The sequence below is a fragment of the Shewanella sp. UCD-FRSSP16_17 genome, assembly GCF_001675935.1.
In the GTDB taxonomy this organism is placed as follows: Bacteria; Pseudomonadota; Gammaproteobacteria; order Enterobacterales; family Shewanellaceae; genus Shewanella; species Shewanella japonica.
Window position 1 is genome coordinate 57,672 of sequence record NZ_LZFV01000050.1, and the last position, 56,277, is coordinate 113,948.

Here is a 56,277-nt window from a genome sequence, read left to right on the forward strand (position 1 = left end):
GGTTATCAAAAAAGACACCGAGATATGGAACCATTAAACCGAGAATTGAAAAAAAGAAAAAGTAACAAGCGCTGAGCCAACGGGCGTTGGGCTCAGCAGATACAGCGTTGGGCATTTATTTCATACCAATAACAGGAGTTTGTGAAACAACATCTTGGTTTTGAGCGCGATGACGAAGTAAATGATCCATTAACACAATTGCTAACATGGCTTCAGCGATAGGCACAGCGCGAATGCCTACGCATGGGTCATGACGGCCTTTGGTAACAACATCAGCAGTTGTGCCTTGTGCAGTCATGCTTTGTCCCGGTACTGAAATACTTGAAGTCGGTTTAAGAGCAATGTGCGCCACTATCGGCTGACCTGAAGAAATACCGCCTAATACTCCACCAGCATGATTTGATTCAAACCCTGCAGGTGACATTAAATCACGTCCTTCAGACCCTTTTTGGGTTACCACACCAAAACCATCACCAATCTCAACGCCTTTAACTGCATTAATCCCCATTAGAGCATGAGCTATATCGGCATCCAGTCTATCGAATACTGGCTCACCTAAACCTACTGGTACACCTGTCGCTGCAACAGTGATTTTAGCGCCAACAGAGTCACCTGACTTTTTCAAATCACGCATATATTCATCAAGTTGCTCTAATTTTGATGCATCAGGGAAAAAGAATGCGTTTTGTTCTACTTCGTTAAGATCAACCGATTCTGCACTGATTGGGCCCAGTTGCGACATATAACCATTAATCTCAATGCCATGGACCTGCTTGAGGTATTTTTTCGCAACCGCACCAGCAGCAACCCGCATGGCTGTTTCACGGGCTGAAGAGCGCCCACCACCACGGTAATCACGTAAACCATACTTTTGTTGGTAGGTATAATCTGCGTGACCTGGGCGGAACAGATCTTTAATGTTTGAATAATCTTGACTACGTTGATCGGTATTTTCAATCAATAAACCAATGGATGTCCCCGTGGTTTTGTCTTCAAATACCCCAGACAAAATACGCACTTCATCAGGTTCACGTCTTGCGGTTGTATAACGAGAGGTACCAGGGCGACGACGGTCTAGATCGCGTTGCATGTCTTCAACAGTTAATTCAAGACCTGGTGGGCAACCATCAATAATACAACCTAATGCAACACCATGACTTTCACCGAAAGTCGTTACGACAAAATTCTGACCTATGCTATTTCCTGACATGCTATCTGCTTACCTCAACGTAATTCATTTAATCGTTATTATTCACTATCTTTATAGATGGCGAAAAGTGATTCATTTTCAACTAGCTGGTCGTAGGTGAGAACAAATACGCCATCGCCGCCAAATTCAAATTCAACCCAAGTGAAAGGAACATCAGGGAATTGCTCAATTAAATGGACCATTGAGTTACCCACTTCGACTACTAATAACCCATCTGGAGTCAAATAGTCAGCCGCGTTCGCTAAAATACGCTTAGTTAAATCTAAACCATCACGGCCAGATGCTAAACCAATAGCAGGCTCATGATGGTACTCATCAGGCATATCACCAATGTCTTTTTCATCTACGTATGGTGGATTAGATACGATCAAATCGTATTGTGGCCCTTTAGGAATCGCTGAGAAAATATCTGATTGAATCGGGAATACGCGGTCAAGTACATTTAACGATTCAATATTAATTTGCGCAACTTCTAAGGCATCTTCACTAATATCAAGTGCATCGACCTCAGCATCTTCAAATGCATAAGCACAAGCTATCGCAATACAGCCGCTTCCGGTACATAAATCCATCACACGATTAACAGGTTTATTGTATAACCAAGGACTAAAGCCATTGTTGATCATTTCAGCAATGGGTGAACGAGGCACTAATACTCGTTCATCAACATAGAACTCTAAATCAGCAAAACGCGCTTTATTCGTTAGGTATGGCACAGGTAAGCGCTCACGAACACGACGAATAATTAATTCAACGATTTTGTGTTTTTCGCTACTGGTTAAATTTGAATTTACCACCTGTTGGCCAATCTCTTCAGGAAGGTGTAATGCATGAAAAACCAAAGAAATCGCTTCATCCCACGCGTTATCAGTTCCGTGCCCATAATAAATGTTCGCATCATTAAAACGGCTAACAGCCCAACGCAACATATCGCCAACGGTTCTTAATTCGGTGACAGCTTCATCTACAAAGATTTTATCCAAAACATAACTCCTGAAAAATTGTTCCTGACCATTGTAACTGAAGTCTATTAAGATGACCTAGAATTCAATACAATAGCGCCATGAATAAAGAAAATAATCCCGACTTTGCACTGTTTTCAGAGCAATTTGGCGGTATTAAGCCGTTAAATCAAGACAAACATCATTTTAAACAGTCGGTCAAATCCAAACAACAAGTCGAAGTAAAAGAACAGCAGGTTTATGCTGACAGTTACTTTTCGGATAATTATCAACCTATTTTGCCTGTTGAAGGTCCAATGCGTTGGCTAAACGACAACGTGGATAAAATTGAGCTCAAGCGTTTAAGACGTGGAGATTATCAACCGGACCTGCTACTAGACTTACATGGTATGCGCCAAGCAGAAGCCAAACTTGAACTAGCTGCATTATTGCAAGCTTGTGTCAAACAGCGCGTACTTTGCTGTTGTGTTATGCATGGTTATGGCTCGGGTATTTTAAAACAACAACTGCCGATGTGGTTGGCTCAACATCCTAAAGTCAGCGCCTTTCATCAAGCACCTAAAGAATGGGGAGCAGACGCAGCATTATTGGTCTTAGTGGATATTGATGACAATACTAAAGGGTAATCAAACGAATCTGAAAGATTGGCTGTGCAAACATTAGTGACGGCATGTAACAAAAATGGCAGCGGTCGCTGCCATTATTTATGATAACTCAGTTTAAGCACTCATTTGCGCAGGTGTTTGCATTAAATCAAAGTGACCACCATGCTCATTACGCTCAATAGATGCTATCGCTGAAGTCGCAAAAATGGGCGGTTCCATACCAGCAACTAGCTCGCTAACCATATAACCTAAAATAGGCATGTGAGCGATAACTAACACTTTTTTTGCTTGGTAATGTTCGGCATAAGCCAAAATCGCATCAACGGCAATTTGTGGGCTACCCGAAGGGGTAATGTCGTCCAGTACTAACCATTTGTTTGGCTCAGGCAAATGTTTTGCCACCTCTTGCCACGTTTGTTGTGCTCGTAGATAAGGGCTAACAATAACTAAGTCCACACTGCTGACTTTTTCCGTTAACCAATTCGCCATTGCGTTAGATTGAGTTCGACCAAGTTGTGATAGCATTCTTTCTCTATCGGACGGTGCATCGAAACCCGCTTCACCATGTCGCATTAAAAATAGCTGCATACTTCTCTCGCTACTCATTATTATTGTGTTTATAGGTTAATTGTAGCCTTAAATAACTCATCCACAAAGAAACAATGAAGGATATTTAATTAGTCTTTAGTCGATATTTTCATTAGTTATTTGCTAAAAAGCCGCAACGAGATCAATATATAGCTAGCCTTCTTATCTGGAGCATCATCTTGACCATAAAACCAGACATCGAATTAAAAACTGTAGACAACATAATAACAAGTCCAAATGACCACCGACATTATCGTCATGTCGTATTATCAAATGGATTAAAAGTCTTACTTGTAGAAGATAAAACAGCAACCCAAGCTGCTGCTTCGATGACCGTGTCTGTCGGCCACTTTGACGATCCTGTTTCACGCCCTGGTATGGCACATTTTCTTGAGCACATGTTATTTTTAGGCACTGAAAAGTTTCCTGATTCAGGTGAATACCATCAATTCATCAATCAGCATGGTGGTTCAAACAACGCATGGACTGGCACAGAACAAACAAACTTTTTTTACAGTATCGACGCAGAGTATTTCGAAGAATCTCTTGATAGATTCAGCCAGTTTTTTATCGCACCCAAGTTTGATTTAGAACTAGTCGACAGAGAAAGGCATGCCATAGATTCAGAATACAGTCTTAAATTAAAAGATGACATTAGACGGGTTTATCAAGTTCAAAAAGAGTCTATTAATCCTCAGCATCCATTCAGTAAATTCTCCGTGGGGAATTTACAAACCTTAGCAGGCGATGAAGCAGAAGTGCGTCAAGAGTTACTCGACTTTTACCGTTCTAAATACAGCGCCAACATCATGACCTTATGCTTGGTATCTCCACACTCTCTTGATCAACAAGCACAATATGCGCAACATTTTTTTGCCAGCATTGTAAACCGTAACCTTACATCCAGTTATCCAGATACCGCATATTTGACTGACAATCAGCGACTTACCCATATCAACATTTCCCCGGTAAAAGACCAGAAAAGGCTGAACATCAGTTTTGCGCTACCCTCAATTGAGCAATTTTATAAGCGTAAACCACTCACTTTTATAAGTCATTTACTGGGTAATGAAAGCCCAGGAAGTTTGTTGTCATATTTAAAAGAGCAAGGTTTTGCTAATAACTTGTCTGCTGGAGGTGGCGTCAATGGCTATAACTTCAAAGATTACAGCATTAGTATCCAACTCACTGATAAAGGTTTAGAACAACTTGATACCATTATCGAGTGCACGTTTGAATATATAAAACTAATCACTACTGATGGAATTGAATCATGGCGTTATCAAGAGCGAGCCAGCTTGTTAGCCACAGCATTTAAATATCAAGAACAAATCAAGGCGCTCGATCTGGCCAGTCATTTAAGCATCAATATGCAGCACTATGATATCGAAGACGTCGTATACGGCGATTATCGTATGGATGCAATGCATGCAGACGAGACTCTCGCGCTATTGGCATTGTTATCTCCTGACAACATGAGAACACAATTAGTTTCCAAAGAAGTGAGCACTAACCAGCAAGCACAATGGTACTTTACCCCCTACTCTGTTGAAAAAATTCCAGCAGAAAAAATTGCACAATGGGGAAAAGTAACCCCAAGGAAAGCGCTAACGCTTCCCACTAAAAACCCATTCATAGTCGATAACCCAACATCAAGAGTAGAGCACAGTGAAAGTGATGTACCACTAGTGGTTGCAGAAGATGCAGGATACAGAATTTGGCACCGAAAGGACGATGAATTTAATGTCCCCAAAGGCCATATCTTTTTGTCATTAGATTCTGAAAATGCAAGCCCAACACCTAAACACGCAGCATTAACCAGACTTTATGTTGAAATGGTATTGGACTACATGACTGAGGCCACTTATCAAGCTGAGGTCGCAGGACTAAATTACAATATTTACCCTCACCAAGGAGGGATCACTCTGCACTTAACAGGTTTCACCGGTAACCAAGAAACACTACTAGCATTGGTTATTGAAAAGGCTAGAGAAAGAAACTTCACACAAGATCGGTTTAAGCTAATTAAAAAACAACTACTCAGAAGCTGGACTAACGCCTCACAAGCTAAGCCGATAGCGCAATTATTTACCAGCTTAACGGTCACCTTACAAAAACGTTCCTATGAGCCTGCTCGCATGGCAGAGATGCTTGAGGACGTCACTCTCGATGAGCTTCACAACCACGTCAGCGCGTTTTACGAGAAAATATACGTAGAAGGTCTTGTTTACGGTGACTGGTTAGTTAACGAAGCCCAACAACTCGCTAAACGGTTAAAACAAGTATTGTCACTTGTCACTAAACCCAGTTCAGAATCGAGTAGAGAACTAATAAATATTGCAGGGCAAGGGACGTTATTACGTGAACTATCGGTTGAACATCAAGACAGTGCCATTATTGTTTATTACCAATCTAGTGACACTTCTGCTCATAAAGTAGGCTTATTTAGTTTGCTTAACCACACAATGTCGTCTACTTTTTTCCATGAGCTTCGTACAGAAAAGCAACTCGGTTATATGGTCGGAACGGGATATCTGCCACTCAATCGCCATCCAGGGATGATATTCTACATACAATCACCAACCACAGGTCCAAGAAACCTGCTTGAAGCCATTGATGAGTTTATTGCAGACTTTAATTATGCAGTGATGCAGATAACGAAAGAACAATGGGAAGCGACAAAGCTTGGCTTAATCAATCAAATACTTGAAAAAGATGCCAACCTAAAAAGCCGGAGCCAACGTTATTGGGTCTGCTTGGGCAATCGAGATTACGACTTTAAGCAAAGGGAAAGAGTCGTTGAAGAGATTAAAAAGTTCACCCGAGCAGATCTCATCAAGTTTATTGTTACCAATATGCGCAGCAAGCATAGCGATAGATTAGTGATGTTCAATGCTGGAGAACAACATGATCATCTTGACCCCTTGCCTACAGCGACGAAAATTACTGACTTAAAAGGTTTTAAAGCGCAAGCAAATAAATTTGAGTTTTAGAGGGGCGACTGTCGAGCATAAATTTTATTACAACTTTTACAAAGTCTTTAAATCGACAGATAAAACAGCGAAATAAACCGATTTTTAGCAGTAAAACAGTGATAATTGCGTAAAAGTTAAACGAGCAAGCACTTGCGTAGTATAAAAAAAGTACAACCGTAAAAAATATTTATTTTATTTACACTTACGATTTTTTGACAAAGTATTAACTTTCTGAAAAAGTGGAGTATTACCTTGAATAATTCTCGAATACAAAAGACAAAAGTATACTTTATATGCAATTACTAAGACAGTTGTTAATTTGTACAACTCTTTTAATCCAAAGCTTTTTGGGTTTAGCTTTGGCTGATTCAGGGACAAATTATGACCTTACACTCAGTACTGAAGTATACAATACTGATGATGGCCTCTCTCAAGTAACAGTTACAAGTATTGCAGAAGATGCAGAAGGTTTTGTCTGGCTAGGGACTGTTAATGGTTTAAACAGGTTTGACGGCACAAATTTCAAACACTTTTTCGCTGAAGATTTGAATTCCAAATTGCCTAGCTCATTCATAAAAAGTCTCTTTATTGATAAAAATAACCGCTTAATAGTAGGTACTGACTCAGGCTTGGCATTGTACCGTGGAGATAAAGAAACATTCGAACCTGTTATTATTGATAACCAACCCATTACCCAATCAATATGGTCAATATCTGCCTTATCAAAAGGATTAGTCGTTGGTCTCGATAATAAGATAGTTATACTTAATGAAGATTTAACTCGAGCCATGTGGGACTTCCAAAGTGAAGTTTTACAAGAAGTCAAAAAAGTAATAGAAGTTAATGGATCACTATATATTAGAAACTACAATGGTATCGTTTTTAAACTTGAAGAAGACCAACTTACAACAGTTGCCTTCGAATCTAATGATATTGGTATAATTTCTGATAAATTAATTATTTCCACTCAGGAAGGCCTATTTAGTATCATTAATAACAAGAAGGAAAAAATTTCTGATGAAATTATGACCTACCTTGAGCCTTCAATATCAGGAAATGAACTAACATCAATTATTGACTCGGATATTGTTAGAATAAACTCTGAAAACGTGATCAAAAAAATTGGATTTATAGAGCAAGATGCAGCTAGAAAACGTCCATATATTAAAGAGACTAAATCTTCAATTTTCATTACTGATGTGAATTTAGGTGTTATTAAAATTGATCGTAATAGAAACTTAATTAAAAGCTCTAAATTCATAACAGACAATATTTGGGCAATAACACAAACTGAAGAAAATATATATTTAGCAACTGATTCTTTTGAAATCAGAGTTTTGGATAAATCACTTCAATATTCCCACTCTATTTCAATTAAAAATGCTTCAGGCCCAAAATCAATCAAGGTTCTCAACAAACATTTATATACTGGTAATATAACTGGTTTAACAATTACTGACCTCGAAACCTTAGAAACTAGCAAGATACTTGAGCGTCATATAAGTAATGTACAACTAAGTGAAGATAAAACTAAACTCTATGCTTCTACAATCAATGGGAAAATATTCGTCATTGAAGGTGATGAGGTTATTGAAACACTTACTACGGGTGAACGTTATCCAATTTTTGATCTTGTTGAGAGAAATAGTGCCCTGTGGGTCGCAACTCAAGGTGGCCTATTTAAAATAACTAATGGGAATTCTGAAAAAATTTACTCAGAAAGCATGGTGACAACATTAAAATTTGACGAGAATTACCTTTATTTTGGTACAAGAAACTCATTATTACAGTTAGAAATAATATCAAACCAACTCAAAGAAATTTTCAAACATAATAAATTAATTTACTCAATAGAGTTATTTAATAACTTTTTAGTTTCATCATCAGCAATGGAACTCAACATTACAAATAAAACAAACTTTAAAAATTTGAAATTGTCATCTAGGAATGGAGCTCAAGGTGACTACAACTCCCTAGCTTCAATTCGTTTGAATGATTACTCTTTATTTGGTGGTGCGAAGGGACTAAGTATTGTTAACCCAAATGAAATCTATAATGAAATACTTATTTCTGGAAGTACAGATGTTGCTTTAATAGATTTTTCATTATTTAACGTTTCTGAAAAAGTTGGCGGGGATATCCTGCAGCAACCGATTAACAAACAAGAAAATATTACTTTAAAATATTCTGACTACCCTTTCACATTTACTTTTGTAACTCCTGGTCAAGACTTAGATGAGTTTGAGTTTTTCTATCAAATGCAAGGCCTAAACGATAGTTGGCTTCCATCTCAATATATTAACTCAGCAACTTATACCAACTTATCAGCTGGTGTTTATCAATTTAATGTTTATGCAATTAATAAACTTTCAGGTAAGCAAGGTAAAACGAAGTCTATAACAGTGACTGTTACACCACCGTGGTATTACTCTTTTGAAGCTAAACTAACCTATACACTTCTGTTTTTACTATTTTTGTTAGTCGTATCTAAAATTCTTTTACGTCGCCGAGAAATTCAAAAGCAGATAGCGCTCAGTGAAGAACGCCTAAAACTGTCTCTGTGGGGAAGCGGCGATGAAATGTGGGATTGGGATATTGAAACGGGCGAAATCTACCGTTCTAACATTTGGGGAACGCTTGAGTTTCCGCAAGATGGCCGACGTTCAGGCAAACCCGGTGAAGAAAGTAATATCCACCCTCTTGATCAACATCGCGTCAAAACTGCGTTAAATGATCACTTCAAAGGGCTTACTGATCACTTCGAAGTCACTTACCGAGTTAAAAGTCGTGAAGATTTATGGATGTGGATCCTTGATAGAGCCAAGATTGTTGAAAGAGACCACAAAGAAAACCCTGTTCGAATGACAGGTACGATTAAAAACATCAATAATTTAAAACAAACCGAAGAACAATTACGTTTATTTGAGCGAGCCATTGAAAACATCTCCGAAGGCATGTTTATTCTTGATGAAAAGTACCGTTTTGTCGAAGTTAACGATGCCTGTTGTGTATTAACAGCACAGCCTCGAGAAGAGTTTATAGGCCAGCTATTTACCTTCGGTCGTTACCCAGAGTCATACTCCAATCAAGTGCATGCTTCATTGTCCCAGCAAGGTTGCTGGAGCAATGAATTAGAAGCAGATAGAGGAGATGGTAGTCACTTCTTAATGGAACTTACCGTAGACGCGATTTATAACGAGCAAGGTGAAACAACTCATTATGTTGGAGTGTTCTCTGATATTACTCGTCGTAAACAACAAGAAGAAGAGCTACGTAAATTAACCAATAGTGATTTGCTAACTGGATTACCAAATCGTTCGAGCCTGCAAGTTACACTGAATAATTTGGTTAAGAAAGATATCCATCACACGTTAATGGTTTTAGATTTGGATAACTTTAAGCGAATAAACGACTCGTTAGGGCATCAGATCGGTGATGAGTTGTTAATTGATGTCGCCAAGCGTATTCAAAACAATGTTCCTAAGCACGTTAGTCTTTATCGACTTGGTGGTGATGAATTTGCAATATTAGTTGATCAAAACCCTGATATCGGCTCTTGTGCTGCTATAGCATCTAGAATAATAGATTCATTAAAAGAAGAATTTAAAATTGATAGAGAGTCCTTAGTGGTTGGCCTCAGTATTGGTATTGTGCTGTATCCAGAAGATGAGCAAAATGAGCAAGCACTATTAAGAAAAGCCGATATTGCGATGTACCACGCGAAATCTGGCGGCGGCAATCGTTATCAGTTTTACTCAGAGTCTTTAAACCAAAATGCACTTCGTCAGTTAGAAGTTGAAAATCTCATTCGCGAAGGCTTAAAAGAAGACCTATTTGAGGTTTACTATCAACCCAAGGTCGATTTGAAAAAAGACAACCTTGTTGGAATGGAAGCACTGGTTCGCTTAGTTCACCCAGACTTTGGCGTTATCTCTCCCAACGAATTTATTCCGTTAGCAGAAGAAAATGGGTTGATTGTTGAGATTGGAGACTTAGTGCTCAGAAAAGCCTGCTTTGCAGCTCAAAAATGGCGTGAACAAGGCATCTTCACAGGCCGTGTCGCAATTAATCTATCTTCTAGGCAGTTTGCCCTACCAGATCTGCAACAACGCATTTCAACGGTATTACAGCTAACTAAATTACCCGCTTGTCATTTAGAGCTAGAGATCACTGAAAGCACCATTATCAAAAACCCTGAAAATGCTATCAAAGTCATGAATCAACTTTCTAAAATGGGCGTGACCTTGGCACTTGATGATTTTGGTACAGGTTATTCCTCTTTGTCTTATTTAAAACGATTCCCGATCCACTGTCTAAAAATTGACAAGTCATTTGTCGATGATATTAGTAAATCAGATCGCGATCTTAAAATGGTCGACAGTATTATTACCATTGCTCATAACATGGGGCTATCAGTCGTTGGTGAAGGTGTCGAGGACGATGCCCAACTCAATATACTCAAAGCACTCAAGTGTGAAGAGATACAAGGCTACATATTCAGTAAACCTGTTCCAGAAAAAGATTTTACTGAATTACTCAATATCAATTTCGATAAACAGGAATTAAAAGCACAACAAAGTTAACATTGGCACAACAAGTGCAACTAGCAGTTCAGACGTCAAATAAAAGACTTTTTTATTAACCCTGAACTGAGAGATTAATACAATGATTAACGGAATTATCATAGCTGCACTTTTAACTTCTACTTCTACTGCCGCTAATATGACAATGGAAGTTTCACAGTCAATTGAGTCAAATAACAATTACATTGTTGGTCTACCAAATATCAAGTTTATTGACACGCAAGTCGCTGGCCTACCGAATATTAAGTTTGTAGACACACAAGTTGCTGGTTTACCAAACATCAAGTTTGTTGATACCCAAGTCGCTGGTCTGCCAAACATCAAGTTTGTAGACACACAAGTCGCTGGCCTACCAAACATCAAGTTTGTTGATACCCAAGTTGCTGGTCTACCAAACATCAAGTTTGTAGATACCCAAGTTGCTGGTTTACCAAACATYAAGTTTGTTGATACMCAAGTTGCTGGTTTACCAAACATCAAGTTTRYWGAKACYCAAGTCGCTGGTCTGCCAAACATYAAGTTTGTWGATACACAAGTTGCWGGTCTRCCAAACATCAAGTTTAYACAGACTCAAGTTGCTGGTCTGCCAAACATCAAGTTTGTAGACACACAAGTCGCTGGCCTACCAAACATCAAGTTTACTGAAACACAAGTCGCTGGTCTGCCAAACATCAAGTTTACAGAGACTCAAGTCGCTGGTCTGCCAAACATCAAGTTTGTAGACACACAAGTCGCAGGCCTGCCAAACATCAAGTTTGTAGACACACAAGTCGCAGGCCTACCAAACATCAAGTTTGTAGACACACAAGTCGCTGGCCTACCGAACATCAAGTTTGTAGACACACAAGTCGCTGGTCTGCCAAACATCAAGTTTACCGAAACACAAGTTGCTGGTCTGCCAAACATCAAGTTTGTTGATACCCAAGTTGCTGGTCTGCCAAACATCAAGTTTGTAGACACACAAGTTGCTGGCCTACCGAACATCAAGTTTACTGAAACACTAGTCGCTGGCCTGCCAAATATTAAGTTCAGCAACTCAAGCATCGCTTAGGAGATTCATTATGTTTAATTCTTTAAAGAAAGTACTTGGCATTGCGAAACCACAACGTAAAAGAGTTAAGTTGCCAGAAGGGCTAGAGCACTTAGAAGTGATTCCAGCAAAAGCTTGGTGGAGCTAATACTGCATTTAGCCACTTCATACAGACAATAAAAAAGGGAGCTTACGCTCCCTTTTTTTAGATCTACATCTATTTAAAATGAACGTTTATGTTCATTTGGGTTAGATATCTTCTTGGTTAATAAATACTTATGACTATTGAATAATGGATAAGCAAGCGGCCCCATAAGCATTCCAGCTACAGACCATCTTTTAACAGCCATCCCATTGACAAAAGCTTGATTACCCAGAAAATATCCTGATAAACACGAAATCAACAAGAGTAGAAATATCACTGAAACCTCAATAATTTATTCAGTTAACAACATTCCATTTTTTTAATTCTTTATCAGCTATCTCACCCTGCCAATAACGGCGATATTATAACCAAGAACTAAACTGTTAGCTATAAGAGTAGCAAATAAGACTATTATACTGGAAAGCAAAAATAGACATATAGACTATTTATTAGGCTAAAATATGCCACTTTAGAATGAAAAAGCGGCAATATGTTGCCGCTTTGTTAATTTTAATCAACCATAAAGTATGACTTACGGCTAATAGAAAGTGCTGCCTGACTCAGCCATGTTGACCAACCTTTCACAAGGTTCAAATCTATCGCCATGTTGTTGTTGATACTGACGTAATTTTGACACTAAGTTAGCGATTCCCATACTGTCCATGTATTTAAATGGACCGCCTAAGAAAGGTGGGAATCCAATCCCGAAGATTGCGCCAATATCACCATCACGAGCACTGGCAATAATACCCTCATCTAAACAGCGAACGGCCTCATTGAGCATTTGGATCACGCAGCGCATGGCAATATCACTACCCGAACCTGTAGATTGATTATTGACACCAAGTACCTGATAAACGGACTCATCAACCAATTTAGCTTTAGACTTCTTATTACCATATTGATAAAAGCCCTTGCCATTTTTACGACCTTTTCGATCGTCTGCTAACAACTTGTCAAACGCATCTGGGGCTTTGAACCTTTCACCTAACTCTTGGGTTAAGATCGGCGCAATTTTAGCTCCAACATCTATTCCGACTTCATCTAATAATGTAATGGGTCCCACAGGGAAACCAAATTTTACGAGGGCTTTATCTAAACTTTCTACTTTTTCGCCAGACAATAAAACTTGAGCGGCTTCATTCATGTATAAAGCAAGAATACGGTTCACATAAAAACCCGCACCGTCTTGAACAACAATCGGGGTTTTGCCTTGCTTACGCGCAAATGCAACCGTAGTTGCAATCGTCTCTGGTGATGTCGTTTTATGGGCAATCACCTCGACCAGCGGCATTTTTTCAACAGGTGAAAAATAATGAAGACCAATCACGTTTTCAGGACGGGAAGCTGCCTCTGCAATCTGCCCAATCGGTAACGAAGACGTATTTGAAGCGAAAATAGTATTTTCATGACATTCACGCTCAACATCTTTTACCATTTGATGCTTGAGAGCTAAATCTTCAAAGACGGCTTCAACGACAATATCGGCATCCTTAACACCTTTATATTCAGTCGTTGTCGTCATCAATGCCATTAAATTATCTCTAACAGCTGGAGTCATATGACGACGCTTAACGCCTTTAGCCAATAATTTATAAGCATAAGCTAACGCGTTACTTAACCCTTTTTCATTAATATCTTTCACACGTGCGGGGATTTTAGCTTTAGTCGTTGTCACAGAAGCAATACCGCCTCCCATCAAACCACCACCGATAACTAAGGCTTTATTAACCTTACGCGGCTCAGCGCCATCGGCACCTGTTTCTTTTTTCATTTCTGTCGTAGCAAAGAAAATGCTGCGAAGTGCTTCAGACTCTGATGACATGACTAATTCGGCAAAATGACTGGCTTCAACTTCAAGCCCTTTAATCATGCCTTTGTTCATGCCTTGTTTAACACAGTCAATAATTTTGGCTGGCGCTGGGTAATTACCTTGGGTCTTTTTAAGGACTTGTTTTGCAGCTTGATCAAAAATGATATCGCGAGTTGCACTTGTTGATTCAAGCACCTTATTTAATGCACTTTTCTTAGCGACTTTTGCTGCTGACTTACCTTTTTTAGCCATTGCAATGGCAGTTTCTAATAAAATAGACTCAGGTACTACGTCATCAACCAGTGCCATTTTAAGCGCTTGCTTAGGGCGAATTTGTTTGCCTGTTAGCATCATATCAAGTGCAGTGGTAATACCGACTTTTCTCGGTAAACGTTGTGTTCCCCCACCACCAGGCAGTAAACCAAGTTGCACTTCCGGCACACCCATGATGGTTTTTTTGTCATCAGTACAAACACGTAAATGACACGCTAACGCCAACTCTAAGCCGCCACCTAGACATGCACCATTGATAGCTGCTACGACAGGAATCGATAAATTTTCAAGCTCATTGAATACAACATGCCCTTGCTGAGACAGCTCTTTAGCAGCTGCAACGCTGGTGCATGCATCTAACATGCTGATATCTGCGCCAGCAACAAATGAGTCAGCTTTACCCGAGATAACCACAAGCCCTTTCACACTGGCATCATGTTTGATTTCAGCTAGTGTTTCGCTGATTTCTGGACCAAACTCTGCTTTTAAGGTGTTCATGGTTTCACCAGGAACATCCATTGTTAACACAGCAATTCCGTCTTCGCGGCGAGATAAATTAAATGTCTTTTCCATCAGAATTACTCCACTTCTACAATCATTGCTGCGCCAAGACCACCAGCAGCACATGCTGTAGCCAAACCAGTACCACCGCCACGACGTTTAAGTTCACGACATACTTGGGTAATTAAACGTGTTCCTGTTGCTGCAAATGGATGTCCATAAGCAAGAGAACCACCTAATACATTAAACTTGCTCATATCAATCTCACCAATGGCGCGATTTCTACCTAGCTTTTCTTCTGCAAATTTCTTAGAACCAAACATTTGCATATTGGCTAATGTTTGTGCTGCAAATGCTTCATGCATTTCAATTAATGTTAAATCTTCTAACTCCATGCCAGCACGCTTTAGCGCTAATGGTGTGGCGTATGAAGGCCCCATCAACATGTCTTGCCACACATCAATTGCAGTAAATGCATAACTTTTAATATAACCGATAGGCTCGTAACCCAATGCTTTAGCACGGCCTTCGCTCATTAGAATAACGGCAGAAGCGCCGTCGGTTAATGGTGTACTGTTTGCTGCTGTTACAGAGCCGTGTTTACGGTCAAAGGCTGGACGTAATTTGGCATAAGACTCTAATACTGAGTTTTCACGAATATTATTATCACGATCAATAAACTGCTTGTAAGGAGGAACATGGGCTGTCATTACCTCATCAGCAAGATTACCTGAATTCCATGTTTCAGTTGCAAGCGTATGAGAACGGTGTGCTAGCGCATCTTGATCAGCTCGGCTAATACCATATGTTTTTGCCATTTGTTCAGCTGTTTGGCCCATTGATAACCCAGTTGAATACTCAGCAACCGCCGGAGGCACTGGCATTAAGTCTTTTAAACCGAGTCGACGTGCAATGGCAAACTTTTGTTTAAAGGTACGTGCTTTATTTAAATCAACTAACGCATGTGCCAGTTTTTTTGAAACGCCAATAGGTAAAACAGACGAAGAGTCTGCACCGCCAGCAATACCGATTTCGACATTACCAGTCATAATCGATTCAGCAACATTGACCGCTGATTGAAAACTTGTGGCACAAGCTCTAGTCACACTGTATGCATCTGTTGAGACATCCATACCCGTTCCCAGTACAATCTCACGTGCTATATTTGGCGCTGCAGGCATTTGAACAACCTGACCATATACCAGTTGCTCAATTGTTTTAGGGTCAAGTTCTGAGCGAGACAGCAATTCATTAACCACCATTTTGCCCATATCCAGTGCTGATACACCGTGAAAAGCAGTTGCTTGCTTTGCAAACGGGGTTCGAAGACCCGCCACAATAGCGATACGCTCCCCACGAGCGTTGGTTACTTGTTGTCTATCACTCATTGTTCACCCTCTTTTAATTGTTTAGCCTTATCTGGCTTGTCAGTGAATACTTAAATTATGTCAGACAGATCTGGTCTGACCATAAAAGTGTGATCTGATTCTAACTTTTAATTGCGAAGTTTTAAACATCCGTATGAAAAATAGCAGTAATTATCATCAAAAGCACTGACTCAACCAATAAATAATCATTAATAATCATACAATTAAAATATAGAGCATTAACTTTAAAATATTCCTAATTTCGCTATATTTGCTCTTTCCCAATGAATAAATTCACAAAATATCACTCAGAATTAATTAAAAATGAAAATCTGTTAATGCTACTAGCCAAAGGCTAATGAAATTCATTAACATAGGTTTAATTAGATAAATTTCTGAAATTAATTGAGTATCATCATGCCTTTGAGTCGATTTCATTCTTTACGTGCCTATTTAGACAACGTCATTTTGGGACAACCTGTATTAACTGAAAACCTACTGATTGCATTGATTGCAGATGGACACTTATTAGTTGAGGGCCCGCCAGGTCTTGCAAAAACACGAGCTGTGAAAGCGTTATGTGATGGCGTTGAAGGTGATTTCCACCGTATTCAGTTTACTCCGGACTTATTACCTGCAGATTTAACCGGTACCGATATTTACCGTGCGCAAACGGCCACATTTGAATTTGAAGCAGGGCCTATATTCCATAACCTCATTTTGGCTGACGAAATTAACCGTGCGCCAGCAAAAGTGCAATCGGCGTTACTTGAGGCAATGGCAGAAGGCCAAGTTACAGTGGGTAAAAACAGTTACCCCTTACCAAATTTGTTTTTAGTCATGGCAACGCAAAACCCACTTGAAAACGAAGGGACTTACCCACTTCCTGAAGCACAGCTTGATCGCTTCTTGATGCATTTAAATCTGGATTATCCAAGTGCCGATACTGAGCGTGAAATTTTAAGACAATCGCGCAAAGAAGCGATTACTCAAACATTACCGACTATTGAGCCTGTTGCCCAGTCAGATGTATTTGCCGCACGCGATCAAGCCATGGAGCTTTATCTAGCAGAGCCGCTAGAAAGTTACATTGTTGAGATAATTATGGCGACACGCCAACCTGAGCGCTACAGTCCAGAGCTAGCTAAATGGTTAGAATATGGCGTCAGCCCTCGTGCTTCAATATCATTAGAGCGATGTGCTCGAGCTAGAGCGTGGCTACAAGAACGTGATTATGTCTCACCAGAGGATATCCAAGCAGTTGCTCCGAATGTGCTAAGACACCGTTTATTATTAAGTTATCAAGCACAAGCTGAAGGAATTAATGCAGATCATGTCATTAGCCATATTTTAAGCCAAGTGGCTGTACCTTAAATCCGGACTGCAAAGATGCCATTTGAACAAGCACAAGTTTCCCCGTTACCGTTATTCAGTAATGGGGTCAATTTGACCGAGCAAGAGCTATTCAGCTGTCAAAGCACAGCTCGTGCAATGCCCGATAAACGCAGCCGTGCTAAAGCAAGTCAAGCAGGACACAGAAGTAGCTTGATAAAAGGTCGCGGAATGGAGTTTGCTGAAGTTCGTCATTATCAAAATGGCGATGACGTCAGAACCATTGACTGGCGAGTAACGGCAAGGACAGGAAAAGCGCACACAAAACTTTTTGTAGAAGAACGTGAACGCCCTATTATTCTCTTCATTGACCTTAGTCATAGCTTGTTTTTTGGTTCGCGCCTATTAATGCAATCAGTACAAGCTGCACATGTCGCAGCAACACTAGGTTGGAATGCGATTAATCATGGCGATCGACTCGGTGCATTCATAGCCAGTGAAACTGAACATCTCGAGCTCAAGCCTCGAAGCCGTCGACAAGGTATATTGCAGTTAACATCAGCCTTAATGAAGGTACATGGTAATCAGTTAAATCATTTTGATGAGCTACCCCATGATCCTCAACACATACTCCGTGCTTGCCAACGCTTGCAACGTATCGCTAAACCAGGCTCATTAGTATGGATTATTACCGATGGCCAACATTTTACTCAAGAATGTTTAGCCGCATTAACTGAACTCAAACGCCATTGCGATGTCGGAGCATTTGTCATTAGTGATCCATTAAGGCAAGGCACGTTAGCACTTCCAAAGCGCTTTTCATTGCCAGTACGTGATGGAAAGCAGCAACTAACATTAACTCGTCATAGTTATGAGACTTGGCTTGAAAACCAACTTAAAAATCAACAACAATTTATTGATTTAATGAAGATGATTAAAGTACCCACACGATTTATTGACGCAGGGAAACGATTAAGTGACCAATTGGAAGTACTACGCTAAATGAATTCAGCTCAAGCAAATCCAGCTTTAATGCAATTAGAAGATATCGTGCTGCCTCAGCAAATTTCTCAATGGCCAATGGCGCCAGGTTATTGGATACTTGCCGCACTCGTCATCGGTATCACCATAGCAATGGTGGTTAAGCTTAAACGAGATAAACAGTACCATGCTCCAAGAAAAGCGGCTTTAGATGTATTAAACCAATTAGATATTGCCAGCCCACAGTATGCAACTGAAGTGAATAGCCTACTTAAACGAACAGCGATGAGTTATTTCCCGCGACAAGATTTTGCCAAACTTGACGGCAACCACTGGTTTGCTTGGCTAGAGCTACGCTTACCAAAACAGCATCACGGTCAAATTGGTTTATTGCTCAATAAACGATACCAATCGCAAGGTTTATCCCAAGCAGAAACGAAGCAATTGCAACAGCTTGCTCATGTGTTTCTTGCCAAATCAGCCCGCTTAACAGCCTTTAACCCTAACGAATTAACGTCATCTATGATAGCAAAGCAAAATGACAAGGAGGACTCATGTTCTCAATAACATGGCCTTGGTTGTTATTGCTTTTACCATTACCATTTTTTATTAAATCTAAACAAGTTAGTAAGAATACTGGTGGTCATTTACAACTTCCAGGCATCAGTGAAGCTCAAATATCGGTATCTAGCACGCCTAAAAAACCTAATAGAAAAGCCTATTGGTTCATGTGGTTATGTTTAATTTGCGCATTAATTAGACCACAATGGCTCGGTGAACCAATCGAGCTGCCCTCTGAAGGGCGGGATGTCATGCTGGCAGTGGATTTATCTGGCAGTATGCAAATTGAAGATATGGTGATTAATGGTAAAACAGTCGATCGACTCACCTTAATAAAACATGTTATTGGTGACTTTATTGAACGCCGTAATGGCGATCGACTCGGCCTCATTTTGTTTGCCGATCATGCATACTTACAAGCGCCGCTGACTCAAGATAGACGCTCTGTTGCACAATTCCTCGCTGACAGCGAAATTGGCCTCGTGGGCAAACAAACTGCCATTGGCGAATCAATTGCTTTAGCTGTAAGACGTTTTGATATGGTCAACGATAGTAACCGTGTGTTAATTCTCCTCACCGATGGTTCAAATAATGCTGGCAACATCGAACCTGAAGTCGCAGCAAGAATAGCGGCAAAACGAAACGTTACCATCTATACCGTCGGTGTCGGTGCTGAAGTATTAGAGCGTCGCAGCATTTTTGGCACCGAACGAGTTAATCCTTCACTTGATTTAGATGAAGAACAACTACAAAACTTAGCTGACATGACCAACGGCCACTACTTCCGCGCAAGAAATAGTGAAGAGCTTGCTCAGATTTATCAAAAAATTGATGAACTAGAACCCGTAAGCCGCGATCAACTCACCTATCGCCCTAAAAGTGAATTATTTTATTGGCCACTACTATTCGCTATTTTAATGAGTGTCGTAATAAGTATTCGCAGCCAATTCTCATTTAGCAAAATATCATCACGAGGGGGCAAATAATGGAATTACACTTCATTCGTCCTGAGTGGTTACTATTACTTATCCCATTATTAGTGCTTGGGCTGCTCCTATGGCGTAGCCAAAAACAAAATCTAGCTTGGCAGCAATATATTGCGCCGCATTTGGCCAAAACACTGATTACAGAGGGTACTCAGGTTAAAAAGCAGCCTAAGTGGGGATTAATTATCTGCTGGATAATTGCAGTCGTGGCACTTTCGGGGCCAGCTGTGAACAAACAGAGTTTACCTGTTTATAGTAATGAACAAGGCCGAGTATTAATCATGGATATGTCTTTATCCATGTATGCCACAGATCAAAAACCTAACCGCTTATCTCAAGCCAAATACCGTGCAACGGACTTTATTGGTAGTTTAACTGAAGGTGAAACAGGCTTAATCGCATTTGCTGGCGACGCATTTAMCATTAGCCCGTTGACCCGTGATAATGCAACTTTACTCAACCTGCTTCCAACACTTTCTCCAGATATCATGCCAGTAAGAGGCTCAGATTTATCTTCTGCACTCGCGCTAGCACAGCAATTGCTAGCCCAGGGTGGGCATATCAGTGGCGATATTATTGTAATGACAGATGGGGTGAATCCTAGGCAATATGCCGATGCAGCTAATGCACTAGAAGGCAGTCGATATCGAGTTTCTGTGATGGCATTTGGTACTACACAAGGTGCGGCTATTCAATTACCTGATGGTCAACTTTTACGAAATAATAGCGGTGACGTGGTTATCGACAAAACTGACTTTTCATTACTGGAAAAACTCGCAAAACCCACTGGTGGGATTATGGTCCCTGCAACTGCAGATGGACGTTCGTTAACTCAGTTGCAAGATTGGTTAGCTAATGACGGCGATGCCAAAGCCACTGAGTTAGAAGGTGAAGCTTGGCAAGATTTAGGGCCTTATATTGCATTATTGTTGCTTATCCCTGTGTTATTAAGCTTTAGGTTTACCCTATTACCCATTATGTCGTTTTTCACATTAGGTATGATGCTGCAACCGGCGCCAGCACAAGCTAATACTTGGGATGATTTATGGAAAACCTCTGATCAGCAAGCTAGCGAGCAATTTATGCAAGCGCAATCTGCAGAAGATTTTGCCCAAGCCGCTGAAAAGTTTAATCAGCCTCAATGGCAAGCCAGTGCCCAATATAAAGCTGGGGATTATGAAAACGCCCTTGCAGGGTTTGAGCGAGATAGCACAGCACAGGGGCTATATAATCAAGGCAATAGCCTGATGCAACTCAATCAACTAGATGAAGCTATTGCGCGCTATCAAAAAGCATTGACTCAACAACCGGACTTCCCACAAGCGCAGAAAAACCTGCAAATTGCTGAGCAAATGAAACAGCAGCAAGAGCAGCAAGAGCAGCAAGAGCAGCAAAATAGTAATAATGAAAATAATGATGACAGCCAGTCTGACAATAAATCAGATGGTTCTGATGCTAATAATCAACAGAATCAATCCAACGATTCTGAACAAAATCAGAGCGATAATAGTCAATCAAATGACCAATCACAGCAGAACTCAGACGACAGCGCATCAAAAGACCAGTCTTCACAAGAGCAGTCCCAAAATGAGCAAGATGGCCAAGATGCCGATTCATCTGAATCAGATCAGGCTCAATCAGACAACGCCCAAGAACAAGAAGATGCACAAAGCAATGCTACTGAGGATCCCAAGCAGTCTGCGAATAATGATGCAAAAATGGAGGCTAAATCGCCATCAGAGCCAGAACCGACTTCAGAAGATGCGTCAAATGAATCGACAAATAACGCTTCACAGCAAACGTCAACCACAACAGAACCTGAGCCTACTGATGATTCACCTAGTCAAGCTCAATCTGTTGCAGCCAGTGAGCTTACAGAAGAACCGTTACCAGCAGATTTAGAGAGAGCATTGCGTGCCGTTAGTGAAGATCCGCAAGTGCTTATCAGAAATAAAATGCTATTAGAATATCAAAAGCGTCGCCAAAGCGGCCAATTGCCTAAGGATACACAACAGTGGTAAACAGAATCGTTTTCGCCCTTCTTACTATTCTTTTTACGGGGCAAGTTTTTGCAGTCAGTCAAATTCAAGCAACAGTTGATAGAAACCCTGTCATGCAGGGCGAATATTTTGTTTTAAATGTCACTGCTGATGCTGATTTAAACGCAGGCTCATTAGATACGTCTGTGTTACTAAAAGACTTTGTTGTCGGCCGAACAAGCGTTGGCCGTAGTACAAAAATGGTTAATTTTGACACAACAAAAGAAACCCGCTGGCAAGTGTTATTGTCGGCTAAAAATGCAGGCACTGTGACCATTCCGCCATTTACAATGGAAGGTGTAACATCTAACCCCATTACGTTAACCGTCGCCAAAGCGGGCAGCCAACCGCAACAAATGCGTAATTTGTTTATTGAAGGCGAATTAAGTACACAAGAAGCCTATGTTGGTCAACTTGTGACATACCAAGTAAAACTATTTTTAGCCGCTGAACTTCAACGAGGCGTCATCAGTTCACCTGAAATATCTGGCGCTGAAATAAAACAAATCGGTGAAGATAAAGATTCAGTTGAAATTGTTGATGGACGTCGATTTCGAGTTATCGAACGTACTTACTCAATCATTGCTGACACACCTGGTACTTTGGCTATAAAAGGAGCTGGGTTTTCAGGAGATATTTTAGTTGAAGCTCCAAGGCGTGGCGGGATGTTTGGTTTTAATGAAAGCCGCCCAATGCAAGCGAGTGCAGAAAACACTCAAATTGTCATTAACCCTATTCCTCAGCAATATCAAGGTGACTGGTTAGTCAGTGATTTATTAATTGCTAAAGAAGTATGGCCAGAAGAAAATGATAATAATGCGTTTGAAATTGGAACTCCAATCACCAGAACCATTAATATTGTCGCCTCTAATGCTGACAGTAACAGCTTACCAGATATAAAAATTACGATGCCTGAAGGCTTGAAAGCCTACCCAGAAAAACCAGTCAGACAAACCGTTGTACGTGAGAATCAAGTCATAGCTCAATACAGTTTAACCACTGCAATAGTGCCAACCCAACCTGGTACTTTTACCTTGCCTGAAATTTCAGTGCCGTGGTGGAATCCACACTTACGTCAGCAGCAGTATGCCACTATCCCCGCAAGAACTGTCACCATAACAGGTTCAGCCCCTATCACCCCTGTTCAACCTACGGTGGCAGAACAGCCACAAGCGACCTCCTCAACGGCAGGATTATGGCCTTGGTTAACCTTGTTATTTGCGACACTATGGCTAATAACCTTGGCACTTTGGTTAACAGCCAGACGTCAAAAGCCGTCCCAAATAGCCGATACCACCTCAGTACAAAGCGCTGTAAAAGCGGCAATTAGTTTACAAGATATAGAAGATGCTTGTGATAATAATGATGTATCGAAAGTGATTGCTTTACTACAGAAATGGTATGGAGCTCAGTTCAATAAACCGATAAATTTATCTGCTATAGCAAAATTATCGCCTGAGCTATCAGCGGCAATTGAACAATTGCAACAAGCAAAATATAGCCAAAACAGTGTCGTGATAGATAAACAGAAACTGATTAATGCGATAAAGCAAACTCAGTTAAATCAAACACAAAGCGATGTTTCACCTTTAAGTAGCTTGAACCCATAGCAGTAAATAAGCTTGCTATTCACAGCCAACCTTTTAAGCTATCGAACATAATATTTAACAATAAGTCATAAAATGTTCGATAGCTTGCGAAATAAAAAGTCCGAACCCACGGTCTTATCTGACATGCTAACTAAACAGCGACGATACGACAGCCTCGTCAGGGCACTTCATACTGATATCTACCGATATGCCTATTGGTTAATCGGCGATAAACATGTAGCTGAAGACGTCACTCAAGAAACGTTTCTACGCGCTTGGCGTGCTTTAGACTCTTTAAAGGATGATAAGGCGGCTAAAGCTTGGCTCATTACGATTTTACGCCGTGAAAATGCTCGCCGCTTTGAACGCAAGCAGTTTGATTACAGTGACGTAGAACAAGAGTTGCTAGAAGATGAAAAGTCTTCCACAACCGAAGAGCAGACCGAACAATATTGGTTACGCAAGCAAATAGGTCAATTAGAGGTTGAGTATCGAGAGCCACTATTACTGCAACTTATCGGTGGATTTAGTGGTGAAGAGATTGCTGATTTATTAGAGCTCAATAGAAACACAGTTATGACGCGATTATTTCGCGCCCGGAATCAATTAAAAGACGCCTTAGAGTCTCCTGAAGTTAGAGGTCAATCAAATGGATGATCTAAAATTTCGTCGCCATGCCTATGGTGACCCAAATAGCCAAGATGAAGAATTTTTGGCCCAGATTGAAGCGTCTGAGTCTGATGCCAAACTCGTCAACGACTTGAAAGCATTAGACAGTAAGCTTACCAGCGCACTGAATATCGATGTGCCTGATGATCTGGCAGAGAAACTGATTTTACGCCAACAATTAGGTAAACATCAGCAACAGAAAAAGCAAACACGTTATTTAATGGCGATGGCAGCATCCGTTGCGCTCGTCATAGGCTTAAGTGTTAGCATGCTTAGATTTACGCCTGTTGCCTTAGCGGAACATGCGTTAGAGCATGTATATCATGAGCCTAAAGCATTATCAGTAGATCAAAATGTCGGCTTTGAAGACGTTAATTTTAAACTGGCAGGTATTAGCGGTTTAGAGAATGCGAAATTTATCCAACAACCAGGTAAAGTGTATTACACCTCTTACTGTGACTTCCAAGGCGTTAAAAGCTTACATTTAGTCATGGAAGGCGAACAAGGTAAGGTGACGCTCTTCATCGTCCCCGCTGAAAATCGTATGGTTACGGAAGAATCGTTCGCTGACAAAAACTATCAAGGTTTAGGTTTTCAAACTGCCGGCACCTTCATGTTACTCGTTGGTGAACAGGATGCTGATTTGCAATTTGTGAAAAATGAAATCGAGCAAACTTTCATTTAATATTCACCCTTTTAAGTAACAAAACGGCTAGTGAATTTTCACTAGCCGGTCAATAACTCTTCACACTTCCTTTCAAAATTGTGCACTAGGTCAAACATCTGTTAGCATGTCGCACAATAATCAGAACAATACGGAAGTAGCATGGCAATTGAAGCTCCAATCCTCATTACCTTTATTGGTTATCTCGCCCTTATGATGGGCATAGGCTATTGGGCCTACCGCAAAACAGACACCGTTGACGATTATATTCTGGGCGGCCGAAAAATGGGGCCAGCAGTGACAGCATTAAGTGTCGGTGCATCAGATATGTCAGGCTGGTTGTTATTAGGTTTACCTGGGGCTGTTTATTTAGGTGGCTTAGGTGAAGCCTGGATTGGCATTGGTTTAGTTTTCGGTGCTTGGTTAAATTGGCTATTTGTCGCTCGACGTCTTCGTATCTATACTCAAGCAGCTGATAATGCACTTACCCTACCCGACTTTTTTGAAAAACGCTTTGAAGATAAAAAAGGCATTTTAAAATTAGTCTCTGCGTTTACTATCTTAATATTTTTCACCTTCTATACTTCTTCAGGCATGGTCGGTGGTGCCATTTTATTTGAACAAATATTTGGCCTTGATTACACCATCGCCTTAATGATTGGTTCGATTATTATCGTGGCCTACACGTTTGTTGGTGGTTTTTTTGCTGTAAGTTGGACTGATTTTTTCCAGGGTTGTTTAATGTTACTTGCATTATTAATTGTCCCTGTCGCCATTTTCAGCAAACCAGATACCCAAGTCGCATTAGAAACCTTAGACCCTAAAATGCTGTCGCTGCTTCATAGCAACATGACCACTATAGGTTTAGTGTCATTGCTTGCGTGGGGCTTAGGTTACTTTGGTCAGCCACATATTCTGTCACGCTTTATGGCCATTGGTAGCCCTGATGACATTCCTTTGTCACGTCGAATCGCCATGAGTTGGATGCTAGTAGCATTAGTTGGTGCGTTAGCGACTGGTATTGCTGGCACTATCTATTTTGCCGACGCTGCTTTAGCTAATTCAGAAACCGTATTTATCCATTTAGCACAAGTGGCATTCAACCCTTGGATTGGTGGTATTTTAATTGCGGCAATTCTGTCAGCCATTATGAGTACTATCGATTCTCAATTACTTGTATGCTCAAGTGTTATTACAGAAGACTTCTATCGCAAATGGTTACGCCCCGAAGCATCGGATAAGGAGCTCATGTTAGTTGGTCGTTTTGGTGTTCTTGCCATTGCAATAATTGCTATCGTCATCGCCTTAAATCCTGACAGTAAAGTTCTCGATTTAGTCAGTTATGCTTGGGCTGGTTTCGGTGCGGCATTTGGACCGGTCGTATTGCTAGCATTATTCTGGAAAGGCTATAGCCGAAATGGCGCAATTGCGACAATCGTAGTCGGTGCGTTAACTGTTGTGATATGGAAGCAACTGTCAGGCGGATTGTTCGATTTATATGAAATTCTACCTGGATTCTTATTTGCTAGCATCGCTGGCTTTGTATTCAGTAAGTTGTCGCCTCCAACCGACAACATTAAGACTCAATTCGATAATTTCAAAGCTTCTCTTTAATCTTCAATAGACCCAATTATTGTGAGTTTTCAATAATTGGGTCTTTCAGCGTACATCTGTACCATTTTTTTAAAAATAATCTTGCTGCCCATTTGTTGCAAAACTTACCAGTTAGCAACATTTTAATTTATCAATAAAATCATAAAACCCATACAGTTCAGGCGTTATAGAGTATTTACTCAAATTCTATAAAATACTCGACCATGCACAATTAACCTAAAGTTAACAATAACTAGCAACTGGTCGGAGTTGCAGGGATGACAACTGTTACCTAATATGCCCGCATTATTAAAGTTGGTGTTAATTGGGGACTTAAACGACAGCGTTTAGGAAATTAATAAACTGACGTACAACGATGAGAAAAAATGATGACTAAATTCAACAAGACCTTGCTTGCGATGGCAGTGACATTAGCTAGCACACAAACCATGGCAGCTGGATTCCAACTTAATAGCCAATCAGCTACAGGTATTGGCCGTGCAATGGCTGGTGATGCAATCATTGCAGATAATGCATCAGTTTTAGCACGTAACCCGGCAGCAATGGCATTGTTTGATGAGAAGACACTTTCAATTGGAGCTTCGTACGCAGACGTTCAAGTTGAAGTGAGTGATGTTCAATATGGCGATAACCATATTGGAAGTATGGACAATGCTGCTGAGGCTAAGTTCATTCCTAACTTCTACTACATTAGCCCTATCAACGATAAATGGGCATACGGTGTTGCAGCCTTCTCAAACTACGGCACAGGTACTGATCTTTCATCACTAAATAGTGGTCACGACTTCAATACACCAATTGATTTATTGGGTAATACTGAAGTGACCACAATTAACTTTAACGCTAGCGTGTCATACCGTATTAATGATTCTTTAAGCTTAGGTTTAGGTCTTGATGCTGTATATGGTTCTGGAACATTAACGCGTAACGGTAATATTGATATCGGTCTTGGTGACATGCCGTTAAACCTTGTTGACGTTGAAGCTGACGGCTGGGCTGTTGGTGGTATTGTTGGATTAGCATATGAGTTTAACGAAAATAACAGAATTGGTTTGAGTTACCGCTATAGCCCACAAATGGATGCTAGTGGTGACATCATGTATAACCCTTCTGTTTTGTTCCCTCAAAACTTTGACAGTATTGAAATTCCAATTGCTGATATCGCACAGCTTGCTGGTTTTCATCAGCTAACTGAAAAGTTTGCTATTCACTACACTGCCCAGTGGACCCAGTGGAGTGCATTTGACAACATCAGTGTTGTAGACGGTGATCTTGGCACTGCGAATGATGTTATCAAGCATTATAACTGGAAAGACTCTTGGTTTTTAAGCCTTGGTGCCACTTACGATATCAATGAAACTTGGACTGTTCGTGCAGGTATTGCAAGTGACCAAGGTGTGGTAGGTGAAGTTTCTTCTTTATCAATACCTGACTCAGACCGCATGTGGTATTCAGCAGGTTTCACTTATAATTTGAGTAATAAATCTAGTATTGATTTCGGCTACACTTTAGTTGCAGGTGAAAAGGTTCATGTTTTAGAGGAGAGTGCACTAGTCGGACAAGTGAGTGCTTATACCGAATCAGGCGCAAACTACTTCTCACTGCAATATAACCACACTTTCTAAATTTAACGATTCAATCGTTAACATGAATGCGATGAAAACGCCTAAGTTTACTTAGGCGTTTTTTTTACGTTTAATTTGTACCATTGACACCTTCCATTAGATTTTTCTCATAAAGTGATTGCCACAGCATAAAAAGTCCATTAGAATTTTCTTATGGATAATTATTAATGGTGTCATCATGCTTTTAAAATGGGTTTTCTTTATTGGGCTATTTATAGGTAACGCTTCACTGTCCCCTGCACAAGCGAGCGACGATATCAGTTCAGAACGCCATCCTAATCAATCTAGCATGCAGACATTAACAATAAGAACTGTTGAACAGGCTCAGCAGCTCTATTTTGATGGTCAAATTGAAGCGGTAAAAGCCGCAACAGTATCAGCTCAAACGGCAGGACGAATACTTGCGCTTCATTACGATATTAACGATTTAGTGCCTGCGGGTTCACCATTATTAGAAATCACCAGTAAAGAGCAAGGCGCGAGTTTTGCAGCTGCTGAAGCTGAATTAGCAAGAGCGGAAGCTAAAAACATTGAAGCACAAGCCCAATTCACTCGTTATCAGGCCCTTTTCCCCAAAGGAGCTATATCTAAAGGCGCAATGGATGAAGCAACCGCCWATGCTACTGCCAGCTTTCAAGCTGTTTCCGCAGCAAAAGCTCAATTAATTACCGCCAAAGAAACCTTAAATTACACCACTGTGAGCGCGCCATTTAGTGGACGAGTAACACAACGCTTTGTCGAGCAAGGGGAAACCGTTACTGTTGGTCAGCCACTTTATGCAGGCTACGCTATCGACGATATGCGAGCAGTATTTCAGCTTCCGCAGCAATATAAATCATATGTCACAACTGATACTAAGGTTACTATCGAGCTAGCTTCAGGCGTTATCATTCAAGCAAGTGATATTATTCCATTCTCATTTTTGCAGTCGCCAAGTCAAACCTACCAGATCAGAGTAAATTTACCTGTTAGAGAAACAGAATACACAGCGGGTGAATGGGTAAAAATCGCGATTTCAGGCAAAAAGCAACCACACATTATCGTTCCAGAATCGGCCATCTTTAGACGCGGTGACTACACTGCAGTCTTTATGAAACAAGCTGACAACTTTGTGCAGACTCAAGTCAGGGTCAGAACGATGGCTAATAGTAGCGATAACCCAAGCGTAATTATTGATGCTGGATTGATGGATGGCGATATTATTCTTGCTCAAGCAAGCCAGTTCATACTCCAGTCTACCAACAACGATAAATAAGCCAGGATTTAGTTATGACCAAATCACAGACTCTTGGTATTTCTGGAAAAATCGCTCAGGCTTTTCAGTCAAGCGCGATGACCCCATTAATTGCATTACTGGCAATATTACTGGGCTTATTCGCTATTGTTGTCACACCAAAAGAAGAAGAACCGCAGATTGATGTGACCTTTGCTGATGTCTACATTCCTTACCAAGGTGCCACTCCAGATGAAGTAGCAAGGCAAGTCACCTTACCGGCTGAAAAAATCATCTCTGAATTAAAAGGCATCGATACCCTTTACTCTTTTTCAATGAATGATGGCGCATTAATTATCGCTGTATTTGATGTCGGAGTACCTAGAGATCACGCTATTGTCAATTTATACAACCAGCTCCAATCAAACCAAGATAAGTTCAATCAAGCGGCTGGAATTGGTTCACCATTGATTAAACCGCGTGGAATCGATGATGTGCCGATTGTCGGATTAACGTTATGGTCGAAAGATGAAAATGTAACACCAGAATCACTTACCATTGTGGCAACTGAGCTTGAAAATGAATTTAAGCGCATTAAAGGTACACGCGAAATTTACTCAATGGGTCGCCAAGAGCTAGCAGTCAATGTCAGGCTTGATCCCATTAAAATGAATCATTATGGCATTAGCTTTTCTCAGTTAAGGCAAGTTATTACCAGCAATAATTATATTTCATCGCCAAGCGACTTAACCCAAAATAATCAACTTATTAAAGTACAAACGGGGCAGTTTTTACAAAGTGCTGACGATGTAAGAAATTTGGTCATTAAGGTGGCTAATCAAGAAGAGCATCAAAGCCCAGTGTATTTATCTGACATTGCCGAGGTTAACTTAGCAACTGATATTGCAACTCAACATGTCCTGCATCTAGATAAGTCAGGTGTTTACCCAGCAGTAACTATCGCTATCGGTAAACAAGGTGGCGAGAATGCCGTCGATATAACCGCTCAAGTTCTTGAACGTTTGAATAAAGTCGACAACCTGCTGATACCAAATAATGTCGAAGTCACGGTTTCAAGAAATTACGGAGAAACTGCAGGTAATAAAGCCAATACTCTGATATTGAAGTTAGTCTTTGCTACCTTGGCGGTTGTCATATTGGTGCTGATAACAATGGGAAGGCGTGAAGCAATGGTCGTCGGCATTGCTATTATTATCACCTTAGCCATGACCTTATTTGCTTCTTGGGCATGGGGGTTCACCCTCAATCGAATCTCGCTTTTTGCTTTAATTTTTTCTATCGGAATATTGGTCGATGACGCCATTGTCGTTGTTGAAAATATTCACCGTCATATGGCGTTAGGCAATAAAGACTTCAAAAACCTTATCCCTTTAGCTGTCGATGAGGTTGGCGGTCCGACGATTCTAGCAACGTTTACCGTAATAGCGGCACTTATGCCAATGGCGTTTGTTTCTGGCCTTATGGGGCCTTATATGAGCCCTATTCCGATAAATTCCAGTATGGGGATGCTTATTTCGCTAGTCGTTGCATTTGTTGTAACCCCTTGGCTGAGTTTAAAGCTATTAAGGCATGGAGCAAATCATCGCCAAAATCTGAGTGAAAACCTTAGCCCAAATAACAGTCATTCAGAGCCGAATAACCTTACTTCAGAACAGCCTGTGGCGAACAAGTTTGCAGACCAACAGCCGTTATCCACTAAAGGTAGTCAATTACAGCGTCTATTTACCTGGCTGATGACACCGTTTTTAATCGGCGAAAAAGCAAGGTTAGCCCGCTTAGGACTCACTGGTGCCATCATCTTTTTAATTGCCATAGCGGTTGCATTACCTGTTGGACAAGCAGTTATTTTGAAAATGCTGCCATTTGATAATAAATCAGAGTTTCAAGTCTTAGTCGATATGCCTGAAGGGACGCCTGTGGAACAAACACAGCGAGTACTAAAAGCATTAGGTGATCACTTGCTCACCGTTGATGAAGTTGACCACCTTCAGCTTTACGCTGGTACGCATGCACCAATTAACTTTAACGGTCTTGTAAGGCATTACTTTATGCGCCAAAGCCAAGAGTTAGGTGATATTCAAGTCAACTTGGTCGATAAAGCTCATCGAACCCGCGATAGCCACCAAATTGCCACAGCTGTTCGCAGCCAATTACAACACATCGGAGCCCCTTACCAAGCCAATATCAAAATTGTTGAAGTCCCTCCAGGTCCACCAGTTTGGTCACCAATACTGGCTGAGGTTTACGCCCCCACAACCGCACTGCGTGAACAAACAGCCAACAAGCTTAAACAGCGATTTGAACAAACTGAGCATGTGGTCGATGTGGATATTTACCTTCCTGCTCAAGCATCTCAATGGCGAGTGTATATTGACAGAAGTAAGGCGCAATTAATGGGATTACAGTATCAAGATATTGTAACCACACTTGCGAGTGCAATAGAAGGTGAGCATGTTAGTTACATTCGAAACCAAGACTTTCAGGTGCCCGTTCCCATTAAGCTGCAAGCTTCTGAGCAAGCTAAAATTAATTTACAACAGCTTCTTCAATTAACACTTAACAATAGTCACGGAGAACCTGTTCGCCTTAATGACGTAGTTAAGGTCGAGCACGGTAATATCAATACCCCTATTATCCATAAAAACATGCTGCCAATGATCATGGTCGTGGCTGATATGGCAGGCCCAACAGACAGCCCGCTATATGGCATGTTTTCTATGTATGCCGATATTGAAAAAGACAATCTAAGCGGCGTGAACCCTATCCCTGTACAGCAACATTTGATCAATCAACCAGATGGATTAGACACCGTAGCCATTTTGTGGGATGGCGAGTGGAAGATTACCTATGAAACCTTCAGAGACATGGGAATTGCCTATGCCATTGGCATGATTGCAATCTATTTGCTTGTTGTAGGACATTTTAAATCTTACTTAGTGCCTTTGGTCATCATGGCACCTATTCCACTAACCATCATAGGTGTTATGCCAGGGCATGCGCTGCTTGGCGCTCACTTCACAGCCCCATCGATGATAGGCATGATTGCACTTGCAGGCATTATTGTCCGTAACTCAATCCTATTGGTGGACTTTATCAAACTAGAAACGGCTAAAGGTGTACCACTTGAGCAAGCGGTTATTCAATCTGGTGCGGTCAGAGCAAAACCGATTATGCTCACCGCTTTTGCTGCGATGATTGGGGCTTTATTCATTATTGATGACCCCATTTTTAATGGATTAGCTATTAGCTTAATTTTTGGCATTTTTATATCCAGTTTGCTCACGCTGATTGTTATTCCGATTTTGTATTACAGCGTAATGAAAAATCGACCATCAAACTAAGGAGATAAGCATGTCTTTGGAACGCATAATTATGGCTTTTGCAGGCTTTATGGTATTGCTATCAATGGCGTTAACGACTTGGATAAATCATAATTTTATCTGGCTAACGGTATTTGTTGGCGCTAATCTATTACAAAGTGCTTTTACTGGTTTTTGCCCTGCAGCAATATTATTTAAAAAACTCGGCGCTAAGCCTGCTGCAGAGTTGGCAATGACCGACAAACCATAGAGGATTCATTGTGCAACAACACCCTACACGCTTTTTAAATCAAGTCGCTTTACTCCTATTCGCTGGCTTAGCACTGGTGCTGTCGACAGTATCTACTGCTGATGAAATGCCTCCAGCGGTCGCTTGGGATAAAATTAATAATGGCGCCATGATCATTGACGTGCGTACAGAGCAAGAGTTTGCAGCTGGTCATTTAGATGGAGCGATTAACATTCCTTTTGAATTGGTACTAAAGCAATTAACCAAACAAAAGCTTGATAAAGATACGGCGATTGTATTGTATTGCAGAAGTGGAAGAAGAAGCGGTATTGCCAATAACGACCTTGTGGAAGCGGGTTTTACCCAAACCTATAATGGCGGGGGCTTTGAACAGCTTATCGCACATCAGTAAAATAATAATATGGCCAAAACAAAAAAGCCTCACTAAGAGGCTTTTTTGTTTTGGGTTAATGATGAGTATACAGGCTGCTTCATAAGACTGTTTCATCACAGCGCTTCATCACAAGAGCGCTTTCGTCATAGGTAAGCAAGTTAATTCAATGCCTCTAGGCGAGTAAAAAATAGCCTCTCGCTGTCCTTCAAAACCGCAAGCACGATAAAAGTCGACAGCGTTGAGTGACGCATCCAAGGTTAATTTTTCGCATTGTGCTTTACGTGCTTGTAATTCAAGGTACTGAATCATCTGTTTTCCAAACCCTTGACCAATATACTCTGGCCGCACAAACATAGCATCGACCATACCTGTGGTCAGGTTTATCATCCCAACACCCACAATATTGTCATTCATAATGGATACATAGCCATTAGCGGCAAAGTCTGTCACAAAGTGTGCGGGAAGACTGCCTTCGGTCCACTTTTGCAAAGTCTCATCCTCATAGTGGCCTTTACATTGAGCTAAAATCGCAAGATTACGAATTTCAAATGCAACGGCAGCATCATCCTTGGTCGCTTTTCTAATGTGCATAAATCATTTATTTAGAGGGCTTTATAATACGATATTATTTTTGCTCATTAAAAACAATACGTTGCTGATTAACTGGCAAGTTTAACTTTTTCAATGCTATCGAATATTTCCATAAAGCTTGGGTTTTGATTTACATCGATAGGAAGCTTGAGCTTTCTGACAATGTCATTTGCAGAAATAAGCCCTCTAATCACATTCAACTTATTATCAACCACCAAACAATGTTGATGTTGAGAGCGTTTCAGCGTCTCGATCACATCACTGATCCTCGCATTAAGAAGATCTTCATAATGGATCGCTTTAAGCGCACTTTTGGGCAACATAAAGTCAGAAAGTAATAATTGCTCGCGTGGGAAGCCTTGAGCCACATGTTTTTGCATTTCTTGACTGTGGAGCATTTGTAAACTTACTAAGCCCATAAAGTGCCCTCTTTCATCGATAACAATTTTAAGCCTCACATGGGACTGCTTCATTAAGTGTTCAACATCTACTGCAGCAGTGTTTAACTTAATAACCAATGGTTTGAGTAATTTAAAATCAGTAAATACAGAGGTTGCTGCGGAAAATAAATTAATATGTTCTGAGACTTCTGGTTGGGCAAGAAGATCGATTTTATCGACCCCATGTAATGATAACGTCTTCATCGTCACTTCCTTAATAGACTGAACTAATACAAATTCCAATTCGTTATCGAGTCTTTTTAGGTTGTTTCAATGTAAGTTGGCCTGAATCAGGTGCTATAGATATGGTTGCAATATGCCTTTAATCAGTTAGTTAACGCTATCACAGTTATCATTAAACAATCACTTACTTCGATTGGTAGGCCATCGATTAATAATCCGAACTAACCTAGATTAAGATAAATCTAGGTTATTATTAAATCGGTGCTCGTCGTTTTGCAAAGACTTGGTAACCTACAAATTATAGTCCAAATTTGCTGCAATATTATTTAAGCCGTTGTGGCAGGATCATCAGACTATTACTGTCATCAGATAGCCAAATTTCGCCATCACTGATACTGACTTGTAACTTCATATTGCGATTAACAAAAACTGCCATCGCTTTAACGGCTTCTTCGTCAATATTAAACACTGACAGATTTTTATAACGTTGTAATGCTTGCTCATTTTGCTGCCACCAAATCGGTACGCTGCGGCCAGCATAAGTAATTAACTGAACCTGTTTTGAGCGACCACATGCTTTACGCAGCCACTTTTCATCAGCCTGGCCAAACTCAATCCACAGGTTAATTTCATCAGATAAACTTTTTTCCCATAACTCAGGTTCATCATCAACACACAAACCTTTACTAAATTGCAGAGAGTCCGACGCATTCATAATGAAAGCCAAAATACGTACCATCATTCTGCTGTCAGTTTCAGAAGGGTGTTGTGCAATCGTCAACTGGTGGTCAGCATAATAATGTCTGTCCATATCAGCAATTTGAAGAGCGGCTTTATAAACGGTAGCTTTGGGCGCCATGGGGATTCCAATAAAATAAAAAAACCGAGTTTATACTGTTTAACTTCAGTATGAAACTCGGCTTGAACTTATCTCTGACTCGATCACCTAGCGTATTAACATGGTCAGTTATTGTCAGCACTAAATAATTGGCAAGTTGTGATTAAAGAGCGCCTGGTTGCAGGTGTTTTGCCATAGGAAAATGTGCCTTTAATTTGTTTAACATACTGTCGTCGACCACCAGTAATACTTTATCACCATGATTATACTGTTCAGCTAATTGGCTTAAACTGGGAATGATTTCTCGACTTGCGTCTCGACGAACAAGCTCGTTAATTGTATTTGTCGACTCGTCTCGCTCTGCTTCGGTATAAAAAATGTCAATTTTTTGCAGTAATGGCATGGCCGCTATAGGCAGCAAATTGGCATCATCATGTTTATTGAACAGTAAAATTTCACCTTGATGAGATATTTGAGAAAACGCTTCTTGATAGTGACTTTCGGTGACGGTGTCATATCGGTCATTATTTTGCTGAAAAAAACGTTCCCAAAATAAGCGCCTCTCTTTACCTGATGTAATTCGCTGCTGTACTTCTACACGCTTTGAGGCAACAAAATCAAATAAAGGGTTTAATGATTGCGGCAACATAGTTTCAAGGCGAGAACGAATGGTACGAGCAAATACAGGAGCAGCCCCTGCAGTACTAATAGCAACGACTAATCGGCCTCTGTCGACAATAGATGGGGTGATAAAACGGCAATAGCTTGGATTATCAACAACATTTACCCAAATGCCTTTTTCACGGGCAATAACGGCATAATCCATATTCAGCTGCGCATTAGCTGTTGCCATATAAAGTAAATCATAACCTGTCATATCATCCGTATTGACACTTCGCTGAAATAATGAAATTCGACCTCGCTTTTGATAGGCCTTGACCTCATCAGCAATTTCAGGGGCAATAACGTCAATATGGGCTTCGGTGCGTGAGAGTAAATCTAATTTACGAGTAGCGACTTCACCGGCGCCAACCACTAACACTTTTAATTCTTTTGTATCCACAAACAATGGAAAGTATTGCATTTATCACTCTCAAAATAATCACAATGACTGAAAACAGTCGTGAACAATATCACTCACTATCCCATTAACTGACTCAGTTGTCCTAGTCAATTTTGCTATCAAGAATAATGATTGATTATAGATTAATTATGAGGAGTACTTTGTGGGGAGCTGCATTGCCAGCATAATTCAAAACTGCCCTCATTCATTTCATGGCATTGTAAGCATTGCCATTGTGGACGTTCCATATCATGGGACTCTAATAAGTTACGGGCTTTTTCAACTTGATGTTGATTCACCCATAAATCGACAGTTTGCATTTCGGTTGGTAACTCACCAACACCACCAACAAGCGCTTCACCCGTGAGTTCAACCATAATGCCATGGGTCTCGAGTAAGCCTTTCCACGTATGGGCTTGAAGTAAGTTTCCACCGGTGAGTAATACTTTTCTATCTTCCATTATTATTCCTACAGCTATTGCTCTGCTGGCAAATTTTTAATCATCCTACTTGTAAATGGTTCTTAATGTCGAGCATTGATTAAACTTTATACTCAATATATGCTCAACAAGGTACTTAAAGGAGTGCACTCAAAGGAGATTGGTATGACACTTCATATATCAGGCATTTTTCAAATAACCAGTTGGGATGAAACCACTGATATTCAGCACCCAGATGGAGCAAAGCAGACATCAGCCAGTATAACCCAAATGTATTCTGGTGATCTTGAGGGCGTCAGTCAGCCCAAGTACATTATGTGTTATACAACCGATGCCCAAGCGGTATTTTGTGGCTATGAAAATGTCGAAGTCACTATCAACGGCAAGTCTGGTAGTTTCGTATTGCAGCATAACGGTAAGTTTGAACAAGGCGTCGCAATCAGTAGTTTTATCATCGTGCCGAATTCAGGACAAGGAGAGCTAGCGAATATTGACGGCAAAGGCAGCTTTACCTCTGGTGAAAAGGGGCAAGCTAACTACCAAATGGAAATAACCTCACTGTGATACCTTTCAATATCAGTCGATTGCACACAGAAGTCGGAATTGTGCAATTGAATGGACATTGGGTTCCAAACCCAGATTACGAACAAAAGACTGCCTTACACATAAATCGTTTATCACAACTTTCAACAGACGGTTGGGTAGAACTTGATATCAACCACAACGGCAACATAAAATTCATTCAACAGCTACAGCCGTTTGTCGTGCAGCACTTAGTAGCGCAACAGCAGTGCTAATTGAGCGCTAGTTGCAGAACATAATGGCAAACAGCAACACACTTTAGCCATCAAAAACCTTAATTTATAAACAAAAAAGCCACTCAATAGAGTGGCTTTTTTAGATTAATACCGTTTATGGCATCATTGAAGGTTGGTCAGCACCTTCTTTTTCAATCTCAACAGGCATCATGTGCTCACGACAGATACCCAGTTTAATTGCAAGGTAACTTGCCACATAGATTGAAGAATATGTACCAACGAAAATACCGCATAATAACGCTGTCGCAAATCCGTGAATCATACTACCGCCCTTTAGGAACAAGGCAATGACAACAACCAGCGTAGTACCTGTTGTGATAATGGTACGGCTCATTGTTTGGGTAATAGACGTATTTACCACTTCATTTGGTCCGCCTTTACGCATCTTAAGGAAGTTCTCACGGATACGGTCATAAACAACAATAGTATCGTTTAATGAGTAACCAACAACGGTCAATAAGCCAGCCAGAACTGTCAAATCAAACTCAAGTTGTAAAATTGAGAAAATACCTAATGTTACGATAACGTCATGGGCAAGTGCGGCTACAGAGCCCATTGCCAAACGCCATTCGAAACGGAAAGACACATAAATAAGAATACAGATTAATGCTACGATAACCGCAAGGCCACCCTGCTCAGCAAGCTCTTTACCCACTTGTGGACCAACAAACTCAACTCGCTTTTGAATAACGCCAGCATCGATAGTTTGTGCGCCATCCATTACAGCTGCAACTTGAACTTCACTTTTCAGATCCTCAAGAACAGGTAAACGGATTAACACATCTCGGCTTGAGCCAAAGTTTTGAACCACGGCACCACTTGCGGCATCAGTTTCGTACTGAGCGCGAAGTTCAAGTAGATCAACAGGTTTCGAAAACTCAAGTTCTACGACAGTACCGCCAGTAAAATCAAGTCCCCAGTTAATCCCTTTTACACCTAAAGAGGTTAAAGAGGCGATAACCAAAAACATTGAAAAAATACTGATGACTTTCGCATGCTTTAGGAAGTCGATCATTTTGGTAACTGAAAATATTTGTAACATGGTCAACTCCTCCCTTAGATAGATAGTTTCTTAACGCGTTTACCACCCCATATGAGATTCACAATTACGCGAGTTCCCACAATAGAAGTAAACATAGACGTTGCGATACCAATCATTAGAGTTACAGCGAAACCTTTTACAGCACCCGTACCCACAGCAAACAAAATCAAGGCTGTCATAAAGGTGGTAATGTTCGCATCAGCAATAGTAGAAAATGCGTTACCGTAACCTTCATGAATCGCTTGTTGCACACTACGGCCTGCCAGTAATTCTTCACGAATACGTTCGAAAATAAGGACGTTACCATCAACCGCCATACCGACAGTCAGTACCATACCAGCAATACCAGGAAGCGTTAGTACCGCTCCAGGAATCATTGACATTACACCAACAACCATCACTAAGTTAGCAGTAAGCGCTAAGTTAGCAATAACACCAAATGCACGGTAATAAACCAGCATGAAGATAAGTACGATTGCCATACCCCAAATCATTGCCATTTTACCGTTTTCGATGTTTTCAGCACCTAGACTTGGACCAATTGTACGTTCTTCAACAATCGTCACAGGCGCAATCAAGGCTCCGGCACGTAACAATAATGCCAGGCTTTGTGCTTCGGCGTGATCAAGACCATTAATCACAAAGTTACGACCAAGACGCGCCTGAATCGTAGCAACAGAAATGACTTCTTCGATCTTAGTCATTTTTACCGTGCCGTCAGGATTACGTTGCCCGCTATCTTTATATTCAATGAACAACGTTGCCATTGGCTTGCCAATGTTATCTTTGGTCACGTTAGAGAAAATATTACCGCCTTTCGCATCTAAGTTAATAGACACTTGAGGACGACTGTATTCATCAAAAGAAGGTTGTGCACCGGTAATATGATCACCCGTCAACATAACTTCTTTTTTCAATACAGCAATACCGCCAGAGCGACGAGGGTATACTTCAGAAGAGGCTGGTACTCGACCATTTGCAGCTGCTGCTTGATCCGCATTTTCGTCAACCATACGAAATTCAATCGATGCTGTTGCACCAAGAATTTCTTTTGCACGAGCAGTATCTTGAACACCAGGAAGCTGCACAATGATGCGCTCAGCACCTTGACGCTGTACCACGGGCTCAGCTACACCTAGCTCATTAACACGGTTACGGATAGTCGTAATGTTTTGCTGAAGAGCTTCTTCCTTAATTTGCTTAAGGTATACATCACTCATATTTGCGTGAAGCATATAGTTTTCACCAACACTGTTGTCGGTAAATACCATGTCGTTACTTAATGATTTTAAGTAGCGCTCAGCTTTTGCCAAGTTATCAGCATCACGGAACTTAATTTCCAATCCTTTTGCTGTTTTTCTGACACCAGCATAACGAATCTTTTGCTCACGTAATTGACTTCTAAAGTCAGCAATTTTGGCTTCTTCCATCTTGCGGATGGCTTCCCCCATGTCCACTTCCATTAAGAAGTGAACACCACCACGTAAATCTAGACCTAGCTTCATTGGCGTCCCGCCAACAGCTTCAAGCCACTCTGGAGTAGCAGGCGCTAGATTTAACGCAACGGTATATTTATCACCTAAACTTTCAGCAATGGCTTCTCTTGCTAACAATTGCTGTTCAGCATTTTGAACACGGACAATTAATTGCCCGTCTTCGAGCTCAGCGCGCTTAACCGCAATGCCTTTACTCTCAAGTAATCCATTTACTGACGATAGTGTTGAAGCCGTGACTTCCGCGCCACGAGTCGCTACGACTTGTACCGCATGGTCCTCACCAAAAAGGTTTGGAATTGCATAGAAACCACCAATGGTGATGACAAGCAACACCATGATGTTTTTCCACATTGGGTATTTATTTAACACACCTGAGCCCTCTTGGCTTACAACGACTGGATAGAGCCTTTAGGCAATACCGCTGCAACATAATCCTTTTTAATCGTGATTTGGCTAGTTTCATTAATGCTTAATAAAACGTAATCACTGTCGTCACTGATTTTAGCAATCTTGCCTAAAATGCCGCCGCTTGTTAGCACTTCATCACCCTTACTTAATGCTGACATTAGGTTTTTGTGCTCTTTAACGCGCTTAGACTGAGGACGGAAAATCATGAAGTAGAAGATCAAGCCAAAAACTACTAGCATGAAAATCAGTTCCATAGTGCCGCCACCTTGTGGAGTGCCTGCTGCGTTTGCGTATGCATTTGAAATAAACATATTACTCTCTTCTTGTTTTCTAAATTAAAAATCAGTCTTTTAACTCTGGTACAGGTGGAACTTCACGACCTAACTTGGTGTAGAAATCTGTCACGAAGGCGTCTAATGTACCCGTCTGAATAGCACCACGCAAACCTTCCATCAAAATTTGATAGTAACGTAGGTTGTGAATGGTGTTTAAACGAGCACCTAGAATCTCATTACAGCGATCTAAGTGATACAGGTAAGCACGTGAGTAGTTCTTACAAGTATAACAATCACAGCTTTCATCTAATGGCGATGTATCATCACGATGGCGAGCGTTACGAATTTTAATCACGCCTTCTGATGTAAATAAATGGCCATTACGGGCATTACGTGTAGGCATGACACAATCGAACATATCAACGCCACGACGAACACCTTCAACTAAATCTTCAGGTTTACCTACGCCCATTAAATAACGAGGTTTATCTTGTGGTAACTGAGGACATACATGCTCAAGGATGCGGTGCATATCTTCTTTAGGCTCACCAACGGCTAACCCACCAACAGCATAACCATCAAAGCCAATGTCAGTTAGCCCTTTAACGCTTTCATCACGTAAATCTTCGTAAACGCCACCTTGAACGATGCCGAACAGCGAATTAGGATTTTCTAAGCGATTAAACTCGTCACGTGAACGTTGCGCCCAGCGCAAAGACATTTGCATCGATTTACGCGCTTCATCATGTGTTGCAGGGTAAGGAGTACATTCATCAAAAATCATCACTACATCACTGCCTAATGAGTTTTGAATTTGCATCGACTTTTCTGGATCTAAAAAAATCTTCTCACCATTAATTGGTGAACGAAAGTGCACGCCTTCTTCGGTGATTTTACGAATATCACCCAAACTGAATACTTGGAACCCACCCGAGTCGGTTAAAATAGGACGTTGCCAATTCATAAAGTCATGTAAATCACCATGCTTACGCATGATTTCTTCACCAGGACGTAGCCACAAATGGAACGTGTTGCCCAATAGAATATCAGCACCCGTTGCACGGACTTCTTCTGGTGTCATGCCCTTTACAGTACCGTAAGTACCAACTGGCATAAATGCTGGGGTTTCAACCGTACCACGTTCAAAAACTAAACGACCGCGACGTGCGCGTCCGTCTGTTGTATCAAGTTCAAAATTCATATTTCACCTTGCCAGATAAACAGTCTGACTCGTTGTTGTTGCATAAGACATGAGGGCATTAGCGATAACTTCAAGGTTAAAGCTAAAATTAACCCAAAAAAATACCCACCTCTGTGGGCGGGTATTTTAGATCAAAATCAAACGTTACGGGGCTTTTTTAGTTAAAAACATGGCATCGCCATAGCTAAAAAAGCGGTATTTTTGTTCGATCGCGTGTTGATAGGCATTCATCACATTGTCAAAACCCGAAAATGCACTAATTAACATAATCAACGTCGACTCGGGTAAATGGAAATTAGTCACCATTGCGTCAATCACTTTAAATTCGTAACCAGGAAAAATGAAAATATCCGTATCGCCTTTGAACGCGGCAAGAGGAGCCTCCCCACTTGCTTTAGCTGCGCTTTCAAGTGAACGAACCGAAGTGGTTCCTACGGCAATCACGCGATTACCCGCAGCTTTGGTTTCAGCGATTAAATCGACAACTTCTTGCGACACTTCAGCCCACTCAGAATGCATCACGTGCTCGTTAATCGTATCAACTCGAACAGGTTGAAAGGTGCCAGCACCGACATGCAAAGTAACAAAAGCAATGTTAACCCCTTTATCTTTTAACGCCGCAAGCATGGCATCATCAAAATGCAAGCCTGCAGTTGGCGCTGCGACTGCACCTGGGGTTTGATTATAAACCGTTTGATAGCGCTCTTTGTCTGCATCTTCATCAGGGCGGTCGATGTATGGCGGAAGCGGCATGTGGCCCACTTCTTCTAACACTTCTAAGATTGTTTTATCAGCGTCTAATTCAAGTTCGAATAATGCGTCATGACGCTTGAGCATTGTCATTTCATAACCGCCATCTAAGATAACGATTGAATCAACTTTTGGGGATTTTGAGCAACGCACATGGGCTAAAATACGCTTATCATCCAACATTCTTTCGACAAGTATTTCTAACTTTCCACCTGATGCTTTTTGGCCAAACAAACGTGCAGGAATAACGCGAGTGTTATTAAACACCATTAAATCGCCACGATTAACCTTTGATAATACGTCAGTAAATTGCTGATCCTCTAATGCACCGCTATTTCCATCAAGCGTTAGTAATCTTGATGCATTACGTTCTGCCATTGGGTAACGAGCAATAAGTTCATCAGGTAAATCAAAAGAAAAGTCAGCAACGCGCATATCTATACTCTATTCAAAGGACAATAAAAACGGGCGCTAGTCTAGGACTACCAGCCGTTAATATCAAGTTTATCGCAATAAATAGTGCTTGAAGATTACACAGTAAATCCGATGCCCGAATGTTAATCATCGGCTAGAGTGAAAAGCGAGTAACAGCCAAAGCCGTTAATACAATGAAGTCTACTATCTATGAGTAAATCGTTATTTGGAATTAGGTGATTTAAATTGACTCACATTACTGTCTAAATCAGGGATACCGGAATGGGTTTTAATTGAATCGTTTTCTTCGGCAAGCGCTTGGGGTTCAGGGCGAAAGGATTGCTTTTCAAAGCGGAGATCAATTTCGATTTTTGTGCGTTTACGATTAGGTTGCTGTCCCAATACTGACATTATCCAGTTTTTCATCATCCGTGATCCTTAAACCGATTATTTATTATGTCGCAACGTCCCTCAGAAATAATAGCAATGACATTTGAGTAGAAATCTATATGATTGATTCTAGACTTATAAAAAATGCTAATTGATGGTTAATTTCTGTCTGCATGGTTTAGCATCATACTGAAAAACTCAAAAATTAAAAGTACAAAATATGAACTTTCTTGCACACCTACATCTAGCCGATATTAGTGATACTCATTTGGCAGCCAATCTCGCTGGTGACTTTGCAAAAGGCGATATAAAACACTTCCCAAAACATCTTCAGCAAGGAATTTGGCTACATAGACAAATTGATAAAATTACCGATAGCCATGAAATAATTGTGGATTTAATTAAATTGTTCCCTAAATCCTCTAAAAGAGTTGCTCCCATCCTTATCGATTTAGCATTTGATCATTACTTGGCTTTTTATTGGGAAGAATACCATCAAGACTCACTTGCCGATTTTACTAAGAAGGCATATCACAGTTTAGACACCACAGAAGAGCTGCCTGAAAAGCTGCAACTTATTGCTCCTAGCATTATCGAACAAGACTGGTTATCCGCCTACCAAACTAAACAAGGGATGAATAAAGCCATCGAAGGGGTTAGCCGACGTATATCAAAGCCAGAACTCTTTAAAACGGCCATCAAAGATGTCGATAAGTTGTATGTTGATATTGAAATCGCATTTAGAACCTTCTACCCGCAGTTAATGGCATACAGCCGTATTTACAGTCGAAAAACACCTGAACAATACCTGCCATAAATACCCACCTCACCTCTAAGTTGCAATTATTACCCACATGCTGTGTGTTTAAGCGTTACTGCACAGCTAAAAGTTTGCTAAAATAGCCGATTATTCTTGTAAACCGATGCCACTTAATGCAAATTTTTGATTACCAACCACCTAGTATCCCTTGGCTTGATATTCGCTACAAAGACCGCGATATCATTGTGATTAACAAGCCTGCTGGGTTACTTGCTAATCCGGGTAAAGCACTAGTAACCCACGATTGTGCTATCACACGTGTTCAAACGCTGTTTCCCGAGGCTATTTTAGTACACCGCTTAGACTGCGATACTTCAGGCATTATGGTGTTTGCACGTAATAAAAAAGCAGAATCTCATTTAAAAACCCAATTCCAAGACCGTAAAACCAAGAAGGTCTACATCGCTGAGGTGAAAGGACGAATTGAAAATGATTCAGGTACTGTCGATTTAGCATTAGCTGCAGACAAAAGTAATCCGCCATTTCAGGTTGTTTCAGAAACTGGCAAGGCTGCAATTACCCATTACGAAGTCATTGAAAGACATCCAGAACATACACTAGTTAAATTAATACCGGAAACGGGCCGAACTCACCAGCTGCGTGTTCATATGCTTGCACTCAACCACGTGATCCTTGGTGATGCGTTTTATGCCGATGAACAGACTATCGCACTAAGGGATAGGTTAAGTTTACATGCACAAATGCTAACTATAACCCATCCATATACCCAAAAGCAGCGCACCTTTTTCAGTAAGCACCCTTTTAGCGACTAAGTATATTCTTAGATGTACTAACTAAGCTGTAGAAAAACTGTAAATTCAAAACAAAAAAAACCGCTCATACGAGCGGTTTTTTAATGCTTACAATAAGCTTTAGCTGTTTTCTTTTGCTTCAGCAGCTTCACATGCCGCAGCAGTGAATACCACGTCAGTAGAACTATTAAGCGCGGTTTCAGCTGAGTCTTGAACCACACCAATAATGAAGCCCACTGCAACCACTTGCATTGCAACGTCGTTCGAGATACCGAATAAACCACATGCTAATGGGATCAGTAGTAATGAACCACCTGCAACACCTGAAGCGCCACATGCAGAAACTGCCGCGACTACACTCAATAACACAGCAGTTAGAAAGTCTACTTGAATACCTAAGGTATTTGCAGCAGCTAATGTCAGCACTGTAATCGTGATTGCCGCACCGCCCATGTTAATGGTTGCACCTAACGGAATTGATACTGAATAAGTGTCTTTATGAAGCTTTAACTCTTCACATAAGGCCATGTTGACAGGAATGTTTGCCGCACTTGAACGAGTAAAGAATGCCGTCACACCACTTTCGCGTAAACACTTTAATACTAATGGGTAAGGATTACGGCGAATTTTCAGGTACACAATAATTGGGTTAACAACTAATGCAATAAACAACATCGCGCCAACGAGTACGGCTAATAACTGTGCGTAACCTGCTAATGCATCAAATCCCGTTTCTGCGATAGTGCCTGAGACTAAACCAAAAATACCAATTGGGGCAAAACGAATAACAAAGCGAACAATCTTAGTCACACCGTCACTTAAATCCGACACGACTTTTTTAGTTGATTCACTAGCATGATGTAACGTGATCCCCAGACCCACTGCCCATGCCAAAATACCAATGTAGTTGCCTGTTAATAATGCATTGACTGGATTATCAACAATTTTAAATAACAATGTATTTAATACTTCAGCAATGCCTTGTGGCGGGTTAGAACCTTCAACTCCGCCAGCCAACAGTAACGTTGTTGGAAATGCAAAACTAAATCCCACAGCCGTTAATGCCGCCGCTAAAGTACCGACTAAATATAAGCCAATAATAGGGCGCATATTAGTTTGGGTATTTTTCTTTTGATTTGCTATCGATGAAGCAACGAGAATAAAGACTAAAATTGGTGCAACCGCTTTCAGTGCTTCAACAAACAAACTTCCTAAAAAAGAAACTTGTGTGGCTGCTGAAGTTGAGAAAGTGGCTAAAATAACACCCAGAATAATACCGGCGAGAATTTGTAGCACTAAGCTACCGCTAGCGACCCGCGCTAACAGAGATGGATTTTGATTCATTGCTTGACCTATGATTATTATATTTATGGCTTTTAGTAAGCTCTAATATTTGTGCGGCTTTTAATAAGCTCTGATAGGTATATATCGGATGAATTGGCTAAAGTCTAGTCTAGAGAAGAAATGATGCGCTAATATTACTCGCTATTACCAAACAAACCACATTTAGCCAACATGTGACTAATTATGATGCAGTGGGTTAAATCATTTAAAAATTGTTATTTCGCCCCTCGTAGCATGGCTTCGATTAATTCATGGGCATCAAATTTGGTTAAGGCTTCGTTGGCGCCAACTTGATGTGCCTGACTCACACTTATCTCACTCGATAATGACGTGTGTAAAATGATATAGGCATCAGCCAAATCAGGATTGTTTTTAACTTCAAATGCCAACTCGTATCCATCAAGTCCCGGCATTTCAATGTCACTAACTAAGATATTAATTGGTTTTTGTTGGTTGGCCGCTTCTTGCATAATGGTCAATGCATCATGACCATCAGCGGTAACCTCATAAGCAATGTTGATTGAATCAAGGGCGTCAGATAATTGCTTTCTAGCGACTTTTGAGTCATCAACAAGCAAAATCCGCATTGGCTTTAATCGCTCACGCTGAACATCGGTGAGCATTGCGCGACTTGTTGCTGGATCTTGTGGGAATAGTTTTGCCATAAGCAACTCAACATCCAGCAACTGCACTAGCTTATCATCCACTCGGGTTACCCCAGTTAAAAAAGCGGAGTGACCTAAATTAGCCGCCGGCGCTTCAATATCACGCCAATTACATTCAATGATCTTATCAATGCCACGAACCAGAAAACCAATCACCATACGCTGACAATCAGTAATAATCACATAACACTTTTCTTGTTCAGATTTAGCGATCGGTTTAAATCCAATTGCACCTGCCATATCAATAATGGCAATGGTTTTACCACGCACAGTTAATGTGCCAAGAATATAAGGATGAGACTGAGGGATTTTCGATAACGCGCTAAAAGGCACTATTTCACGAATTTTTAAAGTACCGAGGGCAAACTGCTGCATTTGGGTTAAATGAAAAAGGAGTAACCCTTGTGACTGGCCTGCTTTGCTCTTCATATACCATCCAATAACAACTGTGCTAAGTTTACAGCAACACTAACATAATCATTCGCAGGTAGCTGATACAAAAACGGGTGCTCATGAACAAGTATTCTGCTAAAACAGTAACACTCAGCACCATATCAAATTGAGTTAATCACAACCTAAATGGCATAGCAAATCACAGCTTAGGTTTATGATTGAGAAAAGTTAAAGTTGTGACTCTATTGGCAACAATGATAAAAAATCTGCCATAAATTTACGCCAAAAACCCGCACCAGGCTCAGCATAAATCACTTTATCATTGAGGTTATCAAGCCAGACTAAGTCACCTTCTTCAATACTGAGTTCGTAAGCTTTTTCATCTGCAGTAATGGCTATCCCATTTAATATATCTTGAGCGAATTGCGCGTTCTCGATAACTAAGCCCATTTCTGTATTAATTAAGGCCGAGCGAGGGTCGAAATTAAACGAACCGACAAAAATTATCTCTTCATCTATGACAAAGGTTTTAGCATGTAAGCTGGTTTTACTGCTCCCTTTCCAGCTCGATTTTTTCTCAGTTGCATCGCCTCGAACTTCATAAATTTTTACGCCACCTTCTACTAATTTTTGACGATATTGTTGATAACCAGCATGAACAGCAAGGACATCGGTCGCGGCAAGGCTATTGGTGACAATGGTAATTTGTTTACCTTCTTTGACCGCACTAATTAGTCCATTTGTGGCTTCATCACCAGGAACAAAGTAAGGCGATACTATTAACAACTTATGCTGAGTTTGATTAAAAAAGAAAGCTAAATCATCAAGTAAAATGCCATCTTCACGGCCTTGTTCAAGCTTATTTGGCGGATCGAACACCACATGAGCTTCTCCCCAATACCAATCTAACGTTTTATTTTTAAGCCTCTCAATCAAGCTACTGTTTTCAAGGCGTTTAACGTACTCACCTTGGGTTAATGTGGCTTCAAACTCAGCAGCCTTTACCTTTAGCATCTCAAGATCAGAATTAAGCTCATTTGCATCAGCAAGCTGCTGAATACTTTGCACCTGTTCAGAATTCCAATAGGTATCGAACTGATTTGAAACTTCATCGACAGCTTCGCCTACAGCCAGCACATCTAAGTCACCAAACTCAACATTCTCATTGGCGGAAAAGTACTCACCACCAATATTTCGTCCACCAACAATGGTGACGAGGTTATCAATGGTCAATGATTTATTATGCATCCGATGGTTCATGCGGCCAAAATCACTTAAGAATGCTAAACCACGATACTGACGTTCGTATGAGGGATTAAATAACCTGATAGAAATATTAGGGTGATTTGCAACAGCCAATAACCCATCGTCATGGTTAGCAGTCGTTAGATCATCAAGAAGGATACGAACTCGAACTCCACGCTCAGCTGCATTATATAAAAATAAGGTAAGTATTTTCCCTGTTTCATCATTTCGATAAATGTAATATTGCAGATCAATACTCTTTTGCGCGCTATCTATCATCGCCAGCCTTGCGATAAAGGCATCAATACCATCTGATAAAGCTTTTATGCCTGTTAAGTTTGGCTTTTTCTGAGAGTTTATATAGTTAGCGAGGGATGTATCGGTTGGCGGGTTAAACTTATACTGCTTTTCAAGGGGGGCAAAATCGACCTTGGAGGCACAGCCCGACACTATAAAAGCAAACACATAGCAAAGCAGTAATATGTATTTATTTTTAAGCATCAAGTTTCCCTTTCTCGATTATTTTATATTCGATTCATAACGCTTCGAATAACAGCAGTTTATTGTTGAGGGCTATATTAACGTCAATTAGCCCTCACTTAATTTAATCTTGCAGCGCGTATAGCACATCAAACACCAGTTGGTCCCAGCCTTCAGCGCTAAATGCAATATCACGAACACTGCGAACTTGGCTGACGGCATGAACTGGCGCTGCGCCATTATCCATTAAATAATATGCCATCATTATCCCAGTTCTGTCTTTACCTGAGCGACAATGGATCATCACGGCGACATTGTCAGCTTCACATTGCCTGATAAACGCTAGCGCTTTTCTCGCTTGGCTAACACAAATCACCACATCTCCCTCTTGTGGAGGAATGTTGCGTGAAAAAGGAGTGCACAAATAGCGTAAACCTTGTTTCTCAATCTCATCAGTATCAACATTATCGCCGTTATTGACCGATAAAACTGCGCCCACTCCGGCGGCTTTTAATTCTGCTAAATCCCATTCATCCTTATTAGGGCCACTACGACCGGCAATCACGCCGTCAACTAACCAAAATAACTGCTTCATATTTAATGGTTGCTCTTATTACATAGGTAGGATGTAAAACCCTGACAGCCTCATTGAACAGATGCATCACACATTCTGCCCATTAAGTCGCCAGTATTATTGTTTATCTTTTGCAGCTGAATGCCAAATATCAACATTCACTGGTGCTTTGTTCTTTTTCTTCTTTTTGCCTGTTCCTGCAGGTTTTGCCATAGGCTTAGTAACGTCTTCATCTTCAGGCGCCTCTTCGTCAGGTTCAAATCCAACAAAGGTTTCACGTTCTAAACGAATTTTGTTTTTCTTTTCAATCACACTAAAGTGATGGAAGTCAGCGTGTGCAATTAACGAAATGGCCAAGCCGACTTCACCAGCACGACCACTTCGACCAATGCGATGCATGTAATCAGCAGGGCTTCGAGGTAAATCAAAATTAATGACCACTGGAAGTTTTTCGATATCGAGTCCACGAGCGGCAATATCGGTGGCAATTAACACTTCAATATCGCCCGCTTTAAATCCATCAAGAACTCGATTACGTGCACCTTGGCCTTTATCCCCGTGGAACACTTCTGCAGTAATTCCTCGCTTAGAGAGTTTTTCAGCTAAGTGTTTACAACTGTTTTTAGCATTGACGAAAATCAATGCTTGGCGCCATTGATTTTGTTTAATCAATTCGGCCAGTAATGCGGTTTTCTTTTCACGGTTTACGGCAAAAACACGCTGAACTAACGTGCTTGCGTCGGCGCTTTGTAATTGAATTTCTACTGGTGTGGTGAGCAAGTTATCTGTAAGGGTGCGCACTTCTTCAGGGAACGTTGCCGAAAACAATAACGTTTGTTTTTTATGAGGCATTAAGGCTAACAGAGCGGCTAACTCTTCAGTAAAGCCTAGACTCAGCATTCTATCTGCTTCATCAAGCACTAAGGTATCAACGTTATCGAGCTTGATAGCATTACTAGAAATCAAATCTAGCAATCGCCCTGGTGTTGCAACTAATACATCAGTGCCGCCACGCAATGACAGCATTTGAGTATTGGCTGATACGCCACCAAAAACTGCGGTTGATTTAATAGCACCATTAAAATACACAGCATAAGATTTAACGCTATCAGCGACTTGCTTAGCAAGCTCACGAGTAGGAACTAGTACTAATGCAGAAACAAAGTTACCTTTGTCTTTTTTAGCCGTTTGTTGTGCTTGATGAATTTTTTGCAAAATGGGTAATACAAATGTGGCTGTTTTACCTGAGCCAGTGTTGGCACCCGCTAATAAATCTTTTCCTGCAATCACACTTGGAATAGCTTGCGCCTGGATCGGCGTTGGCGTTTTATATTCCATTTCCTTTAGACGGTTGGTAATGGGTGCAATTAGGCCAAGTTCGGCAAAGTTGGCTGCACTGATGTGTGAAGCTTCAGGAGAATGATTAGCTGATGTCATTAAATTAGGGTGCTCAAATATAAATATAAATCGAATAAAACAGTAAGGTTTATTTTAGCTTATTTGAGCCGGTTAAGTTAGCGATATTGCGCAACCTATGAGTAATTAATAACCTTAATCGGTATTAGATACAGGTATTTCCCATCAAAAAGCCAAACACCCAGTTTAAACTCATATGCAAACAGTCTTGAGCGATAACAGTGTACTAGTATCATCGGTGGTCAAATAAGCGGTTAAACGGCCACCAGTTCATCTTTCGAAAAGTTTGACTGAATACCAATAGCTTAGCCCTAATTGAGCGCTAACGACTTTCAAGATTTAATAAAAATTGCTTCATCTCAAGTCCATAAGCATAACCAGTTAAGGTACCATTCTTACCGATAACTCGATGACAGGGCACGATAATAGCTATTGGGTTTGCCCCATTTGCAGCGCCAACAGCACGCACCGCTCTAGGGCGCTCAATTTTATTGGCAATATCACCATAACTGCAGACTTTGCCAAATGGTAAATCAACTAGCGCTTGCCAAACCTGTTGTTGAAACTCTGTCCCCTTGGCAGCAAGTGGCACATCAAAGTGAACTCTTTGGCCTGAAAAATACTCTTCGAGCTCGTGAATAGCTTGTTCAATCCATTGTTTAGCTTGGCTAATGTCTGCGCCAGTCGCTGCTTTTATTTCAGAGGATAATGAATAATTTGCGGCATGTGAGTCTTTACCAATCACTTGCAAATGCGTTAAACCTGCCACTGAAGCTTGTAGCTTTAAATCGCCAACAGGACTTTTAAAAATAGATTGATGCAAGGGGGGTAACATATTAATTTTCATTTTGGCTCCACAATTGAAACGTGAGATAACTGCCCCATGGGCTAACTTGCTTAGCGAGGTTGTTAACGAATGTTTGATACAACTTAGGGGTAAACTCACCCTTATTTGCTATCGCAAACGGGTTGTTATCAGGCAAGTCATTTAAGGCAAGCAAGAGGGCTTTAATTCGATTTTTAATTACTAAGTCTCCGCCCAGAAACACATCAGGGTTACTCTCTCCTCGCATTTGAGCATAAGCAATAGTCCAAGGACCTATGCCTTTTATATCTATCCATTTACTGGGGCAAGCAAATGGATTTTTAGCAACAAAGTCACCAAGGCTATTTAGCGCACGTTTTCGAGATTCAGGCATTTTAAATTCATCTAAACTCGTTGCAGCGATGGACTCAGCGCTAGGAAAAAACTGCACTTCCCTACCTCCAACTCGCTTAACTGCACCATAATTTTTAACGAGTATATTGAGAAGTTTACTGGCTTGAATCACACTCACTTGCTGGCCAAGTACCGCGCGACACCCCGCCTCAAATACTGAAGCAGTACCTGGAATTCTCAAGCCTTGTTTAACCTTCATCCCTAAGTTCTGCAGCGGCTCAAATGATTGTTCAATCACGTCCATATCCGCGTCTAAATCTAGTCGCTGCCTGATAAATCGCACGGTTTGATGTAAATACCGGATATGTTCAGTCTGTTCAAATTCAACTGTTAACGCTAATTGATTCTTGCCTTTGACAGGAACAACTTCATAGACACCTGTCACTGTTTGCTCATTGAATGAAAAAGCAAAACTTCTCCCATAAGAAAAAGTTGTTTCATTCAGCCACTCCATACCATCTACTGCACGCAATTGATAAAACGACCAAATATCCTGCCATGAATACGGTGGCCGATAATCCAACAATAACTTAATACCTTGCGAGTTAGTTTCTGCAGACTTGTTTACTTTTTGGGTTTTGCGTAGCTGTGTTGGCGTCAGTAGTAGTTGTGATTTAAACACTTCATTAAAGCGTCTTATGCTATTGAAACCTGCCGCCATCGCGACGTCCGTTATCGATAAGCTGGTTTGATGTAGTAATTGTTTCGCAAACATCAATTGCCTGTATAAGGCATATTTTTTAGGTGAAGTCCCGAGTTGTTGATTAAATAAACGTGACAAATAACGGGAGCTTATCCCTAATCTTGCTGATAATTCCGTTAAAGACTGCGCATTCTCACCAGAAAGGCTACCACCTTCGATTAACGAAATAGCTCGCTGCAAACTAGTGCTTGTACCCTGCCACGCATTAGATTCTGGAGCACTGTCAGGTCGGCAGCGCAAACAAGGCCTCAGCCCAGCTTGAGAAGCCTTTATCGCCGAATCGAAATACACCACATTTTGCTCTTTAGGAGGAGAAGCAGGACAAATTGAACGGCAATAAATTCCTGTCGTTTTTACGCCAATGAAAAAGCGACCATCAAAGCGTGCGTCACGACTTAACCTCGCCTGTCTGCAAACATCATTCGGCAAATAACATGCAATTGAAGGTTCTAGAACCGGTTCGAGCTCGTTATCTGGATGTGGCTGGTTGTGTGTACTAGTCATCATATGTCGATAAGTCAGTGATGGAGATAACGTCACTTTACCCAAAGTTTACCTTCACAACTAGCGGAAAACGGAACTGAATGCTGATTAACTTCGCACAAGGATTGTCACAATCTATTCAACACTTGCATCATAAGTTACGGTATCCTAGCAATAACTAATATTCATTCGAGTTGTTGATGTTTAAATTTTTTGAATCTTTAACGAACCCTTTGCCTCAAGAAGAGCCCACCAAGGCACCTAAAGGCGTGTACGCGTTTTGTCGCCATTACACCCGAGGGTTTGAAAAACACCTGATTATTATGTCGATGTTGACTGCCACACTCGCCATTTTAGAAGTCTCGCTTTTCGGGTTTATGGGTAAGTTAGTCGACTGGTTAGTCACTAAAAACCCTGAAACCCTATGGCAAGATGAAGGTAACACGTTAATTGGCATGTCTGTCATTGTGCTGGTAGTGATCCCGCTACTCGTATGGTTACACGCCTCTATCGTGCATCAAACTCTATTAGGCAATTATCCGATGGCAATACGCTGGCAAGCACATCGATATCTGCTTAAGCAAAGTATTTCATTTTACCAAGATGACTTTGCAGGTCGTATTGCCACTAAAGTCATGCAAACTTCTCTCGCAGTTCGTGAAACAGTAATGAAATTACTTGATGTATTGATGTACATCTTGATTTATTTCACCTCTATGCTGGTTATGATAGCCAGTGCTGATGTCCGTTTAATGCTGCCTATGCTTGTATGGTTATTTGCTTACATCGCCATCCAATGGAAGTTAGTACCAAAATTAAAAGCAATTTCAGCCAAGCAAGCTGATGCTCGCTCGACAATGACTGGCCGTATTGTTGACAGCTATACCAACATTTCGACTGTAAAATTATTCTCTCATACGAAACAAGAAGCCGATTATGCTCAAGACAGTATGATGGGCTTTTTGCACACCGTTTATGGTCAAATGCGCCTTGTCACGATTATTAATGTGCTGGTGCAAGGGATTAATTACTTACTGGCGTTTACCATTGCTGCTGTTTCAATTTGGCTTTGGGCTGATGATGCTATTACCGTTGGTGCTATCGCTATTGCGGTAAGTTTAGCATTACGTTTAAACGGAATGTCACAGTGGATCATGTGGGAAATCAGCTCACTTTTTGAAAACATCGGTACTGTCACTGACGGAATGAACACCTTATCTAAGCCTATTGAAATTGAAGATAAGCCTGATGCCACAGATATTTGTGTCGACAACGGCAAAATTGATTTCAATGATGTTAGCTTTAACTATGGTGAAGACTCTGGGGTGATTAACGATTTAAATCTCAATATCAAAGCGGGTGAAAAAGTCGGCTTAGTTGGCCGTTCTGGTGCCGGTAAGTCAACATTAGTTAACTTACTCATGCGATTTCATGATGTCGAAAAAGGCCATGTTGCAATCGATGACCAAAAAATTACTGATGTTACCCAAGACTCATTACGTTCAATGATAGGGATGGTCACTCAAGACACCTCATTACTCCATCGTTCGATTAGGGAAAATATACTCTACGGCGATCCAACTGCAACTGAAGCACAGCTAGAAGCTGCGATTTCGCAAGCACAGGCTACTGACTTTATTAAGGATTTATCAGATCCATTTGGTAATACAGGCTTAGATGCACAAGTGGGTGAGCGTGGTGTTAAATTGTCTGGTGGTCAGCGTCAACGTATCGCTATAGCCCGTGTTCTACTTAAGAATGCGCCGATTCTTTTACTTGATGAAGCGACATCGGCATTAGATTCTGAGGTTGAAGCTGCGATTCAAGAAAGTTTGTATGAGTTGATGCAAGGTAAAACGGTAATTGCTATTGCTCATCGCTTATCAACTATCGCTGCAATGGACAGATTGATAGTATTAGATAAAGGCAAAATAGTTGAGCAAGGTACGCATCAAGAATTAATCAAATCGGGTGGGATCTACGCACAGCTTTGGGCACATCAAACAGGTGGGTTCTTAGGGATCGATTAAGCTTAAATTGAGTTTATAAAGCACAAAGCCGTTCAATGTAATCACTGAGCGGCTTTTTATGGCTCAGCAACAATATGCAGAGTGAATATAGACTAGCTTTCTCGTTAAATACTCTGGTTTATGAAGATTTGCTCATGCTTTGTAAAAAAACGAGTGATAGGCTTTGAAAACAAAAAGTGTGAACACAATTAAATTGAATAGAACATCAAACAGAAAACAATGAACTGTTGGTGTTTAAATCAAACTTGAGAATTTAATGAGGTAAAGCAGATGAAATGGTGGTCGATACTGGGCTCGAACCAGTGACCCCCTCCTTGTAAGGGAGGTGCTCTCCCAGCTGAGCTAATCGACCTGGGATTTCRTAATGTTTTAATTCTTTACAAAAAGAATGGTGGTCGATACTGGGCTCGAACCAGTGACCCCCTCCTTGTAAGGGAGGTGCTCTCCCAGCTGAGCTAATCGACCTGGGATTTCGTAATGTTTTAATTCTTTACAAAAAGAATGGTGGTCGATAC

The 56,277-nt window shown here is 40.8% G+C and carries 47 protein-coding genes and 2 tRNA genes (1 of these 49 cut by a window edge); 23 read left to right on the top strand and 26 right to left on the bottom strand.

Going from position 1 to position 56,277, the window contains the following annotated elements; all coding sequences use genetic code 11:
- The 3 genes in view from A9267_RS21190 to prmB are tightly spaced (at most 38 nt apart) and all read right to left on the bottom strand, a layout consistent with a single transcriptional unit that may run on beyond the window.
- On the bottom strand, nucleotides 1-115 hold the start of the coding sequence (locus A9267_RS21190; protein WP_065110654.1) for an MFS transporter. It extends 1,067 nt beyond the left edge of the window; the window shows 115 of its 1,182 coding nt (coding positions 1-115); the start codon lies at nucleotides 113-115; its stop codon lies off the left edge, out of view.
- Nucleotides 116-1,210: a chorismate synthase gene (aroC, locus tag A9267_RS21195; protein ID WP_055026128.1), complete on the bottom strand. Its 1,095-nt coding sequence runs from the start codon at nucleotides 1,208-1,210 to the stop codon at nucleotides 116-118.
- Between the two features lie 38 nt (nucleotides 1,211-1,248).
- On the bottom strand, nucleotides 1,249-2,193 hold the full coding sequence (gene prmB, locus A9267_RS21200; RefSeq protein WP_065110655.1) for a 50S ribosomal protein L3 N(5)-glutamine methyltransferase: 945 nt from the start codon (nucleotides 2,191-2,193) through the stop codon (nucleotides 1,249-1,251).
- 80 nt (nucleotides 2,194-2,273) lie between these two features.
- On the opposite strand from prmB, the gene smrB reads away from it, so the two are divergent.
- Nucleotides 2,274-2,798 (top strand): endonuclease SmrB, encoded by a 525-nt coding sequence (smrB, locus tag A9267_RS21205; protein WP_065110656.1) that lies wholly within the window; start codon nucleotides 2,274-2,276, stop codon nucleotides 2,796-2,798.
- 93 nt (nucleotides 2,799-2,891) lie between these two features.
- Here smrB and sixA read toward each other — a convergent pair whose 3' ends face one another.
- Nucleotides 2,892-3,365 carry a phosphohistidine phosphatase SixA gene (gene sixA / locus A9267_RS21210; protein WP_055026131.1) on the bottom strand — a complete coding sequence of 158 codons (474 nt, stop codon included), beginning with the start codon at nucleotides 3,363-3,365 and terminating at the stop codon, nucleotides 2,892-2,894.
- Between the two features lie 179 nt (nucleotides 3,366-3,544).
- On the opposite strand from sixA, the gene A9267_RS21215 reads away from it, so the two are divergent.
- From A9267_RS21215 to A9267_RS21995, 3 genes are all read left to right on the top strand, one after another.
- Nucleotides 3,545-6,358, top strand: a complete 2,814-nt coding sequence (locus A9267_RS21215) for an insulinase family protein (RefSeq protein ID WP_231919240.1) — start codon at nucleotides 3,545-3,547, stop codon at nucleotides 6,356-6,358.
- 275 nt (nucleotides 6,359-6,633) lie between these two features.
- A complete protein-coding gene (locus A9267_RS21220) occupies nucleotides 6,634-10,923 on the top strand; it encodes an EAL domain-containing protein (protein WP_065110657.1) in 4,290 nt (1,429 codons plus the stop codon).
- A gap of 82 nt (nucleotides 10,924-11,005) precedes the next feature.
- A complete protein-coding gene (locus A9267_RS21995) occupies nucleotides 11,006-11,974 on the top strand; it encodes a hypothetical protein (RefSeq protein WP_197495578.1) in 969 nt (322 codons plus the stop codon).
- Between the two features lie 662 nt (nucleotides 11,975-12,636).
- Here the strand turns inward: A9267_RS21995 and fadJ are convergent.
- Together fadJ and fadI are read right to left on the bottom strand one after the other, a co-directional pair.
- On the bottom strand, nucleotides 12,637-14,757 hold the full coding sequence (fadJ, locus tag A9267_RS21230; RefSeq protein WP_065110658.1) for a fatty acid oxidation complex subunit alpha FadJ: 2,121 nt from the start codon (nucleotides 14,755-14,757) through the stop codon (nucleotides 12,637-12,639).
- Between the two features lie 5 nt (nucleotides 14,758-14,762).
- Entirely contained in the window at nucleotides 14,763-16,073 is a 1,311-nt protein-coding gene (gene fadI / locus A9267_RS21235) for an acetyl-CoA C-acyltransferase FadI (RefSeq protein WP_065110659.1), read from the bottom strand.
- 396 nt (nucleotides 16,074-16,469) lie between these two features.
- Here fadI and A9267_RS21240 point away from each other — a divergent pair, with 396 nt between their 5' ends.
- From A9267_RS21240 to A9267_RS21305, 14 genes are all read left to right on the top strand, one after another.
- On the top strand, nucleotides 16,470-17,426 hold the full coding sequence (locus A9267_RS21240; protein WP_055026198.1) for an AAA family ATPase: 957 nt from the start codon (nucleotides 16,470-16,472) through the stop codon (nucleotides 17,424-17,426).
- A 15-nt stretch (nucleotides 17,427-17,441) separates the two neighbouring features.
- Nucleotides 17,442-18,386, top strand: coding sequence for a DUF58 domain-containing protein (locus A9267_RS21245; RefSeq protein WP_055026197.1), 945 nt, complete (start codon nucleotides 17,442-17,444; stop codon nucleotides 18,384-18,386).
- Entirely contained in the window at nucleotides 18,387-18,932 is a 546-nt protein-coding gene (locus A9267_RS21250) for a DUF4381 domain-containing protein (RefSeq protein ID WP_065110660.1), read from the top strand.
- Nucleotides 18,920-19,912, top strand: a complete 993-nt coding sequence (locus A9267_RS21255; RefSeq protein ID WP_055026196.1) for a vWA domain-containing protein — start codon at nucleotides 18,920-18,922, stop codon at nucleotides 19,910-19,912. Before A9267_RS21250 ends, A9267_RS21255 begins: the two co-directional genes overlap by 13 nt.
- The gene (locus A9267_RS21260) at nucleotides 19,912-21,933 is read left to right on the top strand and encodes a vWA domain-containing protein (RefSeq protein WP_065110661.1); all 2,022 of its coding nucleotides are present in this window, start codon (nucleotides 19,912-19,914) and stop codon (nucleotides 21,931-21,933) included. Before A9267_RS21255 ends, A9267_RS21260 begins: the two co-directional genes overlap by 1 nt.
- Nucleotides 21,927-23,561, top strand: a complete 1,635-nt coding sequence (locus tag A9267_RS21265) for a BatD family protein (protein ID WP_065110662.1) — start codon at nucleotides 21,927-21,929, stop codon at nucleotides 23,559-23,561. The genes A9267_RS21260 and A9267_RS21265 overlap by 7 nt, the downstream gene beginning before the upstream one ends.
- A 72-nt stretch (nucleotides 23,562-23,633) precedes the next feature.
- Complete coding sequence (locus A9267_RS21270; RefSeq protein ID WP_055026193.1) at nucleotides 23,634-24,197, top strand: sigma-70 family RNA polymerase sigma factor; 564 nt, start codon at nucleotides 23,634-23,636, stop codon at nucleotides 24,195-24,197.
- Nucleotides 24,190-24,894 carry a DUF3379 domain-containing protein gene (locus A9267_RS21275; protein ID WP_065110663.1) on the top strand — a complete coding sequence of 235 codons (705 nt, stop codon included), beginning with the start codon at nucleotides 24,190-24,192 and terminating at the stop codon, nucleotides 24,892-24,894. The genes A9267_RS21270 and A9267_RS21275 overlap by 8 nt, the downstream gene beginning before the upstream one ends.
- A 141-nt stretch (nucleotides 24,895-25,035) precedes the next feature.
- Nucleotides 25,036-26,487, top strand: coding sequence for a sodium/proline symporter PutP (gene putP, locus A9267_RS21280; protein WP_065110664.1), 1,452 nt, complete (start codon nucleotides 25,036-25,038; stop codon nucleotides 26,485-26,487).
- Nucleotides 26,488-26,855: 368 nt separating this feature from the next.
- Nucleotides 26,856-28,112 (top strand): OmpP1/FadL family transporter, encoded by a 1,257-nt coding sequence (locus A9267_RS21285; protein ID WP_065110690.1) that lies wholly within the window; start codon nucleotides 26,856-26,858, stop codon nucleotides 28,110-28,112.
- A 178-nt stretch (nucleotides 28,113-28,290) separates the two neighbouring features.
- Entirely contained in the window at nucleotides 28,291-29,367 is a 1,077-nt protein-coding gene (locus A9267_RS21290; protein WP_065110665.1) for an efflux RND transporter periplasmic adaptor subunit, read from the top strand.
- A gap of 14 nt (nucleotides 29,368-29,381) precedes the next feature.
- Nucleotides 29,382-32,687 carry an efflux RND transporter permease subunit gene (locus A9267_RS21295; RefSeq protein ID WP_065110666.1) on the top strand — a complete coding sequence of 1,102 codons (3,306 nt, stop codon included), beginning with the start codon at nucleotides 29,382-29,384 and terminating at the stop codon, nucleotides 32,685-32,687.
- A gap of 10 nt (nucleotides 32,688-32,697) precedes the next feature.
- Complete coding sequence (locus A9267_RS21300; RefSeq protein WP_065110667.1) at nucleotides 32,698-32,916, top strand: YgaP family membrane protein; 219 nt, start codon at nucleotides 32,698-32,700, stop codon at nucleotides 32,914-32,916.
- A gap of 10 nt (nucleotides 32,917-32,926) precedes the next feature.
- Nucleotides 32,927-33,307 carry a rhodanese-like domain-containing protein gene (locus A9267_RS21305; protein ID WP_231919242.1) on the top strand — a complete coding sequence of 127 codons (381 nt, stop codon included), beginning with the start codon at nucleotides 32,927-32,929 and terminating at the stop codon, nucleotides 33,305-33,307.
- Between the two features lie 108 nt (nucleotides 33,308-33,415).
- Here A9267_RS21305 and A9267_RS21310 read toward each other — a convergent pair whose 3' ends face one another.
- The 5 genes from A9267_RS21310 to A9267_RS21330 all read right to left on the bottom strand — a co-directional run bounded on the left by A9267_RS21310 (nucleotide 33,416) and on the right by A9267_RS21330 (nucleotide 36,865).
- Nucleotides 33,416-33,880, bottom strand: coding sequence for a GNAT family N-acetyltransferase (locus tag A9267_RS21310; protein ID WP_065110669.1), 465 nt, complete (start codon nucleotides 33,878-33,880; stop codon nucleotides 33,416-33,418).
- Nucleotides 33,881-33,948: 68 nt separating this feature from the next.
- Nucleotides 33,949-34,524: a CBS domain-containing protein gene (locus tag A9267_RS21315; RefSeq protein ID WP_065110670.1), complete on the bottom strand. Its 576-nt coding sequence runs from the start codon at nucleotides 34,522-34,524 to the stop codon at nucleotides 33,949-33,951.
- 301 nt (nucleotides 34,525-34,825) lie between these two features.
- Entirely contained in the window at nucleotides 34,826-35,362 is a 537-nt protein-coding gene (locus A9267_RS21320) for a YaeQ family protein (protein WP_065110671.1), read from the bottom strand.
- A gap of 142 nt (nucleotides 35,363-35,504) precedes the next feature.
- Nucleotides 35,505-36,425: a precorrin-2 dehydrogenase/sirohydrochlorin ferrochelatase family protein gene (locus A9267_RS21325; protein ID WP_055026184.1), complete on the bottom strand. Its 921-nt coding sequence runs from the start codon at nucleotides 36,423-36,425 to the stop codon at nucleotides 35,505-35,507.
- 122 nt (nucleotides 36,426-36,547) lie between these two features.
- Nucleotides 36,548-36,865 (bottom strand): putative signal transducing protein, encoded by a 318-nt coding sequence (locus tag A9267_RS21330; protein ID WP_055026183.1) that lies wholly within the window; start codon nucleotides 36,863-36,865, stop codon nucleotides 36,548-36,550.
- Nucleotides 36,866-37,009: 144 nt separating this feature from the next.
- On the opposite strand from A9267_RS21330, the gene A9267_RS21335 reads away from it, so the two are divergent.
- A complete protein-coding gene (locus A9267_RS21335) occupies nucleotides 37,010-37,408 on the top strand; it encodes a DUF3224 domain-containing protein (RefSeq protein ID WP_065110672.1) in 399 nt (132 codons plus the stop codon).
- Nucleotides 37,405-37,641, top strand: a complete 237-nt coding sequence (locus tag A9267_RS21340; protein ID WP_065110673.1) for a hypothetical protein — start codon at nucleotides 37,405-37,407, stop codon at nucleotides 37,639-37,641. Before A9267_RS21335 ends, A9267_RS21340 begins: the two co-directional genes overlap by 4 nt.
- Nucleotides 37,642-37,756: 115 nt before the next feature.
- On the opposite strand, the gene secF is transcribed toward A9267_RS21340, so the two are convergent.
- The 6 genes from secF to A9267_RS21370 all read right to left on the bottom strand — a co-directional run bounded on the left by secF (nucleotide 37,757) and on the right by A9267_RS21370 (nucleotide 43,677).
- Nucleotides 37,757-38,704, bottom strand: coding sequence for a protein translocase subunit SecF (gene secF / locus A9267_RS21345; protein WP_055026180.1), 948 nt, complete (start codon nucleotides 38,702-38,704; stop codon nucleotides 37,757-37,759).
- 14 nt (nucleotides 38,705-38,718) lie between these two features.
- Nucleotides 38,719-40,569: a protein translocase subunit SecD gene (gene secD / locus A9267_RS21350; RefSeq protein WP_065110674.1), complete on the bottom strand. Its 1,851-nt coding sequence runs from the start codon at nucleotides 40,567-40,569 to the stop codon at nucleotides 38,719-38,721.
- A gap of 17 nt (nucleotides 40,570-40,586) precedes the next feature.
- A complete protein-coding gene (gene yajC, locus A9267_RS21355; protein WP_055026178.1) occupies nucleotides 40,587-40,919 on the bottom strand; it encodes a preprotein translocase subunit YajC in 333 nt (110 codons plus the stop codon).
- A 31-nt stretch (nucleotides 40,920-40,950) separates the two neighbouring features.
- A complete protein-coding gene (gene tgt / locus A9267_RS21360; RefSeq protein ID WP_055026177.1) occupies nucleotides 40,951-42,084 on the bottom strand; it encodes a tRNA guanosine(34) transglycosylase Tgt in 1,134 nt (377 codons plus the stop codon).
- Between the two features lie 144 nt (nucleotides 42,085-42,228).
- Nucleotides 42,229-43,269 (bottom strand): tRNA preQ1(34) S-adenosylmethionine ribosyltransferase-isomerase QueA, encoded by a 1,041-nt coding sequence (gene queA / locus A9267_RS21365; RefSeq protein ID WP_065110675.1) that lies wholly within the window; start codon nucleotides 43,267-43,269, stop codon nucleotides 42,229-42,231.
- A gap of 201 nt (nucleotides 43,270-43,470) precedes the next feature.
- Nucleotides 43,471-43,677, bottom strand: coding sequence for a hypothetical protein (locus tag A9267_RS21370; RefSeq protein WP_055026175.1), 207 nt, complete (start codon nucleotides 43,675-43,677; stop codon nucleotides 43,471-43,473).
- 181 nt (nucleotides 43,678-43,858) lie between these two features.
- Here A9267_RS21370 and A9267_RS21375 point away from each other — a divergent pair, with 181 nt between their 5' ends.
- Both A9267_RS21375 and A9267_RS21380 read left to right on the top strand, forming a co-directional pair.
- Nucleotides 43,859-44,455, top strand: coding sequence for an acyl carrier protein phosphodiesterase (locus A9267_RS21375; protein ID WP_065110676.1), 597 nt, complete (start codon nucleotides 43,859-43,861; stop codon nucleotides 44,453-44,455).
- 116 nt (nucleotides 44,456-44,571) lie between these two features.
- On the top strand, nucleotides 44,572-45,231 hold the full coding sequence (locus A9267_RS21380) for an RluA family pseudouridine synthase (RefSeq protein WP_065110677.1): 660 nt from the start codon (nucleotides 44,572-44,574) through the stop codon (nucleotides 45,229-45,231).
- A 99-nt stretch (nucleotides 45,232-45,330) separates the two neighbouring features.
- Here A9267_RS21380 and sstT read toward each other — a convergent pair whose 3' ends face one another.
- The 7 genes from sstT to A9267_RS21415 form a co-directional block, all read right to left on the bottom strand.
- Nucleotides 45,331-46,554, bottom strand: a complete 1,224-nt coding sequence (gene sstT / locus A9267_RS21385; protein ID WP_065110678.1) for a serine/threonine transporter SstT — start codon at nucleotides 46,552-46,554, stop codon at nucleotides 45,331-45,333.
- Between the two features lie 215 nt (nucleotides 46,555-46,769).
- On the bottom strand, nucleotides 46,770-47,648 hold the full coding sequence (locus tag A9267_RS21390; protein WP_065110679.1) for a chemotaxis protein CheV: 879 nt from the start codon (nucleotides 47,646-47,648) through the stop codon (nucleotides 46,770-46,772).
- Between the two features lie 192 nt (nucleotides 47,649-47,840).
- Complete coding sequence (locus A9267_RS21395) at nucleotides 47,841-49,358, bottom strand: phospholipase D family protein (RefSeq protein ID WP_082972505.1); 1,518 nt, start codon at nucleotides 49,356-49,358, stop codon at nucleotides 47,841-47,843.
- Nucleotides 49,359-49,461: 103 nt separating this feature from the next.
- A complete protein-coding gene (locus A9267_RS21400) occupies nucleotides 49,462-49,932 on the bottom strand; it encodes a phosphatase domain-containing protein (protein ID WP_065110680.1) in 471 nt (156 codons plus the stop codon).
- A 96-nt stretch (nucleotides 49,933-50,028) separates the two neighbouring features.
- Entirely contained in the window at nucleotides 50,029-51,348 is a 1,320-nt protein-coding gene (locus tag A9267_RS21405) for a DEAD/DEAH box helicase (protein ID WP_065110681.1), read from the bottom strand.
- Between the two features lie 301 nt (nucleotides 51,349-51,649).
- Complete coding sequence (locus tag A9267_RS21410) at nucleotides 51,650-52,174, bottom strand: methylated-DNA--[protein]-cysteine S-methyltransferase (protein ID WP_082972506.1); 525 nt, start codon at nucleotides 52,172-52,174, stop codon at nucleotides 51,650-51,652.
- On the bottom strand, nucleotides 52,164-53,753 hold the full coding sequence (locus tag A9267_RS21415) for a DNA-3-methyladenine glycosylase 2 family protein (RefSeq protein ID WP_231919244.1): 1,590 nt from the start codon (nucleotides 53,751-53,753) through the stop codon (nucleotides 52,164-52,166). Before A9267_RS21415 ends, A9267_RS21410 begins: the two co-directional genes overlap by 11 nt.
- Before the next feature lie 179 nt (nucleotides 53,754-53,932).
- On the opposite strand from A9267_RS21415, the gene A9267_RS21420 reads away from it, so the two are divergent.
- Entirely contained in the window at nucleotides 53,933-55,762 is a 1,830-nt protein-coding gene (locus A9267_RS21420) for an ABC transporter ATP-binding protein (protein ID WP_065110682.1), read from the top strand.
- 276 nt (nucleotides 55,763-56,038) lie between these two features.
- Here A9267_RS21420 and A9267_RS21425 read toward each other — a convergent pair.
- Both A9267_RS21425 and A9267_RS21430 read right to left on the bottom strand, forming a co-directional pair.
- Nucleotides 56,039-56,114: transfer RNA gene (locus A9267_RS21425), tRNA-Val, on the bottom strand.
- A 37-nt stretch (nucleotides 56,115-56,151) separates the two neighbouring features.
- A tRNA-Val gene (locus tag A9267_RS21430) sits at nucleotides 56,152-56,227 on the bottom strand.
- Nucleotides 56,228-56,277: the final 50 nt, after the last annotated feature.

What these genes read in the sequence shown, in the direction of transcription:
- aroC (WP_055026128.1), bottom strand. Translation starts at nt 1,210, where the DNA reads ATGTCAGGAAATAGCATAGGTCAGAATTTTGTCGTAACGACTTTCGGT.
- smrB (WP_065110656.1), top strand. Translation starts at nt 2,274, where the DNA reads ATGAATAAAGAAAATAATCCCGACTTTGCACTGTTTTCAGAGCAATTT.
- sixA (WP_055026131.1), bottom strand. Translation starts at nt 3,365, where the DNA reads ATGCAGCTATTTTTAATGCGACATGGTGAAGCGGGTTTCGATGCACCG.
- A9267_RS21220 (WP_065110657.1), top strand. Translation starts at nt 6,634, where the DNA reads ATGCAATTACTAAGACAGTTGTTAATTTGTACAACTCTTTTAATCCAA.
- fadJ (WP_065110658.1), bottom strand. Translation starts at nt 14,757, where the DNA reads ATGGAAAAGACATTTAATTTATCTCGCCGCGAAGACGGAATTGCTGTG.
- fadI (WP_065110659.1), bottom strand. Translation starts at nt 16,073, where the DNA reads ATGAGTGATAGACAACAAGTAACCAACGCTCGTGGGGAGCGTATCGCT.
- A9267_RS21240 (WP_055026198.1), top strand. Translation starts at nt 16,470, where the DNA reads ATGCCTTTGAGTCGATTTCATTCTTTACGTGCCTATTTAGACAACGTC.
- A9267_RS21245 (WP_055026197.1), top strand. Translation starts at nt 17,442, where the DNA reads ATGCCATTTGAACAAGCACAAGTTTCCCCGTTACCGTTATTCAGTAAT.
- A9267_RS21250 (WP_065110660.1), top strand. Translation starts at nt 18,387, where the DNA reads ATGAATTCAGCTCAAGCAAATCCAGCTTTAATGCAATTAGAAGATATC.
- A9267_RS21255 (WP_055026196.1), top strand. Translation starts at nt 18,920, where the DNA reads ATGTTCTCAATAACATGGCCTTGGTTGTTATTGCTTTTACCATTACCA.
- A9267_RS21270 (WP_055026193.1), top strand. Translation starts at nt 23,634, where the DNA reads ATGTTCGATAGCTTGCGAAATAAAAAGTCCGAACCCACGGTCTTATCT.
- A9267_RS21275 (WP_065110663.1), top strand. Translation starts at nt 24,190, where the DNA reads ATGGATGATCTAAAATTTCGTCGCCATGCCTATGGTGACCCAAATAGC.
- putP (WP_065110664.1), top strand. Translation starts at nt 25,036, where the DNA reads ATGGCAATTGAAGCTCCAATCCTCATTACCTTTATTGGTTATCTCGCC.
- A9267_RS21285 (WP_065110690.1), top strand. Translation starts at nt 26,856, where the DNA reads ATGACTAAATTCAACAAGACCTTGCTTGCGATGGCAGTGACATTAGCT.
- A9267_RS21295 (WP_065110666.1), top strand. Translation starts at nt 29,382, where the DNA reads ATGACCAAATCACAGACTCTTGGTATTTCTGGAAAAATCGCTCAGGCT.
- A9267_RS21300 (WP_065110667.1), top strand. Translation starts at nt 32,698, where the DNA reads ATGTCTTTGGAACGCATAATTATGGCTTTTGCAGGCTTTATGGTATTG.
- A9267_RS21310 (WP_065110669.1), bottom strand. Translation starts at nt 33,880, where the DNA reads ATGCACATTAGAAAAGCGACCAAGGATGATGCTGCCGTTGCATTTGAA.
- A9267_RS21315 (WP_065110670.1), bottom strand. Translation starts at nt 34,524, where the DNA reads ATGAAGACGTTATCATTACATGGGGTCGATAAAATCGATCTTCTTGCC.
- A9267_RS21320 (WP_065110671.1), bottom strand. Translation starts at nt 35,362, where the DNA reads ATGGCGCCCAAAGCTACCGTTTATAAAGCCGCTCTTCAAATTGCTGAT.
- A9267_RS21325 (WP_055026184.1), bottom strand. Translation starts at nt 36,425, where the DNA reads ATGCAATACTTTCCATTGTTTGTGGATACAAAAGAATTAAAAGTGTTA.
- A9267_RS21330 (WP_055026183.1), bottom strand. Translation starts at nt 36,865, where the DNA reads ATGGAAGATAGAAAAGTATTACTCACCGGTGGAAACTTACTTCAAGCC.
- A9267_RS21335 (WP_065110672.1), top strand. Translation starts at nt 37,010, where the DNA reads ATGACACTTCATATATCAGGCATTTTTCAAATAACCAGTTGGGATGAA.
- secF (WP_055026180.1), bottom strand. Translation starts at nt 38,704, where the DNA reads ATGTTACAAATATTTTCAGTTACCAAAATGATCGACTTCCTAAAGCAT.
- yajC (WP_055026178.1), bottom strand. Translation starts at nt 40,919, where the DNA reads ATGTTTATTTCAAATGCATACGCAAACGCAGCAGGCACTCCACAAGGT.
- tgt (WP_055026177.1), bottom strand. Translation starts at nt 42,084, where the DNA reads ATGAATTTTGAACTTGATACAACAGACGGACGCGCACGTCGCGGTCGT.
- queA (WP_065110675.1), bottom strand. Translation starts at nt 43,269, where the DNA reads ATGCGCGTTGCTGACTTTTCTTTTGATTTACCTGATGAACTTATTGCT.
- A9267_RS21370 (WP_055026175.1), bottom strand. Translation starts at nt 43,677, where the DNA reads ATGATGAAAAACTGGATAATGTCAGTATTGGGACAGCAACCTAATCGT.
- A9267_RS21375 (WP_065110676.1), top strand. Translation starts at nt 43,859, where the DNA reads ATGAACTTTCTTGCACACCTACATCTAGCCGATATTAGTGATACTCAT.
- A9267_RS21380 (WP_065110677.1), top strand. Translation starts at nt 44,572, where the DNA reads ATGCAAATTTTTGATTACCAACCACCTAGTATCCCTTGGCTTGATATT.
- sstT (WP_065110678.1), bottom strand. Translation starts at nt 46,554, where the DNA reads ATGAATCAAAATCCATCTCTGTTAGCGCGGGTCGCTAGCGGTAGCTTA.
- A9267_RS21390 (WP_065110679.1), bottom strand. Translation starts at nt 47,648, where the DNA reads ATGAAGAGCAAAGCAGGCCAGTCACAAGGGTTACTCCTTTTTCATTTA.
- A9267_RS21395 (WP_082972505.1), bottom strand. Translation starts at nt 49,358, where the DNA reads ATGCTTAAAAATAAATACATATTACTGCTTTGCTATGTGTTTGCTTTT.
- A9267_RS21400 (WP_065110680.1), bottom strand. Translation starts at nt 49,932, where the DNA reads ATGAAGCAGTTATTTTGGTTAGTTGACGGCGTGATTGCCGGTCGTAGT.
- A9267_RS21405 (WP_065110681.1), bottom strand. Translation starts at nt 51,348, where the DNA reads ATGACATCAGCTAATCATTCTCCTGAAGCTTCACACATCAGTGCAGCC.
- A9267_RS21410 (WP_082972506.1), bottom strand. Translation starts at nt 52,174, where the DNA reads ATGAAAATTAATATGTTACCCCCCTTGCATCAATCTATTTTTAAAAGT.
- A9267_RS21415 (WP_231919244.1), bottom strand. Translation starts at nt 53,753, where the DNA reads ATGACTAGTACACACAACCAGCCACATCCAGATAACGAGCTCGAACCG.
- A9267_RS21420 (WP_065110682.1), top strand. Translation starts at nt 53,933, where the DNA reads ATGTTTAAATTTTTTGAATCTTTAACGAACCCTTTGCCTCAAGAAGAG.